The sequence below is a fragment of the Nostoc sp. genome (assembly GCF_036919615.1).
GTDB lineage: Bacteria > Cyanobacteriota > Cyanobacteriia > Cyanobacteriales > Nostocaceae > Nostoc.
Window position 1 is genome coordinate 57,672 of record NZ_JBALCN010000098.1, and the last position, 57,671, is coordinate 115,342.

At 41.6% G+C, this 57,671-nt stretch carries 42 protein-coding genes and 2 pseudogenes (1 of these 44 only partly in view); 26 read left to right on the plus strand and 18 right to left on the minus strand.

Features of this window, described 5'->3' with window-relative positions:
• The 6 genes from V7K48_RS29985 to V7K48_RS30010 all read left to right on the plus strand — a co-directional run.
• A protein-coding gene (locus V7K48_RS29985; protein WP_335078172.1) for an L-dopachrome tautomerase-related protein crosses the window boundary here: on the plus strand, nucleotides 1-1,150 show its 3' portion. The gene continues 2 nt to the left of window position 1, outside the view; the window shows 1,150 of its 1,152 coding nt (coding positions 3-1,152); the start codon is cut by the window's left edge — 1 of its three bases falls inside, at nucleotide 1; it ends in the stop codon at nucleotides 1,148-1,150.
• A gap of 295 nt (nucleotides 1,151-1,445) precedes the next feature.
• Nucleotides 1,446-2,243: an SDR family NAD(P)-dependent oxidoreductase gene (locus V7K48_RS29990; RefSeq protein ID WP_335078174.1), complete on the plus strand. Its 798-nt coding sequence runs from the start codon at nucleotides 1,446-1,448 to the stop codon at nucleotides 2,241-2,243.
• 134 nt (nucleotides 2,244-2,377) lie between these two features.
• Nucleotides 2,378-3,973: an FAD-dependent oxidoreductase gene (locus V7K48_RS29995; RefSeq protein ID WP_335078175.1), complete on the plus strand. Its 1,596-nt coding sequence runs from the start codon at nucleotides 2,378-2,380 to the stop codon at nucleotides 3,971-3,973.
• Nucleotides 3,974-4,012: 39 nt separating this feature from the next.
• The gene (locus V7K48_RS30000) at nucleotides 4,013-5,584 is read left to right on the plus strand and encodes a GMC family oxidoreductase (RefSeq protein WP_335078177.1); all 1,572 of its coding nucleotides are present in this window, start codon (nucleotides 4,013-4,015) and stop codon (nucleotides 5,582-5,584) included.
• A 362-nt stretch (nucleotides 5,585-5,946) separates the two neighbouring features.
• Entirely contained in the window at nucleotides 5,947-6,303 is a 357-nt protein-coding gene (locus V7K48_RS30005; protein ID WP_335078179.1) for a glycine zipper domain-containing protein, read from the plus strand.
• A 1,003-nt stretch (nucleotides 6,304-7,306) separates the two neighbouring features.
• Nucleotides 7,307-7,798 carry a sunset domain-containing protein gene (locus tag V7K48_RS30010; RefSeq protein WP_335078181.1) on the plus strand — a complete coding sequence of 164 codons (492 nt, stop codon included), beginning with the start codon at nucleotides 7,307-7,309 and terminating at the stop codon, nucleotides 7,796-7,798.
• A gap of 70 nt (nucleotides 7,799-7,868) precedes the next feature.
• Here V7K48_RS30010 and V7K48_RS30015 read toward each other — a convergent pair whose 3' ends face one another.
• The 3 genes from V7K48_RS30015 to V7K48_RS30025 form a co-directional block, all read right to left on the minus strand.
• Nucleotides 7,869-8,000 carry a hypothetical protein gene (locus tag V7K48_RS30015; RefSeq protein ID WP_335078183.1) on the minus strand — a complete coding sequence of 44 codons (132 nt, stop codon included), beginning with the start codon at nucleotides 7,998-8,000 and terminating at the stop codon, nucleotides 7,869-7,871.
• A 226-nt stretch (nucleotides 8,001-8,226) separates the two neighbouring features.
• On the minus strand, nucleotides 8,227-8,934 hold the full coding sequence (locus V7K48_RS30020; protein WP_335078185.1) for a class I SAM-dependent methyltransferase: 708 nt from the start codon (nucleotides 8,932-8,934) through the stop codon (nucleotides 8,227-8,229).
• A 207-nt stretch (nucleotides 8,935-9,141) separates the two neighbouring features.
• Nucleotides 9,142-10,038: an alpha/beta fold hydrolase gene (locus tag V7K48_RS30025; RefSeq protein WP_335078187.1), complete on the minus strand. Its 897-nt coding sequence runs from the start codon at nucleotides 10,036-10,038 to the stop codon at nucleotides 9,142-9,144.
• Nucleotides 10,039-10,215: 177 nt separating this feature from the next.
• Here V7K48_RS30025 and V7K48_RS30030 point away from each other — a divergent pair, with 177 nt between their 5' ends.
• Together V7K48_RS30030 and V7K48_RS30035 are read left to right on the plus strand one after the other, a co-directional pair.
• A complete protein-coding gene (locus V7K48_RS30030; protein ID WP_335078189.1) occupies nucleotides 10,216-15,651 on the plus strand; it encodes an ATP-binding sensor histidine kinase in 5,436 nt (1,811 codons plus the stop codon).
• 705 nt (nucleotides 15,652-16,356) lie between these two features.
• Complete coding sequence (locus V7K48_RS30035) at nucleotides 16,357-16,812, plus strand: DUF1392 domain-containing protein (RefSeq protein WP_335078191.1); 456 nt, start codon at nucleotides 16,357-16,359, stop codon at nucleotides 16,810-16,812.
• A 99-nt stretch (nucleotides 16,813-16,911) separates the two neighbouring features.
• Here V7K48_RS30035 and V7K48_RS30040 read toward each other — a convergent pair whose 3' ends face one another.
• The 4 genes from V7K48_RS30040 to V7K48_RS30055 all read right to left on the minus strand — a co-directional run bounded on the left by V7K48_RS30040 (nucleotide 16,912) and on the right by V7K48_RS30055 (nucleotide 23,038).
• Nucleotides 16,912-17,988: an AI-2E family transporter gene (locus V7K48_RS30040; protein ID WP_335078193.1), complete on the minus strand. Its 1,077-nt coding sequence runs from the start codon at nucleotides 17,986-17,988 to the stop codon at nucleotides 16,912-16,914.
• Nucleotides 17,989-18,628: 640 nt separating this feature from the next.
• Nucleotides 18,629-21,025, minus strand: coding sequence for a glycoside hydrolase family 15 protein (locus tag V7K48_RS30045; RefSeq protein ID WP_335078195.1), 2,397 nt, complete (start codon nucleotides 21,023-21,025; stop codon nucleotides 18,629-18,631).
• Between the two features lie 60 nt (nucleotides 21,026-21,085).
• Nucleotides 21,086-22,015, minus strand: coding sequence for a cation diffusion facilitator family transporter (locus V7K48_RS30050; protein WP_335078197.1), 930 nt, complete (start codon nucleotides 22,013-22,015; stop codon nucleotides 21,086-21,088).
• Between the two features lie 210 nt (nucleotides 22,016-22,225).
• Nucleotides 22,226-23,038: an SDR family oxidoreductase gene (locus V7K48_RS30055; RefSeq protein WP_335078199.1), complete on the minus strand. Its 813-nt coding sequence runs from the start codon at nucleotides 23,036-23,038 to the stop codon at nucleotides 22,226-22,228.
• Nucleotides 23,039-23,747: 709 nt separating this feature from the next.
• Between V7K48_RS30055 and V7K48_RS30060 the strand changes: the two genes are divergently transcribed.
• The 9 genes from V7K48_RS30060 (at nucleotide 23,748) to V7K48_RS30100 (ending at nucleotide 31,668) form a co-directional block, all read left to right on the plus strand.
• On the plus strand, nucleotides 23,748-24,242 hold the full coding sequence (locus V7K48_RS30060) for a DUF2231 domain-containing protein (protein ID WP_335078201.1): 495 nt from the start codon (nucleotides 23,748-23,750) through the stop codon (nucleotides 24,240-24,242).
• Nucleotides 24,239-24,844 (plus strand): DUF2231 domain-containing protein, encoded by a 606-nt coding sequence (locus tag V7K48_RS30065; protein WP_335078203.1) that lies wholly within the window; start codon nucleotides 24,239-24,241, stop codon nucleotides 24,842-24,844. Before V7K48_RS30060 ends, V7K48_RS30065 begins: the two co-directional genes overlap by 4 nt.
• Nucleotides 24,845-24,872: 28 nt before the next feature.
• Entirely contained in the window at nucleotides 24,873-25,793 is a 921-nt protein-coding gene (locus tag V7K48_RS30070; protein ID WP_335078205.1) for a cytochrome c oxidase subunit II, read from the plus strand.
• The gene (gene ctaD, locus V7K48_RS30075) at nucleotides 25,783-27,438 is read left to right on the plus strand and encodes a cytochrome c oxidase subunit I (RefSeq protein ID WP_335078208.1); all 1,656 of its coding nucleotides are present in this window, start codon (nucleotides 25,783-25,785) and stop codon (nucleotides 27,436-27,438) included. Before V7K48_RS30070 ends, ctaD begins: the two co-directional genes overlap by 11 nt.
• A 211-nt stretch (nucleotides 27,439-27,649) precedes the next feature.
• Entirely contained in the window at nucleotides 27,650-28,315 is a 666-nt protein-coding gene (locus V7K48_RS30080) for a cytochrome c oxidase subunit 3 (RefSeq protein WP_335078210.1), read from the plus strand.
• A 37-nt stretch (nucleotides 28,316-28,352) separates the two neighbouring features.
• Nucleotides 28,353-28,607 (plus strand): hypothetical protein, encoded by a 255-nt coding sequence (locus tag V7K48_RS30085; protein WP_335078212.1) that lies wholly within the window; start codon nucleotides 28,353-28,355, stop codon nucleotides 28,605-28,607.
• Nucleotides 28,608-28,661: 54 nt separating this feature from the next.
• Nucleotides 28,662-30,029, plus strand: a complete 1,368-nt coding sequence (locus V7K48_RS30090; protein ID WP_335078214.1) for an NAD(P)/FAD-dependent oxidoreductase — start codon at nucleotides 28,662-28,664, stop codon at nucleotides 30,027-30,029.
• A 39-nt stretch (nucleotides 30,030-30,068) separates the two neighbouring features.
• Nucleotides 30,069-31,034 carry a VOC family protein gene (locus tag V7K48_RS30095; RefSeq protein WP_335078216.1) on the plus strand — a complete coding sequence of 322 codons (966 nt, stop codon included), beginning with the start codon at nucleotides 30,069-30,071 and terminating at the stop codon, nucleotides 31,032-31,034.
• 175 nt (nucleotides 31,035-31,209) lie between these two features.
• Nucleotides 31,210-31,668: a cupin domain-containing protein gene (locus V7K48_RS30100; protein ID WP_335078218.1), complete on the plus strand. Its 459-nt coding sequence runs from the start codon at nucleotides 31,210-31,212 to the stop codon at nucleotides 31,666-31,668.
• Nucleotides 31,669-32,351: 683 nt separating this feature from the next.
• Here V7K48_RS30100 and bioD read toward each other — a convergent pair.
• The 7 genes from bioD to V7K48_RS30135 all read right to left on the minus strand — a co-directional run bounded on the left by bioD (nucleotide 32,352) and on the right by V7K48_RS30135 (nucleotide 39,968).
• Nucleotides 32,352-33,032, minus strand: a complete 681-nt coding sequence (bioD, locus tag V7K48_RS30105; protein ID WP_335078220.1) for a dethiobiotin synthase — start codon at nucleotides 33,030-33,032, stop codon at nucleotides 32,352-32,354.
• Nucleotides 33,032-34,804 (minus strand): protein kinase domain-containing protein, encoded by a 1,773-nt coding sequence (locus V7K48_RS30110; protein WP_335078222.1) that lies wholly within the window; start codon nucleotides 34,802-34,804, stop codon nucleotides 33,032-33,034. Before V7K48_RS30110 ends, bioD begins: the two co-directional genes overlap by 1 nt.
• Before the next feature lie 171 nt (nucleotides 34,805-34,975).
• Nucleotides 34,976-36,541: a glycosyltransferase family 39 protein gene (locus tag V7K48_RS30115; protein WP_335078224.1), complete on the minus strand. Its 1,566-nt coding sequence runs from the start codon at nucleotides 36,539-36,541 to the stop codon at nucleotides 34,976-34,978.
• Between the two features lie 203 nt (nucleotides 36,542-36,744).
• A complete protein-coding gene (locus V7K48_RS30120; RefSeq protein ID WP_335078226.1) occupies nucleotides 36,745-37,746 on the minus strand; it encodes an NAD-dependent epimerase/dehydratase family protein in 1,002 nt (333 codons plus the stop codon).
• Between the two features lie 220 nt (nucleotides 37,747-37,966).
• Nucleotides 37,967-38,332 (minus strand): hypothetical protein, encoded by a 366-nt coding sequence (locus tag V7K48_RS30125; protein WP_335078228.1) that lies wholly within the window; start codon nucleotides 38,330-38,332, stop codon nucleotides 37,967-37,969.
• A gap of 20 nt (nucleotides 38,333-38,352) precedes the next feature.
• Nucleotides 38,353-38,937: a YqeG family HAD IIIA-type phosphatase gene (locus tag V7K48_RS30130; RefSeq protein WP_335078230.1), complete on the minus strand. Its 585-nt coding sequence runs from the start codon at nucleotides 38,935-38,937 to the stop codon at nucleotides 38,353-38,355.
• A 44-nt stretch (nucleotides 38,938-38,981) separates the two neighbouring features.
• Complete coding sequence (locus tag V7K48_RS30135; RefSeq protein ID WP_335078232.1) at nucleotides 38,982-39,968, minus strand: decaprenyl-phosphate phosphoribosyltransferase; 987 nt, start codon at nucleotides 39,966-39,968, stop codon at nucleotides 38,982-38,984.
• Nucleotides 39,969-40,855: 887 nt separating this feature from the next.
• Here V7K48_RS30135 and V7K48_RS30140 point away from each other — a divergent pair.
• From V7K48_RS30140 to V7K48_RS30155, 4 genes and pseudogenes are all read left to right on the plus strand, one after another.
• A complete protein-coding gene (locus V7K48_RS30140) occupies nucleotides 40,856-41,872 on the plus strand; it encodes a ribose-phosphate pyrophosphokinase (protein WP_335078234.1) in 1,017 nt (338 codons plus the stop codon).
• An 854-nt stretch (nucleotides 41,873-42,726) separates the two neighbouring features.
• Nucleotides 42,727-43,398, plus strand: a pseudogene (locus tag V7K48_RS30145) (Uma2 family endonuclease); the annotation flags it as partial.
• A 243-nt stretch (nucleotides 43,399-43,641) separates the two neighbouring features.
• Complete coding sequence (locus V7K48_RS30150) at nucleotides 43,642-43,968, plus strand: antibiotic biosynthesis monooxygenase family protein (protein WP_335078236.1); 327 nt, start codon at nucleotides 43,642-43,644, stop codon at nucleotides 43,966-43,968.
• A gap of 110 nt (nucleotides 43,969-44,078) precedes the next feature.
• Nucleotides 44,079-44,255 (plus strand): annotated as a pseudogene (locus tag V7K48_RS30155) (transposase); the annotation flags it as partial.
• Between the two features lie 126 nt (nucleotides 44,256-44,381).
• Here V7K48_RS30155 and V7K48_RS30160 read toward each other — a convergent pair.
• The 4 genes from V7K48_RS30160 to rsmI form a co-directional block, all read right to left on the minus strand.
• Nucleotides 44,382-48,026 (minus strand): response regulator, encoded by a 3,645-nt coding sequence (locus tag V7K48_RS30160; protein WP_335078238.1) that lies wholly within the window; start codon nucleotides 48,024-48,026, stop codon nucleotides 44,382-44,384.
• Between the two features lie 1,311 nt (nucleotides 48,027-49,337).
• Nucleotides 49,338-50,258, minus strand: coding sequence for a hypothetical protein (locus V7K48_RS30165; protein WP_335078240.1), 921 nt, complete (start codon nucleotides 50,256-50,258; stop codon nucleotides 49,338-49,340).
• Between the two features lie 59 nt (nucleotides 50,259-50,317).
• Complete coding sequence (locus tag V7K48_RS30170; protein WP_334692088.1) at nucleotides 50,318-50,596, minus strand: GlsB/YeaQ/YmgE family stress response membrane protein; 279 nt, start codon at nucleotides 50,594-50,596, stop codon at nucleotides 50,318-50,320.
• A 738-nt stretch (nucleotides 50,597-51,334) separates the two neighbouring features.
• Nucleotides 51,335-52,195, minus strand: coding sequence for a 16S rRNA (cytidine(1402)-2'-O)-methyltransferase (rsmI, locus tag V7K48_RS30175; RefSeq protein ID WP_335078242.1), 861 nt, complete (start codon nucleotides 52,193-52,195; stop codon nucleotides 51,335-51,337).
• A 290-nt stretch (nucleotides 52,196-52,485) separates the two neighbouring features.
• Between rsmI and V7K48_RS30180 the strand changes: the two genes are divergently transcribed.
• The 5 genes from V7K48_RS30180 (at nucleotide 52,486) to V7K48_RS30200 (ending at nucleotide 57,441) form a co-directional block, all read left to right on the plus strand.
• Nucleotides 52,486-53,382: a sugar kinase gene (locus V7K48_RS30180; protein ID WP_335078244.1), complete on the plus strand. Its 897-nt coding sequence runs from the start codon at nucleotides 52,486-52,488 to the stop codon at nucleotides 53,380-53,382.
• Between the two features lie 359 nt (nucleotides 53,383-53,741).
• Nucleotides 53,742-54,602: a 3'(2'),5'-bisphosphate nucleotidase CysQ family protein gene (locus tag V7K48_RS30185; RefSeq protein WP_335078246.1), complete on the plus strand. Its 861-nt coding sequence runs from the start codon at nucleotides 53,742-53,744 to the stop codon at nucleotides 54,600-54,602.
• 391 nt (nucleotides 54,603-54,993) lie between these two features.
• Nucleotides 54,994-55,305, plus strand: coding sequence for an RNA recognition motif domain-containing protein (locus tag V7K48_RS30190; protein ID WP_335078248.1), 312 nt, complete (start codon nucleotides 54,994-54,996; stop codon nucleotides 55,303-55,305).
• A 123-nt stretch (nucleotides 55,306-55,428) separates the two neighbouring features.
• Nucleotides 55,429-55,623: a 30S ribosomal protein S21 gene (gene rpsU, locus V7K48_RS30195; RefSeq protein ID WP_335078250.1), complete on the plus strand. Its 195-nt coding sequence runs from the start codon at nucleotides 55,429-55,431 to the stop codon at nucleotides 55,621-55,623.
• A 753-nt stretch (nucleotides 55,624-56,376) separates the two neighbouring features.
• Nucleotides 56,377-57,441, plus strand: a complete 1,065-nt coding sequence (locus V7K48_RS30200; protein WP_335078252.1) for an alpha/beta hydrolase — start codon at nucleotides 56,377-56,379, stop codon at nucleotides 57,439-57,441.
• The last annotated feature ends 230 nt before the right edge of the window (nucleotides 57,442-57,671 follow it).

Sequence of the window (57,671 nt, forward strand, 5' to 3'; positions counted from 1 at the left end):
GATCAACATTGCCGAAACCAATCCTAATACTCCTATTCCCTCACTGCCTACCGACAAAGCTATTGGCAACCTTGAGATAATCACACTCTTCTATGATCCCATGCCAATCGGGGTTGTGGTATCAAAGCAAGGGCGAATTTTCATTAGCTATCCTCGACTAGTTGATGATGATATAAAATTCACTGTTGCAGAACTCAAACAGCCGGATCAAAAGAATGGTAATCCTGTTCCCTACCCAAATGCCGAAATCCATAACTCAGATTCGGCATCAACTTCTGAACGCTTGCTTTCCGTTCAAGGTATAACCCTTGATGCCCGCGATCGCCTTTGGCTATTAGACCACGCTAAAATTAAGCAAAATCCTGTTCCCCTTGGTGGCCCAAAGCTTGTAGGTATTGACTTAGAAACTAACCAGATTTTTCAGAAAATTATATTTCCTGAATCCGTTGCCTCTGCCAACTCTACCCTGAATGACGTGCGCGTTGACCTGCGCTGGGGAGAACAGGGAATGGCATATATCACGGACTCGTCTGAGGAAGGCCCTAACGGTATTGTTGTCCTAGACTTAGCATCTAGACGCAGTTGGCGCAAGCTTAATGACCATCCTTCAACCAAACCTGTCCCAAACTTCTTGCCAATTGTCGAAGGTCAACCCTTGATGGTACGCCCCCCAGGTAAACCGCCAAAGCACATCCATACTGGCAGTGATGGAATTGCGTTTAGTGGTAATGGCCAGCGACTATTTTATTGTCCCCTGGCAAGTCGGCATTTTTACAGTGTCAGTATCGAGGCGTTAGTTGACGAGCAAATACCGGATGAGCAAGTCGCTGCAACAGTAATCGACCACGGTGAAAAAGGAGCATCCGGTGGGATGGTTTCAGATAATAAAAATCGCCTTTATGTAACGAACTATGAAAATAATGCGATTCTGCGCCATTTATCTGATGGCACATTAGAAACTGTCGTACACGATCCGCGACTCATCTGGCCCAATTGTCTTTTTGTTGCTCAAGATGGCTATCTCTACTTCACAGTGGATCAATGGAATCGTAATCCTACATATCACAATGGTCAAGACTTGCGTGAGAAACCTTACGTCCTATTTCGCATCCACATAGATGCACAGACAGTATTGCTGGATAAAGACTAATATTATTGTGGCTTTGAGATTTTAGATTGGGAATACCTCTGTGGTCTGGGTTATGCAGATCTATCTGTTGCCATAATTGTGACAAATTTTCAATCACAAATCTCAAATTTTCAAAGTTTGTCTATGTCTAAAGGATGAATTTATCACTCCCGAAATATTCCATTAATTAGTTGAAAAATTTAAAAATTATGAAATAAGATGAAATGTTGAGCAAAACTATCTAAATATTTCTCAATTGTAGATTTCCTTAATCGGCTTGGAATAAATTACTCCCAATCATAGATAGAAATCGTATATGGATCTTGGTCTTAAAGGTAAAATCGCTGTAATCACTGGAGGTGATTCCGGCATTGGTAAAGCGACAGCCAAACTGCTCGCTCATGAGGGTGCAAAGGTTACTATTATCGATAAGACTTCGGAGAGTCTTCAGTTAGCAGCTGAGGAGTTGAGAAAGTCTGGAGAAATATTTACGGTTCAAGCAGACCTGACTAAGCCCGAAGAAGTCGAAGCTGCAAAGAATCAAATTATTGAGCGTTTCGGGACAGTTGACATCCTTGTCCATGCGGCAGGAATTACAGGTGCTACAGGAGATTTCCTGGAGGTTACTGATCAGGAGTGGTACGAAACAATTGAGGTAGATTTGATGGCGACGGTACGCACCTGTCGCGCTTTTATCGGGGCGATGCGTAAAGCTGGTTGGGGAAGAGTCATCCTCATCAGTTCGGAAGATGCACTACAGCCCTACCCAGAAGAGATTCCTTACTGTGCTTGCAAAGCAGCGGTACTGAATCTTGCTAAAAATTTATCCAAAGCTTATGCAAAGGATGGCGTGCTGGTGAATGCAGTTTCTCCTGCCTATATCGCCACCCCAATGACTGACGCAATGATGGAAAAGCGCTCAAAACAGATGGGTGTCAGCTTTAACGAGGCAATTAACAGTTTCCTTGATGAACAACGCCCTCACATCGAACTCAAACGACGTGGCAAACCCGAAGAAGTAGCGGCTGTGATTGCATTCCTTTGCTCAGAGCAATCAAGCTTTGTAGTTGGTTCTAACTATCGGGTAGATGGTGGCTCGGTTGCAAGTTTGTGACGAAGTTGTCTTGAAGTACTAGACGTTGCTGATTTGAAGGATGAATTTGATTTTTTCATGTTGAACGTTGACAATTCATACCCTGATTCAGCAATGCCTAGCGACTAACTATTATTTTTAATTAACAATTGGTTATGAAACAAATAGAAGCAGTTGTTGCTAATATCAACGATCTAAATGATGGTGAAATGCGACAGGTATCTGTCGGTGAGAGAGAAATTTTACTGACTCGATTAGAGGGAAAGTTTTATGCCGTCGGCGCACACTGCTCTCATTATAAAGCGCCACTGGCAGAGGGGGTGCTGACTGGGCATCATGTTGTTTGCCCCTGGCACAATGCTTATTTTGACGTGACGACTGGCGACCAACTAGAGCCACCGGGCTTGGATGCTTTAGCTTGCTATCAAGTACGCATTGAAGGTGAAAACGTTATTGTCAGTGTACCAGAAGAAACAACGGGATTGCGATCGCCCGCAATGGCGCAATTTAACCCCGACGCTGATGGACGTACATTTGTGATCTTAGGAGCAGGAGCTGCGGGTGTCCATGCCGCAGAAGCTTTGCGAGTAGCTGGATATCAAGGGCGAATCGTCATGATCACTCAGGATGACAGGCTACCCTACGATCGCACCAAGTTGACTAAAGACTACTTCATTGGTAAAACCTCCTCAGAGGAAATGCCCCTGCGATCGCCCGATTTCTACAAAGAACACGCCATTGAAGTACTGTTGAATAAGCAAGTTAAGCAGGTGCAAACAACAGCAAAAGCGATCGCCTTTACCAATGGTGATTCCTTAACCTATGATGCCCTGCTGGTAGCAACAGGAGGAAAACCACGCCAGCTAGATATTCCAGGTGCAGACTTGCAAAATATTCTCACATTACGCAGTTTTGATGATACTGATCGCATTTTGACACTGAGCAAGCAAAAAGGACAGGCGGTAGTCATTGGCTCCAGTTTTATCGGCATGGAAACAGCAGCTGGGCTGAGTCAGCACGGCTTAGAAGTAACTGTGATCTCGCCGGATTCTGTACCTTTTGAGAAAACCCTTGGGGAAGAAATTGGCAAAATATTTCAGCAAGCTCATCAGGAAAACGGTGTTTCCTTTAAGTTTGGTAGGAAAGCGGTTCAATTTGAAGGTAGTGACAAGGTAGAAGCTGTAATTTTAGATAATGGCGATCGCGTCAAAGCAGATATAGTAATTGTTGGAATTGGTGTACAGCCTGCAACAGACTTTCTTGAGGGTATCGATTTGCATCCCAAAGATGGCAGTGTTGTTGTTGATGAATACTTGCAAGCAGCTGATGGCATCTATGCCGCAGGCGATATTGCCCGTTATCCCGATTGGCGCACAAGTGAATCACTTCGCGTTGAACATTGGCGAGTTGCGGCACAGCAGGGACGAATTGCAGCTCATAACATGGCAGGGAAAGCAGTCAAATTTCGAGGGCTTCCCTTGTTCTGGACGATGCAATTCAAGTTTCCCTTGCGCTACATCGGACACGCCGAAAGTTGGGATGAAATAATTGTAGATGGGGATTTGCAAAAACAGGAATTCATTGCTTTCTACGTCCAAAAAAATAAAGTCTTAGCAGTTGCAACTAGCCATAAAGATACGGAAACAGCAGCTATCTCTGAACTGATGCGCTTGAACCAGATGCCAACTGTTGAGGAATTACGCAGCGGTATAATTGATTTGATTCAGCGACAGCCTGAAGTTAATAAATAGATTTGAGACAAGAGTAATTGGCAATCTCCTGTATACATAATGAACATTACTGAACACTACGACATCATCATCATCGGTACGGGAGCAGGTGGAGGTACACTAGCTCACCGCCTCGCACCCACAGGTAAAAAAATTCTGGTGTTGGAACGAGGCGACTTTCTGCCTAGAGAGAAAGCTAACTGGAATCCCCAGGAGGTCTATCAAAAAAATCGCTACCACGCAGATGAGCAATGGTATAACAAAGAAGGGAAAGTATTTAAGCCCCAGACGGGCTACTGGGTTGGTGGCAATACTAAACTCTACGGTGCAGCCTTAATTAGATTACGAGAACGAGATTTTGAAAAGGTAATTCACAAAGGAGGAATTTCTCCAGAATGGCCGCTCAAGTATTCAGACTTTGAGCCGTATTATACCCAAGCAGAAAAGTTGTATGACGTACATGGAAAGCAAGGGGAAGACCCAACTGAACCACCTCGTAGCGAGCCATATCCTTATGAGCCAGTCAGTCATGAGCCAGATATGCAGGAATTGGCTGATGGCATCCGTGAACTAGGCTACTACCCATTCCATCTACCACTGGGATTAAAACTCAATGAAAGCGATCGCACCAAAAGTCGCTGTATTCGCTGCGATACTTTTGATGGATATCCTTGTCTGGTAGACGCAAAAGCCGATGCGGATGTCAACGCCATTCGTCCCAGCCGTGAAATGTATGCCAATTTCACTTTGTTGACTAATGCCAAAGTCTTGCAGCTGCATACTAGCGAGTCGGGACGAGAGATTACAAGTGTAGAAACTGAAATTGCCGGGGAGCGGCATTGGTTTGCAGGTAATATTGTGGTTGTTGCCTGTGGCTCGATCAACTCGGCTGTTTTGCTATTACAGTCTGCTAATGACCAGCATCCTAATGGATTGGCAAACAGCTCCGATCAGGTAGGGCGGAATTTCATGAAACAACTGGAAACCGCGATAGTTTCCATACATCTAGAGATAAATCGCGCTAGCTTTCAAAAAACGATCGCCGTCAACGACTTTTACTGGGGAGAGCCAGATTTTGCTTATCCGATGGGTATGGTGCAGAATACTGGGAATGTGCTAGCAGATATGATTCCCGCAGAGGCTCCGCCGCTGATGGCTCCATTTATCAAATTGATTCCTGAGTATGAACGCCATTTGCTTGCGGAGCGCTCAGTTGGCTGGTGGTTGCAGACAGAGGACTTACCAGACTCAAATAATCGGATTCGTCTAGTGGGTGATCAGATTCACGTTGACTATACACTGAACAATACCGAAGCAAGCGATCGCTTGATCCATCGTTGGACATCTGTACTCAAGTCAATCCCTCACTCTGCTAAACACGTCTTACCATTTAGCATTTATCCCCGGACTCAGATACCAGAACAAGCAGTTGCTCATCAATGTGGTACTTGTCGATTTGGCACAGATCCCAAAACCTCAGTCCTTGACCTCAATTGCCGTACCCATGATGTTGATAATCTCTACGTGGTAGATAGTAGTTTCTTTCCGTCAAATTCTGGTGCTAACCCCACGCTCACGATTATGGCAAATGCATTGCGCGTTGGCGACCGCATAGCTGAACAATTAAAGTAGATAGATACTATTGGTTGGACTAGAAGGCTTTGCCCTATGGTTTCTGATATATCTTAGCCGGAAGTAATTCCATGCTTATCCATGCAAACACTCACCGAATTTTAGATTTTGGATTTTGGATTGAATCGGACTTGCATTCAAAATTTAATGCATGTTTGAGAGCAAGCGAATTTAAACGCGAGAATAATTCTAAAATCGTTCGATTGAGCGCTCACAACGTTCGCGTAGCGTTCTGCAGGAAAGTCTAAAATCCTTGCATTAATTGACTTGCCTCTGACTTGATTGCTCTTTTCAATCTAAAATCTCAAATCCAAAATCCAAAATTGCTTGACAAATCCAATAGTTTTAAGGAGACACAAATAATGAATGACGAACAATCTACTAACAACCCGCAAAATGAAATTCAAACTACCCCAAATACTCATCCCATTGCGACAGGATTGGGAGCAGCAGGAGTTGGTGTGGTAGGAGCCGCACTCGGTAGCTCAATTGGTGGTAAAATCGGTGCTGCTATTGGTGGAGTTGCAGGAGCAATTACTGGTAGCGTTGTAGGTAATCAGCTAGCAGAATATGTCGAGGAATTTACTGAGGAACTCCAGCCGATAATTGGATTGGGATTAGGAGCTAATCACAAACCAATTGAATTACCCCATCATTACACTTGGGAAGAACTACAGGCGCTATCAAAACCCCAAGGTGGAGAAATCCAAGCCACCTAAAGTAAGATTTTTCTTTGGCGTTCAATGCTGGTACGCTACAGTCAATCACACCCTGCGCCGAACACCCCTTGGCTGACCTTTGTAGCTTCACCGCACCAAGATTGATCTGTCTAGTTTTTTGCTGTATTGCTCTGTGATATCATGTCCGGCAAATTACTTGTGATATGTCGTTGCGAGTGGAACGTTCGCGGAGCGTCTCGTAGAGAAACAATCACAATTGTTCAACCGGACATGATCTGATAACTCGTTTCTGCCTGGCGTAGAAAAATTTCATCACCTTTTTTCACACTCTGCAACAGATAAATACTTGTCTGCCAACTGTGCCAGCCGCCGTCCCCGGTTTACATAAGCTTTGGTTTCCCCTCTTTGTGGATGCGATCGCGATCGCTCCCCCAAAAGCTTACAAGTATTAGAGCAGAAAGCCCACCAGCAAGACCTTGAAAGCCAAAAAAGATTTCCTCTTGCTCCTGAAACAAGCGATGTCTCTTGACTTGCCGTTGCTTCGTCTACGCCTTTCTTGTAATGGGCAATTGCACCCCCTTGTTATTTTCCAAAGAAGCACGGAGCAAACCTCTGTTAATGTGAGTAATGGCATTCTCTGAATTAAGTTCAATCGCTTTGGTCTGTCTCAAAAAGGAAAAACAGGCGCACGCAGCACAATCAGTTTAGTCACACTTTCGTCATAACTTTGTCAATAAAATGTAATTAAACCCTGATAATATAAATCTGCACATTTGAGGTTTTTATGTAACTGACTATCTGAGTTCATTTTGATTATGAGCGTTAGCTCTCTACAGTCAAGTATTCTCAAGTAAGATTTACTTAAATTCCTAGAAAATCTCGGATATTTTGAGCATTTAGAAATGCGTTATGAGTAAGCGATACCGCAATTCATTACTTTAGTTGTGACTGTCTAGATTGTCTAGATTTTTTGCGTTTATTACGTGGTACTGAAAATTTAGTGTATTAACCTTTGAAAGCATTTATTTTAATGAACACTCAAATGAAACCTCGTCTACTGAGCATAGGCTTGACATTATTAGCGATAGTAATGCTTGCCAGTTGTAGTAAAAAGCCTGAAGAGTCTGCTACTAGTACACCATCAACTCCAAGCGCAGTTGCGCCAGCTCAGTCTTCCGGTGATACTGCCACATCAACTTCCCCAAAGCCTGAAGAGTCTGCTAGCAGTATACCGTCAACTCCAAGTCCTATTTCGCAAGCTCAGGCTTCTGGTAACACAGCTACATCGACTGCCAGAAAGCGACCTGATCCTGCAAATAAAACCCCTATTTTAGCAGAAGCCGAAAAGCTAGGGGTTAAACCTCAAGGAAAAACTACTTGTCCGAGTGGCGAACCTGTTAAGGGCAAAATAACAAAGAACCGAGGCAACATATACCATATCGCCAAATCACCCAATTATGACCAAACCAAGCCCGATATCTGCTTCAAAGATGAAGCAACAGCAGAGAAAGCTGGCTTTCGTGCGCCTAAGTAAACAGTTTCAAAATTACCAATAGGAAAGAAAGTTTACACTCAAGTCATACTTCTATGCTACTTGAGTTTTGTCAGCTAACCAAGGCGATGCCAGCAGCTTTTAAAATCAATACTTCTGGGGGATAATTAGCGTAGGTGTAGCCCGCCGCAGGCATCGCTATTGGGGTAAGCATCAACAGAATTTGACAACCATTTGTGGACATTTCATTTTAAGCCAGGGGACAAGTTAGACCCCTGACATTCGCTAGAACCCCAAAAACAGCAACAAGTGTGGCAAACGGCATCGCCCAAAGCATCGACACTCTCTTTGATTTCAGTGCTCTACAATCAGTGGTGGGTTCAAAGCAAGCACTGATTGCAATTTTTAATTAATAATTTTTAATTTTGAGAAGCGACTTGACACTAGTTGCTTTGGGACTGAACTTAATCTCAAAAAGATTGAACTGAGTGGCTAATAGAATTATGCCTTTGATATTCAATCCGCACTTGTTTAACGTCAATTTGCTTAGACTCGGAAAACACAAGTTGCTTTACTTGGTATAATTCTAAACTTTCAAACTGTTTAAGTTCTGAGTTTGATAATGGCCAAGGTGGGCCATTCGGTTCAACTTCTGTCTCTCGAAGATGAGTAATCAGCAACAGTGTTCCACCTAAAGCAACGACAGTGGCAACTGAGGAAATAACTGAAGAACGCACATTCAAAGGTAGAGCTTGAATATTACGACATTCAAAAACAAAGTCAAAGGCTTGATGCCATTGTAAGGGAATTGCTAATAAATCTGCAACTACATATTTGACAGTCGAATCTGGAAATCGCTCTTGACACCAGGCGATCGCACTTTGAGAAATATCAAAGGCAGTAACTTCAAACCCCAGATTTGCTAAAGCTTCGGCATCATCTCCCAAGCCACAACCAATTACTAATGCCTTTTGCTGTGAGGCGAATGGTTCATGATTCATCAACCAATCTTGCAGATAAGGATGAGGAGCTAACTTAGCCCAAGGAATTTGTGCTGCATCCCCTTTAGCTTTGGCATATAAAACTTCAAACCATGCCGATGGTTCTGATTTTTGTAAAGCTTCTGTGGCTAACTGTTTAACAAAAAGCTGTAAATTCTCCGGTTGCTGTTCAAACATAAAAACTGATACTACTCTCCTATCAAAATCTCAATATCTTGTGGGGTGGGCAACATGAGCGCCCTGATTATGCAATTTGAATGCTGATTAGCTTACTATAGCGCTTCTCAGTTGGGGAATGGCAACGTGTGCATGAACTAACCTAGAGTCGCAATAGTTTAGAGCCGTTTGTAGTGATTAGTGGCTCTACAGTGGCTTGAAACCCAATTAAAAGTTACGATTATTCAGAAACTGGAAAATATGTTGAGATGTAATTTGAGGCTGTTCAAGTTGAGGCGCATGACCGCAATTCTTGAGCTTTATTAGTTGAGAATTGGCAATGGATTGCTGAAATTTTTCTGCATCTTCAGGTGGGAGCATACCATCAGCTTCTCCCCATAAAATCAGTGTTGGTTTGTCAACTAGGACAATTCTATTTGCCAAGTCACTATAACCACCAGTTTTGACATAAGAAATCATGGCATCATGCCAACCAGGCATTTCTTGGTGTAGCATCGCGCACTGAATAGCCAAAAGTATTTTGGGATTAAAGCTAGCTAAAACAGTACCTAAATTTAATGCCAAAATGTGGCGTTGATGGAGGTATTCTACAGCAAAGAAGTCAAAAGGAGGAAACAAGTATTTGCTGAATGTGGGAGCGCAAGTGTAACCTAAACTATTAATCAATACTAGCGATTCCACAATTTGAGGATAAGTGAGAGTAAACTCAATTGCAGCTGCACCTCCCATTGATGCACCGACTAGTATGATCGGTCTATTGATTAAAGTTTTCCAAAAGTTGTAAAGGTGAATTTTGATTGCAGTTGGGCTGTAGGTTAGTTCTTTTTGCCTTTGTGTAAAGCCAAAACCTAACAAATCTACTGCCCATGTTTCATTTTGAGTGGCAAGTAACGGTAACAGAAGACGGAACTCTAGGATGGAACTGTCGAAGCCGTGCAGCAGCAGAATTGGTGTTTCTCCCCTACCTTTGTGAATGTAGGTTGTGAGGATTGGATGTTGACTCAGGGGGGTTGCAAGGGCAATTCTCTGAATACTTTGGACGAAAGCGATCGCTTTTGGATCTGTCAGTTGATTAACTTGTGATGGGAGAAAATTAGGAAACATTGGTATTCACTCCAAACTAATTTTCTATAACCTATCTAGCGGATTGGACTGTTGCAATTGACCAGCACTGCTGTCTCTTCCCTTAACTAGGATGTGAAGAGTTAACTTGACTTGAATTTCGGGAATTATCATAGTAACCGCCAAAATCTATATAAAACAACATTCAGGCAAGTAATAATGTTTAAATTAATTGCTCGTATCCCGGACTATAATATCGCCAGTTTAATTTATGAAGCTACAGCCACAGTAATTTATCGAGCATACTCCAAGGCTAACGGAGATTCAGTTGTGATCAAACTGCTGAAAGCAGAGTATCCTACTGTCAAAGAGATTGCTCAGATCAAGCACGAATACGAAATTATCCAAAACCTGAATATTGCAGGTGTAATCAAAACCCACAAATTAATCAATTACGACAATGGCTACAGTAACGGAATAGCAATGGTTTTAGAAGATTTTGGCGGAGAATCCTTAAAAGATCAGATATCTAGTACAGAGTTTGAACTGACAAAATTTCTTAACATCGCCGGTCAAATTACTGAAACATTGGGTGAGTTACATAGCCACCACATTATTCATAAGGATGTTAAGCCTGAAAATATTCTTTATAACCCCAATACCGAAAAAATCAAACTGATTGACTTCAGCATTGCTTCACTGCTGTCAAAAGAAAGCCCAGAAATCACTAGCCTTAATCTCCTAGAAGGAACACTGGCTTATATGTCGCCAGAGCAAACCGGACGCATCAACCGAACCTTAGATTATCGTACAGATTTTTACTCATTAGGTGTGAGTTTCTACGAAATGCTGACAGGTCGGCTCCCCTTCCACAATGCTCAAGACCCAATGGAGTTGGTGCATTGTCACATTGCGAAAATTCCAGTTGCTCCTCATGAGATTAATCCTAATATACCACTGGGAATCTCTGCGATCGCCATGAAGCTCCTGAGCAAAACTGCTGAAGACCGTTATCAAAGTGCTTACGGGTTAAAGGCTGACCTAGAGGAAGCAGCGATACAACTGCAAACAAAAGGAAGCATTGACCTTTTTAACTTAGGTGAGCAGGATTTTTCGCATCAATTCCAAATAGCTCAAAAACTTTATGGTCGGGAAGTAGAAGTGGCGGCTCTTATGGCTGCCTTCGAGAAAGTTAGCCTTGGTTCGAGTGAAGTTGTGTTAGTAGGAGGATACTCAGGTATTGGCAAATCCTCCCTGGTTAACGAAGTTCATAAACCGATTGTCCGGCAACGAGGTTACTTTATCGGTGGCAAATTTGACCAACTCAAGCGAGATATTCCTTATGCTTCTTTGATTCAGGCATTTCGAGAATTGATGCGGCAACTGTTAACTGAAAGCCAAGCCAGAGTTGAAGTTTGGAAAAATAAATTGCTACAAGCATTGGGCGTTAACGGTCAGGTGATTATTGATGTTATCCCAGAAGTAGAACTGATTATTGGGCAGCAAGCGCCTGTACCACAGTTGGGGGTTGCTGAGTCTCAAAACCGTTTTAATCGGGTGTTTAAGCAATTTATCCATGCCTTTACTGCTGCGGATCATCCCTTAGTACTGTTTTTAGATGACCTGCAATGGGCAGATGCTGCCTCTTTGAAGCTGGTTGAGAATTTGATGACTGACCTAGAAAGCCAGTATTTATTAATGATTGGGGCTTATCGAGATAACGAAGTTAGTCCCACCCATCCGCTGATACTAATGCTAGAGGCAATTCAAGCATCTGGGGCAACCGTTGAAGAGTTGCTCTTGAAGCCATTAGCAGCACCTCATATTACTCAATTGCTTACTGACACGTTCAATTGTGAATCATCTCAGGCAGAACCTTTAGCTGATTTGCTACTTCAAAAAACCCAAGGTAATCCCTTTTTCTTGACTCAGTTACTTAAAGTACTGCATCAAGATAATCTCTTGACGTTTGATTATCGTTCAGGTTTCTGGCAGTGGGATCTCAACAAAATTCAGTCACAAGCTCTGACCGATAATGTAGTTGATTTAATGGTGAATAAAATTCAGAGATTGTCAGAACCAACGCAGCAAGTTTTACAATTAGCTGCTTGTGTTGGAAACCGTTTTAATCTTGAAATTTTAGCGTTAGTAAACGAGAAATCTGCATCAGAAACAGCAGTTGATTTATGGTCAGCTTTGCAAGCAGGACTAATTCTACCCTTGAGCGATACTTACAAAATTCCTCAATTGTTGAATCAGTCAGAGTTGGCAACATACTGTGAGATGGCAGTCCAAGTTGACTATAAGTTCTTGCATGATCGTGTTCAGCAAGCTGCCTATTCTTTAATTCCAGACGAGCAGCAACAGCAGGTACATCTGAAGATTGGAAAATTACTATTACACAATACTGAAAAATCCCACTTGGAAGAGCATATTTTTGAGATTGTTAACCATCTCAATGCTGGAGAATCATTAATTTTTGAACCAGATGAAAGATATGAAATGGCAGAATTAAATCTGAGAGCAGGTCAGCGAGCAAAATTATCTTCGGCGTTTGTAACTGCCCTAAAATTGCTAGTAACAGGGATGAGTTATCTGGCTGATAATAGCTGGCAAGATAAATATTTTTTGACATTAAGGTTATATCTACAAACTGGAGAAGCCGAATTTTTAAATGGTAAATATGAGCAAGCTTTACTGATTTTTGAGCAGACTTTCAGCCAGGTTAAAAATACTCTTGATATGTGTCAGGTGAATGAATATCGGATTATGTGTTATCGGATGAAGAATGATTTAAACTCCGCCTATGAAATTGGGTTAAACACCTTGGAGCTTTTAGGCTTGGAGTTTATAGCTTATCCTGATGATGCATATCTGTTGGAAAAACTTAATCAAACAAAGCAAGTTATTGGCGATCGCTCAACTTTTAGTCTCGCAGAACTACCGCAAATGCAAGACGAAGAGAAGTTAATGGCTCAACGCATCTTAAAAGAAGTCTGGCCCATTGCTTACTTTTTAGGATCTAAAGCTTTGCATGTCACATCGATGAATCTAACTCAGCTTTCGGTTCAATATGGTAACTCACCAATTTCGGTATTTGGCTATATGCTATATTCCTTCAATTTAGTATTTCAATATGGGGAGGTAGATTCAGGTTATGAGTTTGGTGAGCTTTCTCTCAGACTCCATAAAATCATGAGAACAAAAGAATTAGAAGCAAATATTTTGAATATGTGGGGAGGTTTAATTTGTCACTATAAAGAGCATATAACACAAGGCAAACCTTATTTATTAAAAGGATTTAATAGCGGTTTAGAAACAGGTTCTTATCAATGGTCTGGTTATTGTTCAGTTAATTTTTTGTGGCAATCGTTATTTGGAAATGAATCTTTAGAAAAAACAGCAGAAATAGCCGAAGATTTCATTCCTACTCTCCGCAAAATTGATAAAAATATGTTGAACTACCATCTGCTTGCTAGGGAAGCGATCGCTAACCTGACTAAGCCAGCAGGCAAGATTGACCAGCTTGTTGGAACTTGGGCAGATGAACGGCAAGTGCTAGAGTTTGCGTTGGCATCTTCAGATATGTTGACTGCATTTGTAGTTTACATTTATAAACTTGCGCTCTGTAACTGGTATGGAGAATATATCAAAGCTGTTGAGTATGCAGAGAATGCAGAAAAATTTGTCGCAGGAGCGCGGGGAATTTTTATCAACCCTGTCTTTTACTTTCACCAAAGTATTGCCTTGGCAGGAGCTTATGCGGAGGTAGATACAAAAACTCAATTGATTTATCTGCATCAACTAAATGTCAACCTAGAAAAATTCCAGCAATGGGCAATACATTGTCCAACCAATTATCAACACAAATCCCTGCTAATTCAAGCTGAAATAGCTCGGATTTATAAACAAGATTATCAGGCAATGGAACTGTATGACAAAGCGATCGCCTCTGCTGCCGAAAACGGTTATTTACAAAATGAAGCCTTGGCAAACGAACTCGCATTTCGATTTTACTTGGCGAAGGGAAGAAGAAACTTAGCCAAAGCTTATTTTACAGAAGCCCGCTATCGCTATCTGAAGTGGGAAGCTATGGGCAAAGTCCGGCAACTAGACGAACAATATTCTCAATTTTTTACAGATACAGCAGGAGAAGCAACTCTTTGGGGCACTGCAATAAACCCAATCAGAGATATTTCTGAAGCTAAAACCCAAATTTTAGATTTAAGCACAGCGATTAAAGCATCCCAAGCACTGTCGAGTGAGATGGAGCTAAATCGGCTGCTGGAGAAGATGATGAGAATTGCGATCGAGAATGCTGGTGCCCAAATGGGTTATCTACTTGTAAAACAGGAGAACCAGTGGGTGATTGAAGCTGAGGGAAATACTGAAACAGATCAAGTTACAGTGCAATCATCTAGTCTGGTTCAAGTAAAGCATAAACTACCAGTTTTGCTAATTAACTATGTTGAAAGAACAAAAGAAAATTTGGTTTTAGACGATGCCAGAAATACAGAGTATTTTGCGAGTGATAATTATATTATTGCCAATCAACCTAAATCAGTTTTGTGTTCGCCTTTCGCCCATCAGGGTAAGCTAACTGGAGTTCTTTACCTGGAAAATAACCTTACCACCGGAGCCTTTACCGCAGAGCGACTACAGGTACTAAATTTCTTGACTTCGCAAGTTTCCATCTCTATAGAAAATGCTCGGCTCTACACAAATTTGCACATATACTCCCAGGAGTTAGAGATTTCGGAAACACAAGCGCGTGATAAAGCAAAGCAGCTAGAGCAGACACTCGATGAATTGAAGCTCACCCAGTCCCAGATGGTGCAAAGCGAAAAAATGTCTAGCCTGGGGCAGTTGGTGGCAGGCGTTGCTCACGAAATCAATAACCCAGTTAGCTTTATCTACGGCAACCTTACTTACGTCAATAATTATGTCAAAGACTTGATGACTGTAATACAACTTTATCAACAGCAAAACCAGAATTTACCACCTAAAGTTCAAAATGAGATAGATGCTGTTGACTTAGATTTTTTGATCCAAGACTTACCTAAGCTGTTGGCTTCAATGAAAGTGGGAACTGAGCGGATTCGCCAGATTATATTATCTTTACGAAACTTTTCGCGCCTAGATGAAGCTGAAGTCAAAGCTGTTGATATCCATGAGGGTATTGATAGCACCTTAATGATTTTGCAAAATCGGCTCAAACCCGAACCAAATTGGCCGGCAATTCAGGTAATACAGGAGTATGGCAACCTGCCACGTGTAGAGTGCTACCCTGGGCAACTGAATCAGGTATTTATGAACCTGATCGCTAATTCGATTGACTCTTTGGAAGAATTTAACAAACATCGGACTGACACCGAGGGAACACCTCAGTCAGGCATTATTACAATTCGTACTACTGTTGAAGCTGATCTTGCTGTCATTCGCATTGCTGACAATGGTCCTGGTATCTGTGAAAATGTGCGGCGGCAACTCTTCACACCCTTTTTTACTACCAAACCTATCGGTAAAGGCACTGGTCTAGGGCTATCTATTAGTTACCAAATTGTGACCAATAAACATCGAGGAAAGTTGGAGTGTGTATCGGTTTTAGGAGAAGGGGCTGAATTTATTATCTCTATCCCCTTCAGGCAAAGCTAGAAGCAAGAAGTGTCTAATTTACAATACAAATATTGCCGTCAGTCATCCTGACTTTTCACCAGATGTGGATTCATGTCATTTTGAGGCTTTCTCAATCCCAATACGCTTGGGTTAAGGTTAAAACTCTTTGTCAAAGTCAATTTTTTTAACGTAGACGCATTCGCGGAGCGTCTGTCTGCGACACGCTGCGCGAACGTAGAGAAGCGGCTTGCCGCAGGCTACCACAGAGGCGCAGAGAAGCCAGTGCGCCCTTCTCCCTTGGCGTTAGCCTCTCCCTTTGGGAGAAGGGGAGACGCCAAGGGCGATAGCGCAGCGGTAGCGAGCCTGCGAGCGTCTGCGGTTAAGAGACTTGTACCCTTCCGGGGAAGCAAGTTACGCTCTTAGCGTTCCCGTAGGGTAGCAACTGGCGCGACACAGAGAGAAGGAAAAAATGCTTAACTCAAGCGTATTGTTCTCAATCCCTGATTTTTTCGTTAGCTATTTTTAATAATTTATCACTATTGAAAATAAGACTATCGAAAAAGCTAGGTTTTTTGGGGCTTGAGGACTTCCTGCGAAAAGTCAACTCGGCAGTTGTCGTTTAAACCTTGAGCAATCGCCCAAACCATTGAACCTCCCAAGAAGCCTACTGTGACAGGATCTTGAATTTACATCCGGATTACACAAGTACAAAGTAGTTTATGTATAAAAAAGAGATTGCTTTGTATGATTAATCAAATTGTCACTTTAGAATCTTGTTGGCATAGTTCTGTTCCCTGGGGAAAAGCCATGCCGCCATTAGCAGTCCAAATCCAAGAAATTGTCTTGTTATCAAATTCTGATATATCAGGCTACTGTTGTGGTGTCCAATGGGAAAGACAGAAATGGATTTATGCCATTGTCTGCTGTAGTGAAATACTCTACTTGCCTGAAGAAGAGTTTTTGGGAACAAAGCTAGTGCAAAAAGCCACAGTTCCTAGATCCGTTTTGGAATTAGGGGATATGGTGGAAGTTGATTTTGGTGAAAAACCAACACATCGGATTATTCAAGGGATTTTTTGCCTGAAAAACAACTGGCTTTATGCAGTAGAATGGCGTTCCCCAATTTTGTCAGAAATAGAATTGGCTCAAAGTAGAATTATCTGGCTAGCGGATGTGGATTTAGTAAAAGTGAACGGATGACTGTAAACAGCTTGAATTATAGCTGCGCGAACGACAAGCTCAGTGACTACCGTAGGCATCGCAGCTGAATTTGGGCAATTTTTTTATGCTGGTCTGTACTTAGTCATTCGATTTAACATCTATTTTACTTTCAATTCCTACTTCCTCTAAAGCAGGTTCTTCAAGCGTAAACTCATCAATAAGCGTAATTATCACTGCTGCCGCAGGCACTGCAAGCAGCAGACCAATAAATCCAAATAGCTTACCCATTACCAGAAATGTCACAATCACCATCACCGGATGGATATTAACTTGCTTACCCATCACCAAAGGCTGAACAATGTGGGCATCTATTTGATTCATTACTAAGAATAGTATCACTACAAATATTAGCTTTACTGGTGAAATGCTCAGTGCTACTAATGCTGGTAAAAAAGTTCCAATGATCGAACCAAAGTAAGGAATTATTTCAAATAAACCCGCAATAATCCCAAATGGCAGGGCTGAGGGAATCCCCAAAATCAAAAGTCCAAAGGTTGCTCCAGCACCCAGAAATATCATCGCTATCCCTGTGCCAAAAATCCAACCCCGCAATCTTATCTCGCAAGCCTTAAGGATTCGTTTAAATCGCTGATGATGTCGCCGAGGTACTAATCTTAAAATCCCTTTCACTAAGGAATTAGGATCGTAAGCCATGTAAAGCGCTAGAATTAACGTCGCTACCAACTCCACAGTTAAACTCAAAGCTTCACCTAAGAAAACTGGTACTCCACCCAGTAACTGTTCGGTCAAGTTCCGTAATTGTATTAGAGCTTGGGAAATGTCCGGAATAAAACTGAATTTCTGACGTAGGCGCTCAACATCTCCTGTCAACGTATTGAGATAAGTTGGTAATGTTTTTATTAATTTTTGAGACTCGAACGTCACACTAGGTAGCACTACAGTAGCTAATACTACAACAAATCCAACGATTAATCCAATTAGTAGCAGAACAGCAAGATCCTGTGATTTGACTAACTTTTGCAAAAACTCTAATAGCGTTCGCAAAATTAAAGCAATCAATGCTGCAACAACTAAAAGTTCTAATACTGGTAAAAGTTGGTATAGGATATAGAGTGCTAGAGCTACCATTACTGCCAATGGTGCGCCACGAGTTAACTGCGACCATCCATTGTCTGTATCATCATAATTCGCCATATTAGTTATTGTGCATCCGATATCTCTTTCATCTTGCTATTATCTGTTGAACAGACTCAACGGGTTGTACCTTCTAAAAATTTACTCAAATCTTTATTATTGATTGGACAGGTCTGATTCTATTAAAATCAAAAATCTAACTATTATATTCTCAGATAATTTTCTCGCCTAGAAAATAAATTACTATTGAGATTTTACCACTGGATCTTGCTTTAATTTTTTTCATAGCAAGAGCTTATCTAACAACTTGCTCAAGCAGCGAATCTTGGCACAATATTTAACAATAATCTTACTTTGTGGGTTGCCCAAAAATGCCAATTGTACTTAGCAAAAGACCAAAAAACAGATAAGCTCCAGGATCACTAGGTCTACTGCGCTAAACTATATGCCTATAACTGAGCATCAGTTGGGTTTTTTGGGTCATAACTCACCTTGAGCAAATCACCTACTTAGTTCATAAAAGAACCAGTAGTTGAAACGGATAATGGTTGGCGCGATCGCTCCTATTGGATAATACCTGTTTGTAGTGGCATAACTCTGACTTGGCCTGTGCAATGGTTAATTTTTCAAGGAGGTGAAGTGGTGGTAAGCATTGGGGGGCGTAATCTCAACTTTCACAGACGCTAATAAGTAATTGTTACTACTCAATTGCAACCGGATAATTGCGCTGTTCCCATTTACTGCTTTCAATCCAGAAAAAGGTAAAGCTGATTGGCTGTTGCTGGTTATCAGAAATAGAGATGTCTACAAAATTAACTCCTAACTTTGTGGAAGTAGAAGGTATATCTTGTACGGTTTGCCAATTATCCTGTGACCAGTGCAACTGAAAAGATGCTAAAGCTTGAATTCGCAGTGTATGACCTTTTTTAACTTTGTCTATTTGACGGTTAAACTTCCAAATTTCCAGTAATTTACACTCAGAACGATCGCCTAAATAGCGATTCCCCACCTCTGGAATAAAATCAAACACCTGACCATCATGATTTGACCGTAGCAGCTTGATGTACTCCGAATGTGCCCACATTAAAGGCATCGCAGAACCTGTTGGTTTTCCCAAATACATATGAATCTCAGGTCTATCTGCTTCATCCCCAACCTGTTCTGGCAGCAAACAAGTCTCTGAAGCAAATCCTTCCATCGCCTTGATATATGTTTTGACATCGCCACCAGCAGCTAATTCATAATGTCCTCGCTCTCCTGTCAAAAGAGGCCAAACACGTCCTTTACCCGAACCCGTATATGCATTGCCATCTTCTTGCTGTCCATAGCCGTCGTGGTTGTAACGATGCCAACAAGGCCCAACGGGTGTATCTACTTTTAAGACTGCATCAATTACTTTCACAGAATCAGCAATAATCGGGTCATCAGGTTTACGAATTCCGTAGCGCACCAATTGCAGAAACCCGCCATCAACAATTTCCTTCGCTGGAAATTCTGTTGGTTTACCAGGCGGTTGACTGCTGATCAAAATAGTTCCTTGGTTAGGATTTTCGTTGGGTTGAGGATTATTGATATCTGTAGGAGTAATCCGGATATAATGCCGTTTGATGCCAGCAACTAGGGTTCCTTCGGTGGTAACTGTCCAAGCTTCAATGTGAGATTCTAAAAAATCAGCGTATTCTTCGATGAATTGTGCTGTTGCTTGATCCCCACTTTTACGAGCAAATTGAGCAGCACAAATCAGGGCGGCAATATTAGATGCCAGTGTTGATGGTGAATAACCGCTGTTTTCTTCCCAGCGTTCTTGTTGCGTAGCAGGGCCGTGACGAATTAAATAACCCGCCGCCTGCAAAATCATCGGATAAATATCAAAATTTAAGCAATTCTTTTGTTGGTGTAATCGCCATGCCAGTAGAATCGGAAATGCCACTTCATCAAGCTGGATACCGTTCCAGTAGGGTGTGCCATCAACCCAAAAGTTCTGGGCAAAACCACCGTCCTCTTGTTGGCTAGTAGCAAGATAAATGAGCGATCGCACTGCTGTTTTCGTTTCTCCAGCAGCCACTAACCCTGAAACACTGCTGACTAGATCCCGCGTCCAGACAAGGTGATATCCTCCTTGGTCTTGGTCATTTTTAGCTTCACCCCAAGGGATGGCCAGGGATGCAATTAAAGCACCTGGATAGGTTTTGTCTTCATGGGCCAAAAGTTGACTAATACTGTTGTGATACAACTTCCCATCATCAAAGGAAATATTTTCTAATGAGTGGATGCCCTGGCGCGATCGCTTCCACTGTTCGTTGTATTGCTGCTTCTGCTGTTCAAAAGGAATATTCAGCGACTGAAATAGTGTGGAAATTGCATTGTGCAGATTGTTGCCAAATGCCAGTCCTAAAGTAAACTCATTATTATTATCTAGATTTAATTTTCCAGTTAAAGCAAGGTTGCCATCCACAGCACTGTCAAACTCCCAATCCATCTGGAAATTGTCAGCTAAATCTGTCCAACCATCACTTTTACCTACGTAGCCACAGGAAAGACGAGTAAAGGGAACTGTTGCACCCAACGCCAACCATGTTCCTCCTTTTTGAGCTATTAGAAGATGATGCCCGACGACTTCTATAGCGTAACCATTATTACCCATACCTCCGACTTCCAGATGCGGCGCACACAAAGCATATAACTGGAGTTGGGAAATAAACTCCCGCTCTCCTGTTAATTTTGTGTGCTGTAAAATACAGGCTAAATGCGGGTCGGCAATCACTTCCTTGATTACGGTATAACGCCCTTGTGGATCAGAATTAATAATCCGGTATCCTAAACCATGAGTCCACATCGGTTCCACTTTTGATTCGAGATGGCGTTTCTCTTCGTGGAAAAAGCTTTTCCCGTCAGAAATTAAGTACTGCAAATCCCGAATTTGGGGTTTGTCTACTGTGGGATGGTAGACTTCAGTCACAACACCGTTCCAGATAGTAAACCAAACTTTACTGGAAGTAGAATAAGCTGTTCCTACTCCATCTTTATTCGCCTGAGTCCATCGGGGATCAATGCCTGGTGAGCCAAAAGCCTCGCCTTGACCAATAATCTTTACCATAATTTATTGTTTTGAGTGTATTTTGAAAATGCTGTAGTTAATATTTATGTGATTAATAGTTTATTGAGAAGATTTACGAGTAGCAGCTAAGGACTTTGCTTCAATAAAAATTTGTTTTATTTCTGGGTGATGTTGGCGAAGTTTTGCTTCTAAGCTCTCCACAGTTAATGCTATTTCCTCACCTGTGAGATTTTTAGAAAACTGGATTTCTAAGTTTAGTAATACTTCCTGTGGAGCAAGCTGCATTGTTAAGATACGGATAACTTCTTGTACCCCTGGTTCTGTTTTTGACAAAGAACGAATATTGGTTATAGTTTGAGGATTAGCACTTTCACCAACTAATAATCCTTTACTTTCCTTAGCTAGCACTACTGCTACTATAGCCAAGATAATGCCAATAATAATAGAGGCAATACCATCAAAATAAATATTATTAAATAAATCTCCTAAGAAGATTCCGATCAAAGCAACGATTAAACCTAAAATGGCGGCAGAATCCTCAACTAATATTGTAAATACTGTAGGGTCTTTACTGTTTTTGATTGCTTGCCAGAAATTTTGCTTCCCCTTAGTCGGCAAAAACTCTTTTAAAGCCACAGTCCAAGAAAAACCCTCGAATAATATTGCTATACCCAACACAATATAATTCCACATTGGGTCTTTTAAAGGGCTGGGATTAATTAAATGAGTAATTCCTTCATAAATTGACATGCCGCCGCCAATGGCAAAGATCAGGATAGCAACGATGAAAGTCCAGAAGTAAAGTTCTTGGCCGTAACCAAACGGATGGCTATCATCAGCTGGCTTTTGGCTCATGCGAATTCCCAGCAAAAGTAACAGTTGATCGCCAGTATCTACTACCGAATGAATCCCCTCAGATATCATCGCAGAACTACCAGTAATGGCGGCGGCGATAAATTTAGTAATAGCGATCGCTAAGTTAGCACCCATCGCTGCAAAAATTTTTTTTCTAGATGAATCAGTTGCCATTAGGGTAAAAGGTGGGTGGAAATCTTAGTCCATAAATTCTTCTTTAACCTCTTATCTCTGTGTTCTCTGTGCCTCTGCGGTAAAATAAATTACTTTTTAACCGCAGAGGCACAGAGAGCGCTGAGAAAAACAATCTTATTTTATGAGTCACCTTGAAAGAGCTAGTACTAGGTAGGAGGCAGAAGAAGTTAGAGAACAATTCCTCTTTTTTTAACCATTCTCGGTAAACCCTGGATACAAGGTCATGCCACCATCTACAAACAGTGTTATCCCATTCACATAATCAGAGTCATCAGAAGCCAGCCAAACTGCTGCTTTGGCAATATCGTCTACATCACCAACCCGTTTTGCTGGAATTAGTTTTAGTAAATTTGCCTCTGCTTCTGGGGTATCCCAAGCTAATTTATTGATTGGGGTTTTAATTGCACCAGGAGCAATACTATTGACGCGAATTTTGTGGGGAGCAAGTTCTTGGGCAATACTTTGCATCATCATATTAATACCACCCTTACTAGTAGCATAATTAACGTGACCTGCCCAAGGAATTACTTGATGCACTGAACTCATGCAAATAATTTTACCTGCTGCAGCTGAAATGTCAGGTTTCACACCTCGACGCAAGAACTCCTTTGCAGCTTCTCGCGCACACAAGAATTGTCCTGTCAGGTTGATCCCAATCACCATGTTCCAATGGTCGAGGGTCATATCGATAAATGCTGAGTCCTTTTGAACACCCGAATTACTTACTAAAATATCAATAGTGCCAAATTCCTTCAGGGTTTGGCTGAACATCGCCTTTACCTCGTCTTCTTTGCTGACATCGGCTTGAATGGCGATCGCAACTCCATTAGCAGCTTTGATATCATTGACAATTTTTTGGGCTTGTTCAGCTTCCGAATGGTAGTTAACAACTACTGCTGCACCTGATGAAGCCAAATGGCGAGCTATAGCTTCACCAATCCCAGAACTAGCACCTGTCACCAGTGCTTTTTGACCTTTGAGCAGGTTAGGGGAATAGCTCATAATACTTTCTCAGAATTTATACTATGCATTTTTTGCAGAATTTGAGAACAGTTTATACTGAAAACCGATGATTGAGTCAAAATTGAACTAAGCTGTCGGACATTTTATGTTATATAGTATGTACAACTTTTTACATTAGTTACACATTTGCTTATGTGTTTAATTTTTTAGGGTTATTTGTGTGATTCTGGCATGACTTTAGAGGTTTGTAATAAAAAGCGCTTCTAACTGTTGGAGTAATAAATATCTCTACCTAAAGAGTTATAAAATTTTCATCACAATTTCCTGACTGGGTGAAATCTTTAAACCATGAAGTCAGTGGTGCGTTTTTCTTAACTAGGAGATAAATTTTCTGAGAATTGCAAATTTCTAATGTAGACTTATCTATACAATATTTTGGTTAATTTTCAGTACCCAATTACTAAGATTATTTATAAATCTATCAAAATGCATATATTTATGTGGAGATGATTTTTTTAATATAAAAATTAATAATATTTACAAAAATATAGTTAGCAAGAAGTCAATAATTTTTAATAGAAGTTCCCCTAAGACAGTAGCTTTTTGCTCTATCTTTTAGATATTCCTTGTTTAAAAATTCTAGATTTTTGGAAGTATTTGCATTAAAAATCTCCAAACAGTCAATACTGAATTTGATTTTTCCCAAAAATAAGTAATCACAGCGTCTAGATACCCCAAGGAAAAAGCGATGTTCGCCTTACCTCTGAATAGTCAGAATCTACCGTACCCTGACCCGATGCACCCGATCATCGTTCACTTTGTGATTGCGATGGTGTTTTTTTCTTTCTTTTGTGATGTTGTCGGCTATTTTACCCGCAATGTGCGTTTATTTGAGGTAAGTTTCTGGAATATGTTTGTTGCTGCGATCGCCATTTTTCTAGCGGTTATATTTGGTCAGTTTGAAGCGGGTTTAGCGAACATTAATGCATCTGTTCAGCCAACGCTGAATTATCATACTATATTGGGTTGGTCACTTGCGGCGATTGTTGCGGCGATCGCAGCTTGGCGTTTTGTGATTCGCAACCGCAGTCCCCACAGAGTACCACCTGCTTATTTAGGTGCGGCAATGTTTTTAATTTGTCTGGTGTTCGTGCAAGTGTATCTAGGAAGCAAACTGTTTTGGGTATACGGGCTGCATGTAGAGCCAGTTGTTGAAGCGATGAAGAAGGGAGTCTCGCCATGAACTCGCAGCTCATTGACCAGTTAGGATTGAAGCTGGGTGCTAACGGGCTACCCTACGAGATTCCAATACATCCGCAACTGGTGCATCTGACACTGGGTCTGTTTATTCTCGCCCTCCTCTTTGATCTAGCAGGCACATTTTTTCCTCTAGAAAAACCGATTTTAAAATTTCTAGGTGTTCCTGCCGTCCGTGCAGGCTTGTTCGATGTTGGCTGGTATAATCTGCTGGCAGCGGCAACTATCACTTTTTTCACCATTGCAGCCGGATTTTTCGAGTTACTGCTAGCAAACCCAGCAGTCAATCAAAAAAGTGTTTGGGGTTTGAGCGCCCCTTTAACAATGCTTTTACATGGTTTGGGTGGCGTGTTGCTGTTGGGGATCATCGTGGCAATGACTGTGTGGAGAGGCTTACAGCGCTATCGCTGGCGCAAAGATTCACCAAGACAGGTGCAGTGGAGTTACTTGTTGCTAGGCATTGCGGTAATGGGCATTTTATATGTTCACGGAACATTGGGGGCGCAATTGGGAGAAGAGTTTGGGATTCACGTTACTGCTGCAAAATTGCTCCAAGAGAGCAGTAACCCAAATTTGCTGCCCAAATAATCAAACGAACGAGAAGCACTTTGACTTTATGTTTAGATTTTTAGAATATTTACTGATAGCTGGTTATATCGCAGTGCTGCTCGTTATCAGCCATTGGATTGGACAGCTAGCCTTCTCCTGGATGCCTCTTCAAGCCACCGCAGAAGCAAAAAAAGTAGATGATTTGTTTAGCTTCTTAGTTTCAATCGGAGCTTTCATCTTGCTTGGGCTTGTTGGCATGATGCTATATTCGGTACTTTTCTTTCGTGCCTCTAAGGAAGACTATAGCGAAGGACATCCTTCTAGAGGCGATGTGAGACTAGAAATTCTCTGGACAGCAACCCCAACTCTGCTGGTGTTGTGGATTGGTTTTCAAAGCTTCAATATTTATCAGCAATTAAATATTTTGGGTTTGGGACAAATCGTGCATTTGCATTTGCCCTTAGAATCGCAACCAGCTAACGCAGCAATAGTCAGCGACCTTCCTAAACCTGCTTCTGAAACTATTGATGTTTTCGCTAAACAGTGGGAATGGTCTTTCCGCTATCCAAATAATGTTACGAGTAATCAATTACACCTGATAGTGAATAGCAGCACCCGCCTAAATATGCACGCTCAGGATGTAATCCACGGTTTCTACGTCCCTGAATTCCGCTTAAAACAGGATATTGTCCCCAAACGCGACATTGACATTGTGCTAACCCCTATTCGCACAGGCAAATATAAGCTGAAAGATTCTCAATTCAGTGGTACTTACTTTGCTTTGATGGAGGCGGATGTATATGTTGAATCTGTTGAAGCATATAACCAGTGGTTCGCCCAAACGGCTAGCGAACCCACGGCTATAAAAAATCAGGCAGTGGCTGAACATATCCAAGCACCAAAGACATTATTCAAGAGCGGTTGGTACACTGTCGCACCCTCTCAACCAGCTGTAGCGAATCAAAGGAAGGTAAGTAATGACACATGACCTCAGTGAAGCGATCGCCGAGGATAGAGAGCCTCTTGATGGCTGGCGGCAATATCTCAGCTTCAGCACCGACCATAAGGTGATCGGTGTTCAGTACATGCTGATGACGTTTATTTTCTTCCTGATTGGCGGGCTGTTGGCGATGATCATTCGTGCCGAACTGCTCACCCCCGAATCAAATCTGGTTGACCGCCCCCTTTACAACGGCTTGTTCACCATGCACGGGACAATCATGATTTTCCTGTGGATTATCCCGTTTAATGCTGGTCTTTCTAACTACCTAGTGCCGTTAATGATTGGAGCGCGGGACATGGCGTTTCCTTTACTTAATGCCATCTCTTTTTGGATTCTTCCACCAGCAGGTATTTTGCTAATATCTAGCTTCTTCGTACCCAATGGTTCTGCACAGGCAGGTTGGTGGTCTTATCCACCAGTCAGTCTTCAGTTTCCGCCTGGTCAATTGATTAACGGTGAATTCATTTGGATCGTCAGTCTAGTATTGATCGGCATCTCTTCGATCATGGGGGCTGTCAACTTTGTGACTACCATCTTTTGGATGCGGGCACCAGGGATGACATTTTTTCGGATGCCTGTGTTCGTTTGGTCGGTTCTTAGCGCCCAGTTGTTGCAGCTGATTAATTTACCAGCCCTAACAGGTGCATTGATCCTACTGATGTTTGACCTCGCTTTCGGTACGCAATTCTTCAAACCTGAAGAGAATGGCGATCCGATCATCTATCAGCATTTATTCTGGTTCTACTCCCACCCAGCAGTTTATATCATGGCACTACCAGCCTTCGGTATTTTTGCGGAGGTGATCCCAGCTTTTTCGCGCAATCCCCTGTTTGGCTATCGGTCAGTTGCGATCGCCTCCTTAGGTATCGCTTTTGTCAGCATCTTTGTTTGGGTGCATCACATGTTCACCAGTGCCACCCCTGGCTGGATGCGGATGACTTTCATGGCCACCTCAATGTTAGTTGCCATACCTACTGGTGTTAAGGCGTTCGCTTGGACTGCTACTATCTGGAAAAGCAAGCTGCATTTAGAAACACCAATGCTATTTGCTATGGGGGGTGCAGCCATGTTTATTTTCGGTGGCGTTACTGGTGTGATGCTGGCTGCAACGCCCTTTGATATTCACGTCAATAACACTTACTTTGTAGTTGGTCACTTCCATTACATCGTCTTCAACACGATCACGATGGCAATCTTCGCAGCCATTTATTATTGGTTTCCCAAAATAACTGGAAGAATGTACGCTGAGGGCTGGGGCAAGCTGCATTTCTGGCTGACCTTTATCCCTGCTAATATTACCTTCTTCTCCATGCACCCATTAGGTTTGCAAGGGATGCTGCGCCGAGTCTCTTCCTACGATCCACAATATCAAGGATGGAACGTCATCGCTAGTCTAGCGGCGTTCTTACTGGGAGTATCTACTCTGCCCTTTATTGCTAACATGGTAGGTTCATGGCTATACGGGCCGAGGGCAGTTGATAATCCTTGGCACGCTACCGGTCTGGAATGGACTACCTCTTCACCACCTCCGCGAGATAACTTTGCAGAGATCCCGATTGTGACAAGACCCCCTTATGACTACGGCGATCCCAAATACTCAGTAATACAAAATTCTGATAGTAGTGAGTAAAAAGTCAGGAGTTAAGAGTTATAGCAATTCTCTAAAATATGGCAACAGATTCAAACCCAAAAATCCAGATGAAATCTGAATTTATTAATTACGAATTACGTTAGCGTAGCGTAAAGCCTTCTCTTCTTAGGCTGCGCCAACGCTTAGAGCGAGTATTCGTTCGCTTTTAGCGTTTTGTAGAGAGCGTCATTACGAATCACAAATTTGTATTATGCAACCTCGTCCCATTCATCTAGATGAAAGTCCGATCCGTTTTGAAAACTGGCGGCGACGCCTACCAAATTGGTTGCAGCGCTTCCTACCAAGTGGTGGTGGAAGTCATGAAGATCATCATGGTAAAGGGATGTTCGGGTTTACCGTGTTCCTGCTGTCAGAGAGCATCATCTTTTTGAGTTTTATCTTTACATATGTTGCTCTGCGATTAACGACATCTAATTGGCTACCACCTGGAATTTCCGGGCCGAAATTATCTACTTTTGTGATTATTAACACGGTGATTCTGCTTTCCAGTAGCTTTGTCATTCAACCAGCAGAAAATGCTCTCAGACGTAACAAACTAAAGAAATTTCGCTGGCTGTGGCTGATGACAATTGTCATGGGAAGCTACTTCTTAATTGCTCAAATAATTGAATGGAAAAACCTCGACTTCAAGCTGACTACGGGACTAGTTGGTTCTACATTCTACCTGCTGACAGGCTTCCACGGTCTGCACATTCTTGCAGGTGTTGTTCTCCAGATCATCATGCTTGTCCGCTCATTCATTCCAGGTAACTATAACAAAACTCACTTTGGTGTGAGTGCAGCTACTTTATTTTGGCACTTTGTTGATGTAGTTTGGGTGTTCTTATTTTCACTTCTCTACATTTGGCAAGCATAAAAACATTCAGAAATTAAGTCTTTTAAGGAGTAGTTTGATGAATTTATTATTGCAAGAATTACCAGCGTCAGAGCTAGCGCCAAAAACAGTTCAATCAAGTCAGCCACCAAATACAGCCCAAGAAGATCCATTAATTGCACACAATTTACAGAAAGGGCAGTATGTTGGGATTATCGGGCTAGCGATCGCCTTGATTGCTGCTGTGGGATTTTTTAGTCGCCGAGTTGAATATGCTATTGCATTCGCTGTGTTCCTTAGCCTTCTTTTGATTGCTTTCTTTATACTCATCTAGTAGAAGCCCTGATTAATTAAACATCCTACTTTCACAATATTTGGAAGAGATTCTATGAACAGCCCAGTTTATCAAACTGTGATTATCGGTGGTGGCTTTACGGGACTATTTACAGCCTTACACCTAGCTCACGAATATTATCCTCGCTCTGTGATCTTGATTGATAAAAACGAGCGCTTTTGCTTTAAGCCATTACTCTATGAATATTTTGATGGCGAGATGGATACTTTCCAAGTAGTCCCACGTTTTTCGGAATTACTTAAAGGTAGTGGTGTCATCTTTGTTCAAGATACAGTGCAGTCGATAGACTTGGAGCAAAAAGCAGTCAAATTAACTTCCGGAAACTCCTACAACTACAGCAATTTAGTATTAGCTTTGGGTAGCGTTACTACCTATCATCAAGTTGAGGGAGCCAAAGAAAATGCCTTTGCTTTCTGGACGCAAGAAGATGCGATCGCTCTGGAGCGACATTTACGCGATTGTTTACATAAAGCACTGCAAACCGATGATTTAGAACAACGCCGGAAACTCTTAACAGTAGTTGTAGTTGGCGGTGGTGCTACCGGCGTAGAAATGACATCAACTTTAGCTGATTTCCTTCCACATTGGTATAGCGCTTTAGGAGGCAATTCTGATGAAATCCGTGTGATTTTACTCAATCATGGCCAAAAAATCCTTGATGGCGATATTAATGATCCACTCCGCCCAATTGCTGAGAAAGAATTCCAAAAACGCACTGTACCAATTGAAATGGTCACAGGAGCAGAAGCCACTGCTATTCGTCCGAACGCAGTTGAATATAAGCGAAATCAGCAAATCGAGACATTAGCAACACATACTACAGTCTGGACAGCTGGCACTTCCACCCATCCACTGATTAAAGATTTGGCAATTCCCAAAGAACATCGGGATCATTATGGTCGTCTTCTAGTCACTTCCACTATGCAACTGCTCGACTTTCCAGAAGTTTTTGCAGGCGGTGACTGTACAGCAGTTCAGGATAATTTGCAACCACCTACAGCCCAAGTTGCTTATCAACAAGGGGCTAATATTGCCAGTAATTTGAAAGCATTAGCGTTGGGAGAAGAACTCAAACCTGTTAAGATTAATGTCCGGGGAACCCTTTTGAAATTGGGGGTAAATGATGCTGCTGCTAACTTATTTAATACTTTTGAAGTTGTAGGTGAACCTGCACATTTAATCCGTCAAGCCACTTATTTAACGCTATTGCCAACAGCAATTCATGATTTCAAAGCCACAACTGAATGGGTAGATGAAAATATTTTTCACCATCACCTCGATCCTCAAGATGTAGGAAAAAAAGTGGTGCAAGCAGTGGAATTAGTTGGTGCTGGACTTGTGGGCGCTTTAGTTGCCAGAAAATTATTGAAAATGTTGGGAGACGAAGATAAAAGGGACTAGGGGCTGAGGAAAAGGGAAAGGGGAAAAGGAGCCTTATTGATGAATACACCTACTCATACCAATGTACAAGTACAAAGAATTCGAGCCATTGGATTAACGGTGACAAACTGCGATCGCTCTTTGGATTTCTATACGCAAGCACTCAGTTTTGAACTGGTTTCCGATATCACTGTTGAAGGACAAGATTACAGTGACCTGCAAGATGTGACTGGGGCAAAAATTCGCATTGTTACCTTGCGACTTGGAAATGAACTAATCGAGTTGATGGAGTATCTCAATATTAAAGGAAAACCCATCCCCAGCGATTCACAAAGCAATGACCTGTGGTTTCAACATCTGGCAATTGTGGTGAGTGATCTAGATCGCGCCTATGCACAAGTGCGTTCATTTCCCATTCAACCCATTTCAATTGCTCCCCAGACAATACCACCTGATAATGAAGCATCTGCTGGTGTCCGCGCCTTTAAATTTAAAGACCCTGATGGTCATGATTTAGAGTTAATTTGGTTTCCTTCTGATAAAGGACAAGATAAATGGCATCAAAATAGTAATCGCTTGTTTTTGGGAATTGATCATAGTGCGATCGCCATTTCTAACACCGAGCAGAGTCTAAAATTTTACCGTGACCTTCTGGGAATGCAGGTCGATAGCCGCAGTCTTAACAGCGGTGAAACACAAGCTCGGATGGATGATTTACCAGGGGCCGAAGTCCAAATTACAGGTTTGCGACCTGCTCAAAACGGCTTAGGCATTGAATTGCTGGACTATATTGTGCCTGGAAAAGGTCGTCCTATACCGAATGACTGGAAAAGCTGTGATATTGCGAAGATGCAAATTGAGCTTGTTGTCAATAACATTGAGCAGACGGTAGAGATCCTGCGGCAGAACGAGGTTCAGTTTGTGTCATCGCGGGTTGTGCAGTTTACTGATAGTTTATTACCTGATCAGCAAGGTTGTTTAGTTAAAGATCCGAATGGACACGCAATATTGCTAATTGCGGAATGATGTAAGTGAAATTATCGCTGCTGAAAGAAGTGCTTATTCTTAACTCTTCGAGAAAAATCTTTGCAATGTATAATCATCAAATTAGCGTGAAAATATTATCTTAAGTGCGATCGCGTCCTTTGCGTTTTTCTGCGATCGCCTTTCAATACATTTCGGATCAAAAAGACCCATTATTATGCAGAAGAACTCATCACCCAAACCAACAATTGAATACTGGCACGTCTGGACTGACGACGATGGTATAAGCCACCAGTCTCGTTGTCAAATTGAAGACTTCATCGAAAAAGGCATAGCCCCGGATACCTCACCGCAGTGGCTTTCCAATTTGAAACAGTCTGGTGCTACAATCACCTTTACTGTGCTACCCGTGGGATGGGTTGGTAACTGGCATGAAAACCCTAAGCCCCAGTGGATCATACCTTTGTCGGGACGCTGGTTTGTAGAGACTATGGACGGACAGCGAGTTGAGATGGGGGAAGGCGAAATTTCCTTTGGAGAAGATCAGGGTACGAAAGCAGACGCACAAGGTCATTTGGGTCACTTATCTGGAACAGTAGGCGATGCCCCAGCTGTTCTAATAATGGTGCAATTTGAAGAGACTCCGACTGTAGAGCAATCCTGTCGATTTAGGTAAGTGAGTTAGTAGCGTACAGCATTCACATAGATACTTGAGTTTGTAGCGTACAACATTCGCGGATGTGGCAAGCATTAAACAGGTAGACACCAAACAAAGCGCTATTTCGCAGTTTTTGACCCCATTTTTTCTCTTTGTGAGAAACCTGGGTGACCCACTTTACTCGAAAATATTGAAAATATTATTGATTTAGACGAGATGGCTTTACTAAATTAGTAGGTTGATTTTGTAACTTTTCAGTAGTGGGACTTAGACAAAAAGTAGCCAGAAAAAAGCCTCAAATCTATATGTAGAGAAACTTTAACATCGTTTTGCCTAGTTTCTTGATATATTTGGGTTTCAAGCATTTTTGAGCATTTGGTGTACTTTCCTTGCCCTGTATGAGGTTGAGGCTTGTTTATGCCTCAAAAATGTTTAAGTCCCGTTAAGAGACTTGTACCCCTCCGGGGAAGCAAGCTACGCTCTTAGCGTTCCCGTAGGGTAGCAACTGGCGCGACACGGAGAAATAAGAGTTTCTGAGAGTTCTTGCCTAAGTCCTAATAATAATTGAAGCCACATCGATAACTACTAACCTTCGGATTATTGAATAAATACACCGTGCAAATGTATCGTGTGTTCGCGCAGCATCTCCAAGAGTTGTGCGGGCTATTCGGCGTCGCTAATAATCATACCCAATGCCCAATTTAAAGTGTCAGTGTTTCCCAATCTAAATCTGATGCTATTTGAGCAAGTTTATCTAAATCAGTCAGGTTATCTAAATAGGGCAAGCAGCCTAAAACTGGCGTGTTAGTGAGTGATTGAATCAATTGATATGGTGTCCAGTCGGCTATTTCTGCATCTGTTCGTCTTTGTACACAATTCAGAACAATGCCTTTAAGATTGACGCGCGATTGTCTAGCTAATGCCACATTCGCCACTGCTTGAGCGATCGCACCTAATCTGACTGGCACTACTAATAGTGTTGGTAAACGCCATTCTGCCGCTAAATCGGCTACTGTTAATTCCTCAGTTACTGGCGAACCTAACCCTCCTAAGGCTTCTACAAGCACAAAATCACGATGCGATCGCAACTTAGACAAAGCTTGCCACACAAGTGCTAGATCTACTCGGCGATTTTCCCGTGCTGCTGCTATGGGAGGGGCTAAAGGTGCTTGAAAGTACAAAGGTGTAATTTCTTCTGGAGATTGTTCTAGCGCAAATAACTTTTGATACCACTCGCGATCGCCAATCCCCGATTGAATCGGTTTCATGATTCCCCAGCTACGCTGCGGGTAATATTTTTGGCAATAGGCTGCTAATGCTGTTGTTAAAACAGTTTTACCAGCTTCGGTATCAGTTCCAGTAATCAGTAGTGTGTTTAACATTAATTTCTTTGGCCAGAAAATGGTTGTGTTCCATCAGCTGGCGGAAAAGTTGACGTTTCACCACTCGGAGGAAGTGGGGTAGGTGTTTGTGTAGGAAATGGCAGGGGTGTCTCTGTCGGAATTGGCAAGGGTGTCTCTGTCGGAATTGGCAGGGGTGTCTCTGTCGGAATTGGCAAGGGTGTCTCTGTCGGAATTGGCAAGGGTGTCTCTATCGGAATTGGCAGGGGTGTCTGTGTCGGAATTGGCAGGGGTGTCTCTGTAGGTGTTGGTTTGACTGGTTTTTCTAATGCAACATTGAGGTTGTAATTGCTTTCAGCAACTCCTGAAAGCAGTGTTAACTCAATAATATATCTACCAGTAACCAGCAATGTACCTTCATAGGATGTTACTTGCTGGACATTCTGGTCAATTGGTTGTTGATTGGGACTGAAGACTGTTAGCAAAACGCTGCTTCCTGGATCAATAAACGCAGTTAACTTGTCACCTTCCTGCCCAAAAAAAGTGTACCGGATTATTTGATTTGTTTTGAGAGTATCTTTAACCGTGGCTGTGTTATTAGATGCTCCCAGATTGAGCCGCCTACTAGATACAACAGGTTGATCGTTGGTGGGTGTGGGTGTGGATGTGAATGTAGTACCACCAGAAATCACTGGTGAAGGGAAATTTTGTGGAAGCGTCTTACTGGGTGATGGTTTTGACTGACTGCGGATGGAACTGACCAGTGCCCAAGAACCGAATCCAGCTATGATCACTACAGCAGTGCCAATTGCTGCGATCGCTAAAGGATTATCCAAGACTGAGCTAGTGGGACTTGGTGGAATCACAGGAGCGGGTTGTTTCTTCTTGGGCGAAGCTGCTGGTGGTACTTGGTTAGTCCGGCGACCAACAGCCATTGTTTGCAAGTTCGATACATTGGGGGTAGGGACACTGGGTTGAGCCAGAGATTGCAGTGCTTGGGATACATTAGCAGCACTTTGGTAGCGATCGCTCGGTATATGATTCAACATTCGATTCAAAACCTGAGCAAATCGTGGATTCACTCTTACCCACCGCTGCCAATTCCAAGTTAGTTGGTTTTCGTCAAATAAATCCTTTGGTTCTTTACCAGTCAGTAAAACAATTGCACTCACTGCTAATGCATACAAGTCACTACTAGGATAAGCTCCTCCTGTTTGCATTTGTTCACTGGGAGAGTAGCCTAATTTTCCCACAGTGGTTTCTGGCATTGCCCTCTCTGGCGATCGTAAACGCTCTGCCAGTTCCTTTACCACTCCAAAGTCAATTAACACAGGTTTAGCGTCACTATCTCGCAAAATAATATTTTCTGGCGAGATATCCCGGTGAATAATCCCTCGACTATGAATATGCTCTAAAACAGGCAACAACAACTGTATCAGCTGCAATACTTCAGGCTCTGTGAAGGTTTGACCAACAGCTTGACGTTCAGCCAGCAGAGTTCGGTACGTCTGACCTGCAACGTAGTCCTCCACCAAAAATAAGCGTTGGTCTTGCTCAAATCTTTCCCGGAATTTAGGCACTTGTGGGTGTTCGATTTGATATAAAATGGCAGCTTCTCGGTGAAAAAGCTCTTGTGCCTTCTCCCAAGCTAAAGCTGACCTTGCTGTTGAAATCAATTCCTTGATCGCACAAAGTTCGTTAAAGCGCCTCTGGTCTTCTGCCAGATAGGTTCTACCAAATCCTCCTTGTCCGAGAATTTGAATTATGCGGTAACGGTTTTGCAAGACAATGCCAACTTTAATGGGTGATTGCATGATCGATTGATTGAGTGTAGTAGCAATTGAGGAGGAAGTCACCCACAAAGATTGAGTCCAAGAGGCGACAGACAGTTACCTGCGGCAATATTCTACTATACTCAATGGGTACACCCCCACCAGAGCAAGGTTATTTCGTACTGCATAACTTAAGAGTCTCCAATCCCCAATTCAATTTTTCTTCTTGGCAAAACGATAGATTTTGAAATATGCAAAATTAACTTGAGAATCCAGATTATACAAATCACTCATCTGTTTTTGAATCAATCCTTTGGGAAATAGATGTTCACGATTAATTACAATCAAAACTATATCTGCACTATTTGTTAATTTTTCAATTTTTTCGGCAAAATTTTTATCAGTAATCCCCTTTCTTAACTGAGTCCCCAAAATCCTTCCATCCACACTTAGAGTGTCACCGTAGTATCTAAATAATCTGGGATTGCCAAATAAAAATAGAGATTGTGTAGAAGAGGAACGATTTTTTATAATGTAATGGATCGCAGAGCGGTAGTCATCTTTGCGATAGTCATTATTGAAGTAGTAGTTAAAAAGAGAATAAATATTCAGAACTATCAGAGATATGACAGCGATTTGAGCAAACTGAGACACCCCATAGCGCTTTGAGCTAATACCAGGTCTTTGACTCAAAGCTGATGGGATAAGCATGGCAAGTGGTAACCAAAGATAATAAGAATGACGCGGTACCCAATTAAATTTGGTAACTATAGCTAAGAGTAATCCTAGTAAAAATGACATGACAAAAACAGAAGCAAAAAAGTAATCAGGATGCTGCTTTCTGTTATTTTTTTTGTGCCTCAATAAAACTTTTATGAAAGCCAGAAAAATTACAGTACAGACAATCACCAATAAAAGTATGAGAGGCCAGTAACGAAGCATAACCTGTACTCTATCATCGCCGTGCAACTGCTCCATTGAAGGTCCATACGTTGTCCCCACTAAAATTCCATGTAATACAAAAATAATATTTTGAATTATGGGGAATCCCGATCGAGAAACTGAAATGCTTTCCGGATCAGTTGCTCCAGGTAAAGTAAAGTGATATAAAATTGAGGGTAAAGATAAAAACGCAGCCGGAAGCCACCATTGCAGCCATTGTCTGAAATTTCTATAGATGGCAATATGAGATAGACATAGAGCTATTGTGTAAAAGCAGAAGTTAATATTAGCAAAAATTCCTATGGCAGTAAAAATACTGAATAGCCATTTTGAAATACTTTGATTTCCTTCATTTTTAACTAATACCGTGCTGAAGAAATATAGTTGAAGTGAAGCTATAAACATTGCTAAGGCATAAATTCTTGCCTCTTGGCTATAATAAACACAGAAAGAACTGAATGTCAGGATTAGCAAAGACCAGAAAGCGTGCTTTTTTCCATATATCCGCAAAGCAGTAAAGAATATAACGATAGTTGAGCCAATTCCTAAAATAGCAGAGAGTGAGCGAAGGGCAAATTCACTTTCACCAAATACCTGACGCCACAAAAACAGAACTATAAAGTAAAGTGGTTGAAATTTATCACTATTTCCTATGTATCTTACTCTCGCAATGCTCTCTTGAAGTGTCGAGACATCAGAATTAATTAAGCTCAAACCCTCATCATACCAAAGACTCTGGTTTGACAGCATAAAAAAGCGGAGAAAAACACTTAAAATAATCACTATTAAAACAGAGAAATAATATCTTGACCATCTCTGATTTTGGATTCTTATCATAATTTTTTTTCCTCTGCATAATACTACAACAAGCACTGTCGCATAGCTGATTTAAATCCAACAATCGGCGTCTAAGCAAGCTATTGTTGCGCTTAAAAAGCGAAATCAGCTATCGCCTTATTCATCTGTGAAAAAACATGAATTTTCAGAAAGTACAATCCAATTTTTGGATTTATACATCTGCCTGTTGTCAAGAGATAATTTTAGTGCTTATTAGTAACTTTAGTCACCGGATTTTTTAAGCGATTTTTATATTGTTTAAATGCCTGATATATCATTTCATCATCTTGATAATCAGGTTTCCAACCAAGCTCATTTTCAGTTTTTGAGATATCAACAATATAGTTTTCGTCAGCAATCATAAATTGTTCTTCATACATCAGTGTTAGACCCAATCTATCAAGCAACTTCAGAATTTGCTTAATCAAACTACCTGAGGTTTTGATTAAAAAAGAATTTGATCTTACCCTCTTAATAAAGTTGCCTAAAAGTTCTTCGACACTCGGTGGATCTTTTGAGCCAAGATTGTATTCTTGGTTAGGAACTCCTTTATTTACAGCGAATCGAATAGCACTTACACAATCGAAAACAGAAACCATCTGATAATGGTTAGCGCCATTTCCAATCATCGGAACTGGCAAATTTTTATTGATTAAAAAAAATAATTTTCCTAAGACTCCCAACCTGCCTGGACCAATGATCAGCCGGGGTCTAAAAATTGTTATATTGATCCCTTTGTCTCGATATAATTTACATAAATCTTCTGCTTTTTTTTTGCTCTGACCATAAGGACCATAGGGTTTCCTGTCATGGTTTATATCTACAGGAAGCCTTTGTGGCTTGCCATAAACCATATCAGTACTAAAATATATTAGATTTCGGCTACCTTGTTTATTTAAATATTCCAATACGTTGGCAGTACCAACATAATTAACTTCTTCAAAATATTGTCGTCTATTTTGTCTTGGAATATTACGGTCATATTGCCTTGCGGCTAGATGATAAACTACATCGGTAGGCGTAAGTTTCAACGCTTCAAAGGCTTCTGGTTTAGTAATATCAAGTTTTATAAATGCTGCTTCTGGATAAATTGGTAGCTTGCTTTGGTGAATATCACAAACTATAACTTGTTTGCCTTGACTAATTAAATCTTCGGCTAAATACCTACCGACAAAACCATCTCCACCAAAAATTACATGTCTCATAAACTTGAACCTTTATTATTTAAGTTTACATTAAAAAAAAGCTAATACTTACAAAGAATCTACATTCACTTTTTTCTTAAGTTAATTATTTCTACACTCCGGACAGTTTTTCCAGCCTAAAACCAAACTTTTAAAAAATACCTAAGCCTAGCAGTATTCTGAGTTTGGATGAAATAAACACCACTGAATTTTGTCTGAATTTTGTCCGAAGTATTGCTATTTACCTTTTGGAAATGAAAACAACACCGAGGCAGATAAAGAATATGCCAGTAAGTTTATTAATAGATAGGGTTTCGTGAAAAATGGTATAACCTATAATTGCAGTAAGAATATAGCCGATACTTAGGAAGGGATAGGCAAAGCTTACCTCGACACGTGATAAAACTAGCAACCATAAAGCCACGCTAAACATATAGCATCCTAATCCAAGAATAATGAAAGGATTGCCTGCAACTTTAAATATAATTTGTCCAATATTAACTAAAGAAAAGTCAAAATACCCAACCATAAGCATGCCCTTTTTTAAGAATATTTGGGCCAAAGCATTTAAGCAGACACCGGACAGTATTAAAGGAATATAGTTCATAACAAGTACTGACAATAATTCTACAAGAAACTTTTATAGTCAACAGCAGCATCAAAATCCCAAATTTCGCTGCCATCGGGATAAGGCATTTGTACCCATTTGCTGGCGAGTCTTTCCCACCATCGGGGGGGATGGGGAAGTGTAGCAGATTGGATAGAATAACAACCAGAAAGCCATGCTCCCAAAACATCAGTATGTAAACTATCACCAATGACGACTACTTGTTTGGGTTGCAGCCGCATATAAGCAATTGCCTGACGAAATGCCCCGGGAAAAGGCTTCTTGGCTGGATTAATAGCCTGGATATCGAGACGATGTGACCAAAATTTGACGCGATAACGACGTTTCCCATTTGAGAGGATAAAAAATTGCAATCCGGCTAACTTTGCTTGTGTAATCCAATCTTCTGCCCAAGGAGAAACATAGCGGTCATCTTCCGAAACAATAGTGTTATCTAAATCGAGAATGATTCCTTTGATACCACTAGTTTTGATTTGGTCAATTTCGATCTGAGCCAGTATGTGGACATGTCGTGGGAGTATGTAGTGTTTTTCTATAACAGATGGTCGGCGCCACTTCCGTAAAAAAAATTTGAAGTTTTTCATCAGCGAAATTCTCGAAGATTATGCTGTTTTCCTATCAACCAAATTTAGTCGATTAGCCCTTGATGTTTGAGCCAGAGAATCGCAAAGCAAGTGATAATCCAACCGATAACGGTGACTAGGATAGGCAAGTCTCTCAATAAAATTTCTTCTGGTCGCTCACTGCGTCCACCTTGCTCAATAATGTCGTCATTGTAATTGGCAATCTCCTCAGGGTCACTCAGCAGTTGATAGCGAAAAATTCCATACAAAACAAATGGCAAAGTAAGTAGCATCCAAGAGGTGGACGCCCCATGTAGATTGGGACCCGCACTCCAAAGAGCATAGGTGACAACCGTGCCAGTAGTGACGACATTTTCCATGCGAGTCAGTAGCGGCAAGGAATAGTATTTGAGGACAGAGCGTGGCTTGTTGCCTCTAATTTGTGCTAACCGCAGTTCTGCTTTGCGCTTTTCAATACCCAAGAATAACGCCAGCATTGCAGTGCAAACTAAAAACCAAGCTGATAAAACAATGCTGGTGGCAGCAGCACCGGCGCAAGCTCGTAAAACAAATCCGGTTGCGATCGCCCCAATATCTAAAATCACCATCCGTTTGAGTTGCAAATTATAGGCGATCTGCAACAGGGCGTATGCAGTTATGGTTGCACCCAACTGCGGCGATCGCAACCACCCAAAAATCAAAGCACTACCTAATAGAACCAATGCCATCCCAGTAGCAATACGGGTGCTGACTAATCCGGCGGCAATTGATCGCTTACACTTTACAGGGTGCTGACGGTCAGATTCAACATCTACGATGTCATTGATTAAGTAGAAGCCACTTGATGCACAGCTAAATAATCCAAATGCCAATAGGCAGCCTACCAGAGATTGCAGATTGATGCTAAATGCAAACAATGGTGCTGCAAATACCACCAGGTTTTTTGTCCATTGTCGCGGTCGCATAGCAGCTAAATAGTACGCCGACTTTTTAGAACTACTTGCTATAGCAGTTAAAGATTTTTCTACTACTGAAGTACGCCGAGAGTCCATAAGTATGCCTGTCGCCTCTCTCTGTCAGGAGGATTAGATTGAACAACTTTCCCAGCTTTAATTAAAATTTTTCTTAGTAAAATTACTTATAAGTTTTTACCTAGCTGATATTACCTCTGTTGAGTAATGTTTTCCTATGAAAAAATATTTTTTTATAAAATCTTTATGTAGACTTTATTCAATCTTTATCTAAAAACTTATACGTAAGTAAATTCTCTCAAGTGTTCAAGTATTTTTTAGACATTTAGTCTTGGTTAGATATTTAAGTACTAAAATAATCAGCTACAATTTTAATACTTAGGCAGAAGTGTTACACTCTATATGAGAACAAACTTCAATATCATTTAAGTTATAAATATTTTACTGTCAGTGATGAATGAGGTAGTTAGCATAAGCTATCTAGCACACCAAAATCTTTGAGAGATTGGGTTATTTACCTCAACTGAAAAATTTTAACTATAGACCTAGTGGACGGTCTTGATGTCCGTTAAGCTATCAATAGTTTGCTTGCCAAAAAAATTAGATAGTTAGCGAATGATAATTTTATGGAAAAATGTTTAAATTTTGTATGGAATAGGATTTACGCACAAGCAACGGAAAATCGTAGACGCATTCGCGTAGCGTCTGTCTGCGACACGCTGCGCGAACGTAGAGAAGCGGCTTGCCGCAGGCTACCACAGAGTCCGCAGAGAAGCCAGTGCGCTCTTGCGGTTAAGAGACTTGTTCGCTCTTAGGGTTCCCGTAGGGTAGCAACTGGCGCGACACGGAGGAATAAGAGTTTGAGAGGTTTTTTGGGTAAGTCCTATGGAAGCTTTAACAAAACTCACAAATGTTTTTTTAGGCGATTTCTCGGTTAAATCTATTAAATCTGTAATGATAATATTGCTATGAATGCACATAGAGGATCTGCTGTGCTCAGTTCTGCAACTTTTAAAGTGCAACCATCTGCAACAGGACTGACCGATAATCATCGCCTGCGGCTGTTTTCTGGCTCTGCCAATCTACAACTGTCTCAAGAAGTCGCTCGTTATCTGGGTCTTGACTTGGGACCAATGATTCGTAAAAGATTTGCGGATGGAGAACTTTACGTTCAAATCCAAGAATCGATTCGGGGTTGTGATGTCTATTTAATCCAGCCATGTTGTCAACCCGTAAACGATCATTTAATGGAATTAATGATTATGGTTGACGCCTGTCGTCGAGCTTCTGCGCGACAGGTAACGGCAGTAATTCCCTATTATGGCTATGCCCGCGCCGATCGCAAAACGGCAGGACGAGAGTCAATAACCGCCAAGCTGGTTGCTAACTTGATCACTGAAGCAGGGGCCAACCGCGTTCTAGCAATGGATTTGCACTCGGCTCAGATTCAAGGCTATTTCGATATCCCCTTTGACCATGTTTATGGTTCACCAGTATTGCTAGATTATTTAGCAAGCAAACAACTGCCAGACGTTGTGGTTGTTTCCCCTGATGTTGGCGGTGTAGCACGAGCTAGGGCATTTGCGAAAAAACTGAATGACGCTCCACTGGCAATTATTGACAAACGTCGTCAGGCACATAATGTTGCAGAAGTGTTAAATGTCATCGGCGATGTTAAAGGCAAAACGGCAGTGTTGGTTGATGACATGATCGACACTGGGGGGACGATCGCAGAAGGGGCGCGATTACTGCGTGAAGAAGGAGCGCGTCAGGTATACGCTTGTGCAACTCATGCGGTGTTCTCTCCACCAGCGATGGAGCGGTTGTCTAGTGGTTTGTTTGAGGAAGTAATTATTACAAATACGATTCCCATACCAGAAAACAATCGTTTTCCACAACTAGTGGTGCTGTCAGTAGCTAATCTGTTAGGAGAAACCATCTGGCGGATTCATGAAGATACTTCAGTCAGTAGTATGTTCCGCTAGACTGTCATTTATGTTACATGAATAAATTACCCACAATAAAACAACCCCACCCCAACCCCTCCCCGCAAGCTAAGGTGTACACACAAGTCATCGAATTACCTTAAAACAAAAGAAAAACCTCATCCTGTCCTATCTTTAATCCCTGTTTTTACTAAGGAGAGGGACAGGTTTTGCACAGCAAAACCTGGGTGAGGTTTCTCAGGGGCTATGAAACTGAAACTTAACCGTATAATTGCCTCACTAAAGACTTGTGTGTACACCGTAGCCCTGCAAGCGGGGGATTAGGGGCAGAGAGACAAAACATAGCTGTGGCTCTTTGGGGTTCTTCGGGTTTAATAAGCAATCAAGCGGACATTATATTAGCTATTTTTCTACACCTAGATTTTCCTCAACATATAAAGATGCATCGGTGAGAAGTTAATATAATCATACTTTTGTCAACTAGGAATTATGCTGAAAATTTGGAAGAAGCATAGATATTAAGTTAACTCTTGTACTGAAGTTATGAGTCAAGAATGAATGATGCGTATGAAGATTAAGTGTAGGCGTAGCCCGCTGTAGGCATCGCCTGCTCAAAAATTGTGTTTCCAACCCCGATTTTTAGCGATAATTTAAGTACTATTGCTTATTAACAAATAGTATTTGACCTTAAACTCTCACGAATGATAAAGATGTGATCAGCTTAATGTCATAACTAGAAAAGTCAACAGGATAAAAAGATTTTGTTTTGATGTTTACTTAGGATGGCTTGTCTTAACACAACACCTTTAAGTGCAGTAGTAAAATGGATGCAGCACTGCCAAATTAGAATACTTTGATTCAGTTTGGACAATTTGCGTAAAGAGGACAAAGGGATGGTTACAACTCCTAAAAAAGTGATTTCAGTTTTACCTCTAGAAAATGGCGATCGCTTATCTCGCTGCGAATTTGAGCGTCGCTATCAGGCAATGCCGCATTTAAGAAAAGCTGAACTGGTTGAAGGAGTTGTGTATATCATGGCATCGCCATTGAGAATTAAAAGTCATGGGGAACCACATGGAGATTTGATCGGGTGGTTGTGGAACTATAAAACGGCAACGCCTGGCATTATTCTGGGAATTGAATCCACAGTGCGTTTAGATCCGGATAATGAACCACAGCCTGACGCCGTACTATTCATTCCGGGGAGACAGGCATTGATTAGTGAGGATGATTATATCCAAGGCGCACCCGAACTGGTGATAGAAGTGGCAGCAAGCAGTGCAGCCATCGATTTACATGATAAAAAACGCACCTATTGACGGAATGGAGTACAGGAGTATATTGTCTGGCGAACATTAGATAATCAGTTGGATTGGTTTAGGCTGCAAGCGGACGAATATGTTTCGCTACCAACTGATGAGCAGGGAATTATTCGCTCTCAGGTGTTTCCGGGGTTGTGGTTGCCAGTACCTGCCTTGCTGTCAGGAGAAATGGCAACAGTGTTATCTGTGTTACAAGCAGGTTTAGCTGCCACTGAACATCAAGAATTTATGCAAAAGTTGAATGAGAATATGGGAAATAGGAAACAGATATGTACTGAGTTTTTTCAAAAATCAAATAGGAGTCCTATATACAATATCTTCGCTAAAAAAAGAGTATGAAGAGAGGGGGCTAACTGCTTTAGGACGTATTCATCCCGTTTCCACCGGTGTTGAACGCTCGTAAGTTGGCAGAGGTATTGGTGTATATTTGAGATCGCTTCGGTGGTAGCTTCTTAAACGTCCAAAACGTCAATATTAAAAGGGGGGATGATGACCACAATCTCGAAAGACAATCAAGTTATCACGCTCATTAACGTCTTCACCGTCGAGCCGGAGAACCAACAAAGATTGGTCGAGATGCTCGTCGAGGCCACCGAAAAAACGATGAAGCATTTACCTGGCTTTGTCTCGGTCAATATTCATAAGAGTTCAGACGGAGTGCGAGTGACGAATTATGCCCAGTGGCGCACGCGTGAGGATTTCGAGGCGATGCAAAAGAACCCGGAAGCGACGGCGCACATGAAACCGATCATGGAGATAGCGAAGTTCGATGCTCATTTGTATGAGGTAGTGGAAAGTCTGTCGGTAGGCTAGCTGTCAGTCTTGAAGTGAGGTGGTTGCGCGTTTGCTCGAGACCGCCGCCTAACAACAGGTTGAACCCAACTGCGAGCCAGCAAGCCTGTTGTTGGCGCAGGGTCGTCGCAATTCAGGATTTGGTAGAACAGACCGGCTGTCAGCTGATATATTTACCACCCTATTCTCCTGACTTAAACAAAATTGAAAACTGTTGGTCTTGGCTTAAAAGCCGTATCCGCAAACAACTTGACAAGCTTGATTGTCTACGAGATACAATCGAGTTTGTTTTGAACCTAGTGTCCTAATTACCTTGGTGATTGCTATACATAAAGTATCTTGAAAAAATGGGAGTTCCTGTTTTTGAGGATTCTTTAGAATGTAATGAGTATGCAAAAGCTCTCTTGGAAAAGGCTAATAAAAAAGATGACTCCTTACCGATACAGCCAAACTCGAAGTAGTGAAAGCAGTTGCTCAGTATCTACAGGTTTGGTGATGTAGTCAGAAGCTCCAGCTTCGATGCACTTTTCCTTGTCGCCTGGCATGGCTTTGGCAGTTAAAGCAATTATTGGTAGTGAGCGAAACTGTTGTTGCTGGCGGATGGCGCGGGTGGTTTCGTAACCATCCATTTCCGGCATCATGATATCCATCAAAACTATATTAATGTCAGGGTTAGCTTGCAGCCTCTCTATGCCATCTCTACCATTTTCGGCAAACAGCACTTGCATTTGATAGCTTTCTAAAAAGCTGGTGACGGCAAAAATATTTCGCAGGTCATCATCTACAATCAAAATTTTCCGATTAGCCAGCACCGGGTCAGTTTGATGTAGTTGCTCTAGTATTTGACGCTTTGGTGGGGGCAAATTTGCTTGCACCCGATGCAAAAACAGGGCAGTTTCGTCTAACAACCGCTCTGGCGATCGCACATTTTTAATAATAATTGTCTCTGCTAGTCCCCGCAGTTGGGTTTCTTCTTGTCGACTGAGTTCTTTGCCAGTGTAGACGATGATCGGTAGTTTCAAAAGCCTGGGTTCAAGCTTTATCTGCTCAATTAGTGTAAACCCGCTCATATCGGGCAGACCGAGATCCAGTACCATACAATCAAAGTGATGCGATCGCAAAATTAACAGGGCTTCTGCCCCTGTACCTACTGCTGTACTCTGGACATCACCATTACCAATCAGTTCGATAATACTTTGGGCTTGTACGGGGTCATCTTCTACGATCAGGAGATTTTTTACCTGACGCTCAATAAACCCTTTAATCTCAGTCAATACCTGAGTTAGTGCTTCTGGAGAAACGGGTTTTTGGAGATAGGTAATCGCTCCTAGATGTAACCCCCGTTGCTGTCTTTCATCAACAGAAAGTATATGTACTGGTATATGTCTGGTGTCTGGTTTATGTTTGAGACGATCTAGCACCGTCCAACCATCCATCTCTGGCATATGGATATCTAGCATAATCGCATTCGGTTTAAACTGTTGCGCTAGTGCTAGACCTTGTTTACTCTGTAAGGAAACAATAGTTTTAAAGCCCTGCTCACGGGCCATATCTAGTAAAATACGGGCAAATTTATCGTCATCCTCGATAATCAGCAAAATGCGATCGCCTGGTTGAATTATTTCCCGGTCGTCTGGGATATCGTTGGGGAAGGTGCTAAGTACTTTCGCGGATGCAGAGATGTCCACAGTTGTGGGTCTGTTTTCGACTATTGGCACTTCTTTTATCTTGGATGCCGCACGGATGGAGGTGGCTGGCTCATGGGGTGGTGTAGTCAGAGTATTTTTTCCATTCCCTTCCTGTCGCTTGGGCAAGTAGAGGGTGAAGGTGCTTCCCACTCCTGGTTGGCTGACTAGTTCAATTCTTCCTCCCAACAGTTGAGCCAATTCGCGGCTAATGGACAAGCCCAAGCCAGTTCCCCCATACTTGCGGCTGGTTGTGCCATCTGCCTGCTGAAATGCCTCGAAAACAACCTTCTGTTTCTCGACTGGAATGCCTATGCCCGTGTCGCTAACTGCAAAAGCAATCATCGGATTATCAACTTCGCCTGCCTCAGTTGCGATGCCAATTTGTAACTTCACGCCTCCCTGTTCCGTAAACTTAAAGGCGTTAGCCAGTAGATTTTTCAGCACTTGTTGCAGACGTTTGGAGTCGTTAGAAATTGTTGGTGGTAACTGATCATCTAGTTCAACAGTAAAACTAAGTTTTTTATTCTGGGCAACTTGCCGGAAAGTCTGCTCTAGATATGTCTGCAAATCTACAAAAGCAATTTGCTCAATATCGAGAGTGATAGTACCCGACTCAATTTTTGCCAAATCTAGAATGTCATTGATCAACTCTAGCAAATCAGTCCCAGCCGAGTAGATAGTTCGGCTGTACTCAACCTGTTTGTCAGTCAAGTTGCTAAGAGAGTTATCTGCTAACAGCCTTGCTAAAATTAACAGGCTATTTAGCGGTGTCCGTAACTCGTGGGACATATTTGCGAGAAATTCTGACTTATATTTGGAAGACAAGGCCAGTTGTTCAGCTTTTTCTTCCAAAGACTGCCTCGCCCGCTCAACTTCGTAGTTCTTACGAGCAACTTCCCGATTTTGAACTTCTAACAATTCTGCCTTTTCTTCTAACTCCTCATTTAATTGTTGTAATTCCTCGTTAGACTGCTTGACAAGAAATTGTGATTCCTCCAACTCGTGCGCCTGTTCTTCTAGGCGCTGATTACTTTGCTGTAGTTCTTCTTGCTGGCTTTGCAATTCCTCTGTTAAAGTAACAGACTCTTCAAGTAGTTGCTGAGTTTGCAATTGTGAGGCGATGTTATTTAAAAATACACCCAAAATTTCACTCAATTGCTCTAAAAATGTCAGGTGCAACTTGTTAAAAGGTCCAAAAGAGGCAAGTTCAATTACGGCACTCACCTGCGTCTCAAACATTACAGGTAAGACAATAATATTTAGCGGTGGAGCTTCTCCTAAGCCGGAACTGATGCGGATATAGTCACTAGGAACTTCTGTTAGGAGGATTCTTTGTTTTTCTAGGGCAGATTGTCCCACCAATCCCTCGCCCAAACGAAACTGGTTTGCCAGATTTTTACGTTCTTTGTAAGCATAACTACTCAACAACTTCAGTATCGGCTGGTTGTCTATTGAGTCCATCAAATAAAAAACGCCCTGCGATGCTCCAACCAGTGGTGCTAGATTCGACAAGATCAGGCGAGACGCACTTTCTAGATTTCGGTGCCCTTGGAGCATCTGGGTAAATTCAGCCAAATTAGACTTTAGCCAATTTTGCTCGTCATTTCTTTGAGTTGTGCTTCGCAGATTAACGATCATCTGGTTGAAGATGCGCGTCAACACACCAATTTCATCCTGGCGATCGCTATCTGGTAAACTCACCGATAAATCCCCGTCCGCCATTTTTTCTGCTATACCAGAAACTCGCTTCAGCGGTACTGAGATATGTCTGGTCAGCACGAATCCAATTAAAGCTAAGATCAAAGAAAATAAAGGAATACTATAGACAATGCTGGCGATCGTTTTTTTAGAAGCAGCTTGTGCCTGATCAGAGCGCTGTTTGAGAAGTTTATTCTCCTCAGTTTTCATCGCCTGGATAACTTTGCGGATCTCAGTCATCAGTTGCTTGCCTCGGTCTGTCAGAACAACCTTTTGGGCAGCTTCAAAACCTTGGTTCTGACGCAAGTCAATGGTTTCCTTAAGTTCAGCCAGCTTTTGATCGATTAGTGACTGTAAAATATCAAGCCGATTCTGTTGGTTAGGGTTATCTGCTGTTAACCTCTGAAGTTCGTTAACTTTTTGATTCAGTACTTGAATGGCAGCGTTATAAGGTTCTAAATAGCGCTGTTCTCCAGTCATAATGTAACCACGTTGTCCAGTTTCAGCATTTGTCACTTGCAAGTTGAGGTCTTCAAGCTGACTTAATACCTGGTAGGTATGGTTTTCTTGACGCGAAGTTTCAATTAGCTCATTGGTGCTTTGGTAGGAGATTAGACCAATAGTGGTCAGAGTTGCCAAACTCAGGGCAAAACTAATTCCAATTTTGGTTCCAATCTTCAAACTTTTCAACATTCTTCCAGGCAGTTATTCCAATTATTTCTATTTTTGTCACTATTCTGATTATGTTTTAGCTATACAAATTTAGAATATTTCGTTTACATGTATATGCATAATCTTTTAGATACTAAATAATATTACTTTCTTTTTAACTAATATATATTTAATCTTTTTGTAACAAAATATATAGAATAATATTCATATTTAGTTTAACATTAAATCTTGAGAGAGGAGAATTTATTTCAAAATAAACAGCCACTTCATTTTTTAATTGAATCTTGTGGTATATAATTAAATACTTATTATTAGATTATAAATTTAACAACAGACTTTAACTAAAAAATGGTGGTTTTTATGAGTACAGTACTTGACCTCAAAATACCAAAATTCTGCAAAAGACAAAAGGTAGAATTTATCGGTGGATTGGGAACCATAATACAAGACTGTCTTAATTCTGGATACTGGTCGTATCTTGTAGAAATGGAAATGGGGTCAGAGCCAGAAATGGGTAAATTGGTTATGAAACTACAATTTTACTATTTGAAACAGATATTATCTTACTTCCAGACTAGCCTGTTATGGCTAAGTTTTTAGCTTGATACGATCTTTTGAGCAAAAAGTGATTGAATGATATTAAGTAATCTAATGATCGCTTAACATTTTCCTGTAATGGTTAAATAACTTTTAGGGTTGAGGAAAAGCCTAGTACTGCTACGCAAAATTCAGAATTCGTAATCCCCTACGGAAAGTGCAAAGCGCTACTACAGATACTACAAGCGTTTCATGATTTGGAATGGGTGGTTTAGTTACGCCGTACTGTACTGGATAGTAATAGAGCAGGCGGATAGGAAAATTAAGCTCATTCAACCATAATTTATAGAAATTTAAATATATAGTGTCAATTACTATTGTATCTAATATCAATGCTATTATACTTCACTATACAGTTCAACTTTGACCTGAGTTATCCCAAACAGTATTATGGTAAAAACTTAAGGCTTTAAGAGGCAACTTATATTCAGATGATTATGTCATTTATAGGACAAATAATCTGGTTTTCCGATAAATTTGCAAGAATTTACAATGCAGGTATGGGGTCAAATCTCTTGAGATTAAGTTTGACATTTAACTAAAAGTAAAGATTGGTACTAATCATCTAATACAGTTCGGTTAATTATATTTGACTTTGAAAAAGCCAACATCAGTTGCTTCTTTGTTTGCAGAGCGTCCTGTAAGAAAGAAGTACAAGTCGTAAACCCAACACCACTCGCTCATCAAAGAAGCCTTTTTAAGCAGGGTTGGAGAAAAGCAAGTCTGAACCTAAGCCTATTGATTAATAACCTGGGGCTGACTTCTAACTGATTGGCTATATATACGAAAATGTTGAATTTTGTTATTCTCTAAAATAGCTCTTGCACCTGCCATATAGATATCAGTACTATTTAGTACTAATAGGTAATTGCCAAGGGTGACTTGATGTTCATAATCTCTGGCTAATTCGTCAGGAATTCCTAAAGTGGTGTAGTTATCTTTGGAACTACTAATATCTACCTTAGTAAGACTATTGAGCGTATTTGTATCCTTAGCAATCACTGAGACTTGACTCATAGGAAAGCCAGCGGTTCTCAGTTCAGTAAGTGCTCTTTCTGTATCTTGGCGTGTATAAAAAACACCAGCTGCATTTTTATAGCGACTGTTTGGGGTTAAGTATGGCTCATAAATACCCCACTGTTGAATATCACGGCGATTAAAAATCCTCTTAGCAACACGAATCTCTATATCTATGCCGGTTACAATCACCAAATAATAACCTTTGCAAACTAGATCACTGTAAGTTTGTGCTTGCTCTTTAGGAATTCCTAAACCTTGCAACACACCACGCAAAGCACCTGCGGCTACATTGATCGCACCACCTGCTAAAGTGGTAGCGATCGCTGTTACTTCTGCTCCGGCTAGGATGACTCGTCCTATACCAGGAATTACCCAGAGGACTAAACCGATTAATAAGCCAGTAACACTGTCTAAAGTACCACCTGTAACGGCTCCAGCAGTATCTTCAGAGGATATATTGCCAGTGCGCTCTTTAACTTCAACACCAGCAATATCACTTTGTTCTTCTGCATTTCGTGCAATTACAGAAACTTTATGCATTGAAAAATTAGAAGCTTTTAGTTCCTTAATTGCCAATTGTGCATCTGAACATTTAGCGAAAACTCCTATAGTTCTTCGCTCATTTTCTAATGTCATTTTATCGGTTTATTGCAATTAGAAGTGATTCCCAATGACTGTCAGCTAATTTCAGGTAATTACACAGCTCGACGAGTCAGTAAACCCCAAAGGAAAATCAGTAGCATAGCACCAAGAACAGCAAATAAAATGCTTCCAAGGGAAAAAGCTCCTACAGATGCGGCGGCTGCCGAACTACTTCCTAGCAAAGTTTGACCCAAATAACCCCCGACTACAGCTCCAAGGATTCCTAAAACAATGGTGGAGAGAATACCGCCACCTTGAGTTCCTGGATAAAATAACTTAGCTAATGCACCTGCAATTAAACCTAAAACCAGCCAAGCAATAATGTTACCCATAAAATTTTTCCTTCCTTGAGAATCTGCTCTGTATGCCTTTGACTATTTCATCTTAAAATTTGCCTACAAAATTATTGATCTATCTAGAGAAATAATATTAAAAATCTTTAGATATCATTTGAATATTCACCAGTAAGTCTTTGAGGATGAATATATAAAGTAACAATAATGTATTTGGTATGGCAATCATACTTTTTTTACTTAAACTATATAATCCAGGTTACAGGTGATGTAATTCTGGATGCTTTGTAACTATTGATTCAGGTAATGCCTGCGGTTTTTACTAACCTTTGCACATGAAAATTTGACTTTAATAAGACTTACACAAGAATTCTCTGAAACTCTTATTTCTCCGTGTCGCGCCAGTTGCAACTCCTGCGGGGAGACGCCCAAGGGACAAGTCTCTTAACCACAAGGGCGCACTGGCTGATCTGCGGACTCTGCGGTAGCCTGCGGCAAGCCGCTTCTCTACGTTCGTGCAGCGTGTCGCAGACAGACGCTACGCGTAGCTTGCTTCTCCGTAGGAGTATGCGTCTACGATTTTCCCTTACCTGTGCGTAAATCCTGTTTAAGTTACGGTTGTGTATAACTAAGAGTCAACCCAAAATAGAAGTGTGAACTCGACTTGAGGATTATGCTTGTCCTAAAATATCAAGCAGAAAATTCTGTTTATTCAATTATTGACAGAGGGAAAATAGAGATTTGAATTTGAGATTTTACGAAAGTGATATTAACTGCTCATAACTCAGGAGTGAGGATTATAGAAAGAGCTAGTTGATAGAGTTGGCGACGGGGTAGGAAAGTTACTTTTGCTAACTGACGGCTAGCTTGCGATCGCGATATTCCCTGACTAATTAACTGTTTCAATTCGGCTTTCAATTCCTCTTCTGTCAGTTGGGGATGACTAAGTGGAATTCCTGCTACTACTAATGTATATTCACCTTGAGGTTCTCGTTGGCTGTAGTGAGCGATCGCCTCAGCAATTGTCCCCCGCCAAAATTCCTCATACAATTTAGTTAACTCCCGTCCTAGCACAATTTGGCGATCACTTCCCCAAACCTCTGCTAAGTCTTGCAAAGTATCTCGCAATCGGTGGGGCGATTCATAGAAAATCAATGTGCGAGATTCTGTTTGCAGAGATTCTAAATGTTCTTGTCTTTGTTGACTTTTAGCTGGGAGAAAGCCTTCAAAGACAAACCGATCCGTTGGTAGTCCAGCTGCACTCAAAGCGGTAATTGCTGCACTAGCGCCAGGAATAGGAACTACCGGAATTCCCGCCTCAATACAGGCTTTCACCAGTTCATATCCAGGATCGGAAATTCCTGGCATCCCAGCATCGCTCACAAGAGCGATCGCTTTACGGTTAACTAAATGCTCTAATAATTCTGGGATACGGCTGGTACGATTATGTTCGTGGTAACTTATCTGGGGTGTCTTAACTTGAAAATGCTGTAGCAGTTTCCCTGTGTGACGGGTGTCTTCCGCAGCAATGATATCCACAGTCTGCAAAATTCGCACCGCCCGAAAGGTCATATCTTCTAGGTTGCCAATTGGTGTGCCGACAACGTAAAGTGTTCCTGGTTTTGGATCGGTTTGCATGAGCAAGAGTTAAGAGTTAGGAGTTAGGAGTCATTCAATTTTGGATTTTAGATTTTAGATAATAGATTTTTTCTTCAATCCAAAATCCAAAATTCAAAATCTAAAATTGACAGAGTTAGGAGTTAGGAGTTAGGAGTTAAAAATAATAATGTATCCACCTATAGCTGTTCTAAATAATTTATGAAATTCTATGTTTCTTTTCTTCTCTTCTCTACAAGACGCTGCGCGTTGGCGGTTCGATAGTTTTCACAACTCAAATAGGATTGCTATATACCGAATATATATGACAAATGACTAATCCAAAATCCAAAATCCAAAATCCAAAATCGGTTCATGGGTTATTTGTCGGTTTAGTAACCTTAGATTTGATTTACCTTGCTGACTCTGCCCCTAAGAATAATCAGAAGATTGTTGCTACTGACTATACTGTGGCAGCAGGGGGCCCAGCTACAAACGCGGCTGTGACTTTCAATTATTTAGGTAATCAGGCTACAGTCTTGGGTGTGGTGGGTTCTCACCCCATGACACAGCTAATTCGAGGTGATTTGGCAAATTACAAAGTTGCGATCGCAGACCTTGAGCCTACCACTGATTTAGCACCGCCTGTCTCCTCAATTATTGTCACTCAAGCCACGGGTGAACGAGCTGTGGTTTCGATCAATGCTGTCAAAACTCAAGCTAGCAACGCATCTATCCCGCCAGATATTTTGCAAAATGTCGATATAGTACTGATTGATGGACATCAGATGACGGTTAGTTATTCCATAACCCAAATGGCTAAAGCTAAGAATATCCCAGTAGTAATTGATGGTGGTAGTTGGAAGCCTGGATTTGAGCAAATTCTGCCATTTGTAGATTATGCCATTTGTTCAGCTAATTTTTATCCCCCCAACTGCCAGACTGGAGAAGACGTTTTTACCTACCTGGGCAGATTTAATATTCCTCACATCGCCATTACCCACGGACAAAAACCAATTGAATACTTGAGTTGCGCTAAAATCGGTATTGTAGATGTGCCGCAGATTCAAGCGGTTGATACATTAGGGGCTGGAGATATTTTTCACGGTGCTTTCTGTGATTACATTTTAAGGGAAAGTTTTACTGATGCACTGGCACTGGCAGCTAATATTGCTGCTGATTCCTGTAAATTTTTTGGCACTCGACGCTGGATGGATTTAAAGGGCTGAGTAGTCGGCTTATACCAATTCTCTGCAAGCTTGCCCTTAACAATTATGGCTCTACTGATCTTTCTTCTGCTTTGTGTACTTTGCGGTTCGTTAAGTGCATCTTCATGGAGAATTGGTATTAGTATAGTCATTTCATTAATTCGTAGCTAATTAATGATAGGCAATACGCTGCAATGCCAATGCATTCCGATACAACGCCAATGCATTGGCCGCATTGTGAATGCGTCCCCCTGCAATGCCAATGCGTCCCCTTGCAATGCCAATGCATCCCGATGCAATGTTAATGCGTTCCTCTGTATTAAAAACACTACGCTTTTAGGCAAAACTGTATTTAGTAAAGTTATATAAGGTAAAATTTAATGAAAGACTTACAAGAAATATTAGCGATCGCTCGTGAGGTAGGTTGGGGCGCAGCAGATATACTGCGATCGTATTACCACGGCACTGCAAAAAACCCTAACTTAGAAGTACAATATAAACAAAATGAACCTGTTACCGTCGCCGATGTAGCTGTGAGTCAATACATTTTGCAGAGGCTACAAGCAACTTTGGGTAACGAGGATTTTGCTTACATCAGTGAAGAAACTTACCAATCGCCAAGTAGTGTAGTACAGCCTTCCGCTCCTTGGGTATGGATAATTGACCCTTTGGACGGCACACGAGACTTTATCGAAAAAACTGGGGACTATGCAGTTCACATTGCTTTAGTCAAGGAAACACGCCCAGTGTTGGCGGTGGTGGCAATACCAGAGACTCAAAAGTTATATTATGCAACCAAAGGTGGGGGTACATTTGTAGAAACCCGTGATCGATCTGTTCCTTTACAAGTTTCGTCAGCCAAACGAGTTGAGGATTTAACCTTAGTTGTTAGCCGCTCTCACCGCAACCAACGGTTAGATTACTTACTACAAAACTTACCCTGTCAAAATCAGAAAACTGTAGGTAGTGTCGGCTGCAAAATCGCTACTATTGTCGAGCAACAGGCAGATATCTACATTTCCCTTTCCGGTAAGTCTGCGCCCAAAGACTGGGATATGGCAGCACCAGAACTGATTTTAACAGAAGCTGGTGGTAAATTTACTCACTTCGACGGCACTGCATTGCAGTATAACACTGGTGATATCAATCAATGGGGAGGTTTGCTGGCTAGTAACGGTGAATATCACGAGGTACTGTGTAAGGAAGCAGAAACGATTTTAGCACAGTTCGAGCATAGCTAATGGGGCGAGGATGAATATTTTTTAATTTGCTTTTAAAACACTCAGTTATGGTATGATTAGCCCCACTACCGATAATAATCTTTACCCCTTAGTCCACAGCTTAATTTTCAAAACACTAAATAACTGGGCGATCGCTAATTGATTCTGATTTCCTATTAAAAGTGTAACTTTTTATAGTGTAAGCAACAAAAGCCTGTCGTTGGAAGGTCTGCAACCCTGCCCTTAAGGTTTTATTTGTCAATAAAATTCACTATCAGACGATATTCAAAGGCTGAAGGCTGTGTTAAACTCATGGACATAAAGATTATTTTCGGTTGAGTCACTCGTTTTGATTTCTAAAAAGCGTCTCTCCGAATTTAACTCTCTACACTCCCTGAATTCGGAGATTTCTATGTCAATTTACGTCGGAAACCTGTCCTATCAGGTTACAGAAGAGGACCTCAAGCGGGCTTTTGCAGAATACGGAACAGTGAGTCGTGTTCAACTACCCACAGATCGGGAAACAGGCCGGCCGCGTGGGTTCGCTTTTGTGGAAATGGAAACGGATACACAAGAACAAGCTGCCATTGATGCACTTGATGGTGCTGAGTGGATGGGACGTGATTTGAAAGTGAACAAAGCTAAACCTCGTGAGGAAAGAAGTAGCTCCTCTCGTGGTAGCTGGGGTGGCGGTAATGCCCGTCGCAACAGTAATCGTTACTAAGTCAATTCCTGAAAATTTCACATTTAGAGTCTCCAGCAGATAAAGCCAAAGGCTGCACTCTGCTGGAATATTTTATTTTGTATCTAATCTTAAACTATTCATCCACATTAAGGAGGAATGAGAATGACACAAGTAGTTTTAGGGGAGAATGAAGGTATTGAATCAGCGTTGAGAAGATTTAAGCGGGAAGTTTCTAAAGCTGGAATTTTCCAAGATATGAGAAAAAAGCCTCACTTCGAGACACCGATAGAAAAAGAGAAGCAGAAAGCAATTGCTAGGCACAAGCAACGTCGTAATCAACATTCTCGCTTCAGTTAACAAGTCCAAGTAAATTTGCCCTTCGATTTGACATCCAGCCAGCATCTCTTCATTGTTGCCATACTGTAGGCAAGCCACAATTAATTAGGCATACATCAATAAACAACACTGTTCGTAGTAGCGCTGTATTTGCTTTCAGCACTACTAGCTGTACATGTTTTCAATTGCGTAAGGATTATTATACTAAACACGTATGTAATTATTTTTTAACGTATTTTCACGACTCTAGTCAGTTGTAATCGATTTTTAGAATGGAGATACGTACTTTGCAAGTTTATTTAATAAATATTAAGTGTATATTCAGAGAAAAAGAGTATTAAGAGTTACATGATTTGATTTCTAACCTTGAGTTAGATTAATAGCCAAGCAGCCAAAACAGAGCAAATACCATGTTACTTCAACGCCAACGCTTTGCTTAACTCTTTTGTATTCATAATCACATCTGCATTTGGTAGTAGTTTATTCTGGTTGAATAACTTCGGCATTACTGACCAATGCTAGAGGCAGGATTTTTTCTAGCTTTTTAAGATTAATACTGATCAGGTAGTTTGAAAGGTTGAGTAAGTCTCTTCAATGCCATCCAGAAGTAAGCTTACTGCGATCTGAGCCACTTATAACAGGCTAATAATGCAGTGCTTCAGATGATGTCGCCAGCGATGTTTACGACGGGCTACGCCTACGTGTCAAATTGGATGGAAATAGACTAGTCAGACTTAGGTTGTACTTCTGCTATGGTGCTTTGTAGAGGAGTTTATGAATCAAAAAATATCGAGAAGAGAGTTTGCCACGCTGGCAGGGTCAGGGGTGGTAGCGATCGCCTTAGGTAGCCCACTTCTGGCAAAGTCAGCAGGAGCTGTATCCACACCTGATGCCCAGATGAAAGCCATGTTAGATGAACTTACCTCTTTTAACGCACCCCCGATTGAGAAATTGTCGCCCATGAATGCTCGCAACAACCCGACTGTGGCAGATGCAGTCATGGGTGTGCTTGCCAAACGTCGCAAACCTGCGGTGGAAATGGTCGGGGATGTCAACCATCAACTTATACCAGGGCCGGGGGGCGATCTTCTGGCGCGTATTTATTTACCAAAAGGAAAGGGGCCCTTCCCCGTGCTGGTCTACTTCCACGGTGGCGGCTGGGTAATCGCCAATTTAGATAACTATGATTCATCGTGCCGCGCTTTGACAAATGCAGCTAATTGTATGGTTGTATCTGTCGCCTATCGCCAAGCCCCAGAACATAAGTTTCCCGCAGCGGCGGAAGATGCTTATGCTGCAACTCAATGGGTTATGGCGAATGCTGCCCGAATTAACGGTGACCCAAAGCAGGTTGCAGTCGGTGGCGAGAGCGCAGGTGGCAACTTGGCAGCTGTCACCTGCTTAATGGCACGTGACAGAGGTGGTAAGATACCTGTGCATCAGATGCTAATCTACCCTGTTACCAATTACGCCTTTGACACACCCTCCTACCAGGAGAATACCAACGCCAAACCGCTCAACAAAGCAATGATGATGTGGTTCTGGAGGCAATATCTAAACAGTGAATCTGATGGGAGTAATCCCTATGCTTCACCACTGCGAGCAGAAAACCTGCGTGGTCTGCCACCTGCGACCGTGATTACGGCAGAAATTGATCCCCTGCGTAGTGAAGGAGAAGCCTATGCCAAGCGTTTGCGTGAGGCGGGTTCCCCTGTAAAGGCAACCAACTATGACGGTGTGACTCATGAATTCTTTGGCACAGGAGCAGTAGTAGATAAGGCAAAGCAGGCGGTTAGGGAAGCAGCAGCCGAACTACGCTCTGGATTTATGGGTAAGTAATCCACTCAGCAACTAGCAAATGATACACGCGCAGCTTCTCTCCGTCTTCAGTCAGAGGTAGCATTGTACTATCTTAGAGAAGATAGATAGAGTCGCTTTCAGTGACTCGTCTTAAAAGGGATGAGAAGCAGCAACGACCTATTCCAGCAGACTCATTTACCTGCTAAACAAAATTAATTAATTTGCGTAGCGTATTAATTCAACTGTTAAATAGCACTTCACACCACCGA

Coding starts and splice junctions, on each gene's coding strand:
- V7K48_RS29990 (WP_335078174.1), top strand. CDS start 1,446: ATGGATCTTGGTCTTAAAGGTAAAATCGCTGTAATCACTGGAGGTGAT.
- V7K48_RS29995 (WP_335078175.1), top strand. CDS start 2,378: ATGAAACAAATAGAAGCAGTTGTTGCTAATATCAACGATCTAAATGAT.
- V7K48_RS30000 (WP_335078177.1), top strand. CDS start 4,013: ATGAACATTACTGAACACTACGACATCATCATCATCGGTACGGGAGCA.
- V7K48_RS30005 (WP_335078179.1), top strand. CDS start 5,947: ATGAATGACGAACAATCTACTAACAACCCGCAAAATGAAATTCAAACT.
- V7K48_RS30010 (WP_335078181.1), top strand. CDS start 7,307: ATGAAACCTCGTCTACTGAGCATAGGCTTGACATTATTAGCGATAGTA.
- V7K48_RS30015 (WP_335078183.1), bottom strand. CDS start 8,000: ATGTCCACAAATGGTTGTCAAATTCTGTTGATGCTTACCCCAATAGCG.
- V7K48_RS30020 (WP_335078185.1), bottom strand. CDS start 8,934: ATGTTTGAACAGCAACCGGAGAATTTACAGCTTTTTGTTAAACAGTTA.
- V7K48_RS30025 (WP_335078187.1), bottom strand. CDS start 10,038: ATGTTTCCTAATTTTCTCCCATCACAAGTTAATCAACTGACAGATCCA.
- V7K48_RS30030 (WP_335078189.1), top strand. CDS start 10,216: ATGTTTAAATTAATTGCTCGTATCCCGGACTATAATATCGCCAGTTTA.
- V7K48_RS30035 (WP_335078191.1), top strand. CDS start 16,357: ATGATTAATCAAATTGTCACTTTAGAATCTTGTTGGCATAGTTCTGTT.
- V7K48_RS30040 (WP_335078193.1), bottom strand. CDS start 17,988: ATGGCGAATTATGATGATACAGACAATGGATGGTCGCAGTTAACTCGT.
- V7K48_RS30045 (WP_335078195.1), bottom strand. CDS start 21,025: ATGGTAAAGATTATTGGTCAAGGCGAGGCTTTTGGCTCACCAGGCATT.
- V7K48_RS30050 (WP_335078197.1), bottom strand. CDS start 22,015: ATGGCAACTGATTCATCTAGAAAAAAAATTTTTGCAGCGATGGGTGCT.
- V7K48_RS30055 (WP_335078199.1), bottom strand. CDS start 23,038: ATGAGCTATTCCCCTAACCTGCTCAAAGGTCAAAAAGCACTGGTGACA.
- V7K48_RS30060 (WP_335078201.1), top strand. CDS start 23,748: ATGTTCGCCTTACCTCTGAATAGTCAGAATCTACCGTACCCTGACCCG.
- V7K48_RS30065 (WP_335078203.1), top strand. CDS start 24,239: ATGAACTCGCAGCTCATTGACCAGTTAGGATTGAAGCTGGGTGCTAAC.
- V7K48_RS30070 (WP_335078205.1), top strand. CDS start 24,873: ATGTTTAGATTTTTAGAATATTTACTGATAGCTGGTTATATCGCAGTG.
- ctaD (WP_335078208.1), top strand. CDS start 25,783: ATGACACATGACCTCAGTGAAGCGATCGCCGAGGATAGAGAGCCTCTT.
- V7K48_RS30080 (WP_335078210.1), top strand. CDS start 27,650: ATGCAACCTCGTCCCATTCATCTAGATGAAAGTCCGATCCGTTTTGAA.
- V7K48_RS30085 (WP_335078212.1), top strand. CDS start 28,353: ATGAATTTATTATTGCAAGAATTACCAGCGTCAGAGCTAGCGCCAAAA.
- V7K48_RS30090 (WP_335078214.1), top strand. CDS start 28,662: ATGAACAGCCCAGTTTATCAAACTGTGATTATCGGTGGTGGCTTTACG.
- V7K48_RS30095 (WP_335078216.1), top strand. CDS start 30,069: ATGAATACACCTACTCATACCAATGTACAAGTACAAAGAATTCGAGCC.
- V7K48_RS30100 (WP_335078218.1), top strand. CDS start 31,210: ATGCAGAAGAACTCATCACCCAAACCAACAATTGAATACTGGCACGTC.
- bioD (WP_335078220.1), bottom strand. CDS start 33,032: ATGTTAAACACACTACTGATTACTGGAACTGATACCGAAGCTGGTAAA.
- V7K48_RS30110 (WP_335078222.1), bottom strand. CDS start 34,804: ATGCAATCACCCATTAAAGTTGGCATTGTCTTGCAAAACCGTTACCGC.
- V7K48_RS30115 (WP_335078224.1), bottom strand. CDS start 36,541: ATGATAAGAATCCAAAATCAGAGATGGTCAAGATATTATTTCTCTGTT.
- V7K48_RS30120 (WP_335078226.1), bottom strand. CDS start 37,746: ATGAGACATGTAATTTTTGGTGGAGATGGTTTTGTCGGTAGGTATTTA.
- V7K48_RS30125 (WP_335078228.1), bottom strand. CDS start 38,332: ATGAACTATATTCCTTTAATACTGTCCGGTGTCTGCTTAAATGCTTTG.
- V7K48_RS30130 (WP_335078230.1), bottom strand. CDS start 38,937: ATGAAAAACTTCAAATTTTTTTTACGGAAGTGGCGCCGACCATCTGTT.
- V7K48_RS30135 (WP_335078232.1), bottom strand. CDS start 39,968: ATGGACTCTCGGCGTACTTCAGTAGTAGAAAAATCTTTAACTGCTATA.
- V7K48_RS30140 (WP_335078234.1), top strand. CDS start 40,856: ATGAATGCACATAGAGGATCTGCTGTGCTCAGTTCTGCAACTTTTAAA.
- V7K48_RS30150 (WP_335078236.1), top strand. CDS start 43,642: ATGATGACCACAATCTCGAAAGACAATCAAGTTATCACGCTCATTAAC.
- V7K48_RS30160 (WP_335078238.1), bottom strand. CDS start 48,026: ATGTTGAAAAGTTTGAAGATTGGAACCAAAATTGGAATTAGTTTTGCC.
- V7K48_RS30165 (WP_335078240.1), bottom strand. CDS start 50,258: ATGACATTAGAAAATGAGCGAAGAACTATAGGAGTTTTCGCTAAATGT.
- V7K48_RS30170 (WP_334692088.1), bottom strand. CDS start 50,596: ATGGGTAACATTATTGCTTGGCTGGTTTTAGGTTTAATTGCAGGTGCA.
- rsmI (WP_335078242.1), bottom strand. CDS start 52,195: ATGCAAACCGATCCAAAACCAGGAACACTTTACGTTGTCGGCACACCA.
- V7K48_RS30180 (WP_335078244.1), top strand. CDS start 52,486: ATGACTAATCCAAAATCCAAAATCCAAAATCCAAAATCGGTTCATGGG.
- V7K48_RS30185 (WP_335078246.1), top strand. CDS start 53,742: ATGAAAGACTTACAAGAAATATTAGCGATCGCTCGTGAGGTAGGTTGG.
- V7K48_RS30190 (WP_335078248.1), top strand. CDS start 54,994: ATGTCAATTTACGTCGGAAACCTGTCCTATCAGGTTACAGAAGAGGAC.
- rpsU (WP_335078250.1), top strand. CDS start 55,429: ATGACACAAGTAGTTTTAGGGGAGAATGAAGGTATTGAATCAGCGTTG.
- V7K48_RS30200 (WP_335078252.1), top strand. CDS start 56,377: ATGAATCAAAAAATATCGAGAAGAGAGTTTGCCACGCTGGCAGGGTCA.